Source organism: Anaerolineae bacterium (genome assembly GCA_013178165.1).
GTDB lineage: Bacteria > Chloroflexota > Anaerolineae > Aggregatilineales > Ch27 > Ch27.
Genome location: JABLXG010000032.1, coordinates 1 through 57671, shown reverse-complemented (window position 1 = coordinate 57671; position 57671 = coordinate 1). Strand labels below are relative to the sequence as shown.

Genomic DNA, 57671 nt, shown 5'->3' with positions numbered 1-57671 from the left:
CATCCTGGGGGTCAACCCTTCCGGCGCGGGGCCGCGCCTGTGGCTGGGAGCGTGGGGACTGTATTTCCAGCCCTCCGAATTGCTCAAGCTGGCGTTGGTTATCTTCTTGGCCAGCTATATGGCCGACTACCGCGATGACCTGCGAAACCCCAACGGCTTCGCCAGAAAGCTGCCGTCACTCCGCCCGTTCGGGCCACTGCTCCTGATGTGGGGCATCTGCATCATCGTCACCGTGTGGCAGCAGGATCTGGGCGCGGCGACCATGCTCTTCGTGGTTTTTCTGACGCTGCTCTACATCGCCACCGGCCAGATCACCTATGTGATTTTCGGCCTGCTGTTGCTCCTGCTGGCCGTTGTGGTAGCTTACCGGCTGTTCAGCGTGGTGGAACTGCGCATTGAAGTCTGGCTGAATCCCTGGCCGGAAGCCAGCGATCGGGCCTTCCAGATCGTGCAAAGTCTGCTGGCGGTAGCATCCGGCGGCGTGCTCGGCCAGGGAATCGGCCTTGGCCTGCCCGTTTATGTGCCCGTCGTGCACTCCGATTTCATCTTTGCGGCTATCGCCGAAGAATGGGGGCTGGTAGGCACGCTGGCGGTCATCGCCTTTCTGGCCGTACTGGTGGTTCGCGGCATGCAGCTGGCGGCTCTGTGGCCGGAGTCGCATTTCCGCACCCTGCTGGCCGCCGGTCTCAGCGTCCAGCTGGCCACCCAGAGCCTGCTGATCATAGGCGGCGTGCTCAAGGTGATCCCTCTGACCGGCGTTACCCTGCCCTTCATGAGTTACGGCGGCAGTTCACTGTTGATGAACTTCGGCCTGATCGGGCTGCTGCTGATGCTCTCCGCCCCGCCACGCTGGCAGCAGGAGGACAGGGCGCTATGACCGAGCTGCGCCGGGTTACAGGCGGCGTGTTGCTGGCCTTCCTGGTCATGGCACTGGCAGCCACCTATTGGGGCATCATCCGTAGCGACGATCTGCTCCGTAGAGCAGACAACCCGCGCCTGATCGAGGCCGAACGGGTTCTCCAGCGCGGGCGAATCTACGACGAGCATGGGATGCTCCTGGCCGAGACAAGCACCGACTACAATGGGCGCGGGCTACGCCGCCTGTATCCACATCCGGAAGCCGCCCCGCCGGTTGGCTATTACAGTCTGCGCTATGGCACTGCCGGCATCGAAACCACCTATGATGCGCTGCTACGCGGGGAAATCGGCCCCGGGCCGCTGGATACCGCCCTGCGCGGCCTGCTTCACCAGCCAGCCGTCGGCGGCGATGTCCGATTGACCCTGAACCTGCAGGTGCAACAGGCAGCCATGCAAGCCCTGGCGAACCGCAGCGGGGCAGCGGTCGTGATCACGGTGCCGGATGGCGGTGTCCGGGCGCTGGCCAGCGCCCCCAGCTATGACCCTAACTTTCTGGATGAAGACTGGCCGGTACTGATCCAGTCGCCGGATGCACCGCTACTCAACCGGGTGACTCAGGGTCTATACCAGCCGGGCGGTATACTGCAGACGGCCCTGCTGGCGGCCCTGCTGGCGGAGCGCAGCCCGATCGATCGCATCGTGCCAACCGCCACCGAAACGGTCAGTGTCAATGGCCTGGAACTCTCCTGCGGCGCCACCGCCCCCCGCGAAGGACTCACCCTGCCGGAAGCCTACCAGTATGGCTGCCCCGGCGCTTTCGCCCGGCTAACCACCCTGCTGGAGACTAACCGGATCGATGGCGCCCTGTGGCGTTTTGGCCTGCTCACCCCGCCGGAACTGCTGGGCCTGGGCACGGCCACCGCCGATTCGCCAATGCCGCTTTCGTTACAGGAAACGCGGGACGCTGTCATCGCCAGCTTGGTTGGCCAGGGGCCACTGACAGTAACGCCGCTGCAGGTTCTGGAGCTGGTCGCCGCCATCGCCAACAACGGCAACGCCCCGCTCTTCCGCCTGGTTGACGCCATTCGCCTGCCCGGCGAAGATGCCTGGCAGTCCGTCCCGCCGAGTGGACTCTCCCGCGCCTTGCTCACCCGCGAGAATGCCCACCTGATGCAGGGCTACATGGCTGCAGCTGTGGCCGAAGGCGCCGCAACCGCAGCGCAAGACATGAGCAGCTTTCCCATCCTCGGCCATGCCGCCACAGCTTACGCCGGGCCAGAGGCCAGGCCGCTACAGTGGTTTGCCGGCACGATCGTCTTCCCGAATGGTACGGCGGTAGTTACGGTCGTCGTCCTTGAAGATACGCCTGCCGTCGATGAGGCAGCCCGCGCCGGGGGGCTGATTCTGGACACAGCAGCCCGCTTCTACGGGCCATCCCCGGCCACCAGACGCTAAAACGCCCCGCCAGTCTGAACGACCGGCGAGGCGTCCCAGCGGCCACCGTCAGGCAGCGTCAACCAATCGCAGCGGCGGTATAAGCCCGCAGCGCCTGGACGTATTCAGTCAGGGCTTTATCTCCCTGCCCACGTAATTGCTCCAGCAACGAGTCCATGATCGGCAGCAGCTTCTGGCCGTACTGAGCGGCCTCGGCATCGATTTTGGCCCGTGCCGCTTCCAGCGACTCCTGACGCAGCAGTTCACGGATAAAACGTAGTTCCGCCGGCATACTCTCCTGCGCCAGCCGGGTAATCGTCTCCCCGACCTGCTTGAGCTTCTCCGCCAGCGCCTGGTCACCGCGCTCCTCGGCTGCCCGCTGATTGGCGTCCAGCAGGGCCATGAACACCTCATCTACATAGGCCAGGTTGCGCAGCAGGGCCTCTTCCATATTCTCACTATGCACGATCTGGCTGAGGATAGCCGCCGCGGTCTCGGCACGTGCCTCCTGCTGCTTCCGGATGGTCTCCGTTAATTCCGTCAGGCGGCTGCGCAGTGCCTCCAGCTGCACCTTTTCCGGCTCCACAGCAGCGTCGATGCGTTCGGTCAACTCCTGGAAGAAGCGGTAGTCAAAGGCCGGGTACTGCAAGCCGACCAGCGCCTGCAACCGGTCATCATCGCCTGCGCTGCGGATCACCAGGTCGACAAACGCGTCCAGGGTAGGCCGTTCGCCCAGCGCCTGCAGGTCCCGAACAGCCGCCTCAATCGCCCTGTCCTGAGCTTCTGCCTGCTGCAGCAGCTCTTTGCCCGCACTGGAAAGGGTGACCACCTGATCGCGCACCATCATGGCATGAGCGGCCAGGTCCTGCCGTCCGCTCAGCTGGGCGTTTTCTGCGGCCACTGACAGGATTTCCAGGAACTCCCGGTCGATCTGGCTATCATACTGCTGCACCAGCGCCGGAATCTGCTCTTCATCTGTCTGAAGGAACATCTCCACCAGCCGCAGCCTGGCCCGCTGCGCCTCCAGCATTTCCGGCGTAATGCCATCCGCCGCCAGAACCGCTTCGATCAACCCCTGCAGGCTCAGCATTGTGCGTGGCTGGAACATATACCCGCGTCGCTGTTCCGGCGGGGTGCCATTCATCACCACCTTGACCAGCTGGCCGATCACGCGCTCCTGATCCTGCCTCTGCAAACCAAGCTCCATCGGCACATAGACCAGCAGCAATTCCTTGGCTGGATCGTGGTACAGCAGCGGCGCGAGCAGGCCGACACGGTAGCCGCAATGGGGACATGTCGCTGTGCCACTCTGGCCGGAGAGGAAACGTGCCTTGGCCGAAGGATCGCGGCCAACATCAATGATCTGCTCGACCTGGGCCGGGTAAGGCTGGCGGCAATTGGGACAGGTGACCATGTTGCCCCTGCCCATTTGATTCAGGGTCATGTTGCGCTCCGATCTCTTTCTTGATGCTGGTATACCTGGCGGCGCGGTATGGTGAAATAGAATGTCGAACCCTGCCCCGGCACACTGTGTACGCCGATCTTGCCGCCATGCGCTTCCACGACAGCCCGCGCCAGATACAGCCCCAGGCCGGTTCCCTGCGTCTTACGGGTCAACGCATCATCCACGCGGTAGAACCGGTCGAAGATGCGCTCCCACTCCTCCTGTGGAATGCCCACCCCCTGATCCTGCACGGCGATCCGCACCTCACCGGGGGTATACGTGCCGCTGATGCGCACCTCGCCTCCCCGCGGCGAATACTTGACCGCATTGCTGACCAAGTTGTCAATCACCTGCCGCAGGCGGCTGGCGTCACCCGGCACCGCCGGGAAATCACGGGGAAACTCCACCACAAATCGGTGTTTATCCGTCTGTGTCCTGAAGCGTTCCACCACCGCTTGGGCCAGCTCGTCAAGCATGACCTCCTCGTACTTGAGGACCATGCCTTCCGCCTGCAATTTAGAAGCCGCCAGCAGGTTCTCGATCAGTTCCGTTAACCGGTCAGCTTCTTCCCCGATCACCTGCAGGCCGTTGCGAACTACCTGTTCATCCCATTTGGCGTCTTCGCGCAGCAGCGTTTCCGCGTAGCCCTTGATCAGCGCTACGGGCGTCTTCAGCTCATGCGAGATCACGGAGATGAAAGTGGACTTCATCTTCTGCGCTTCGCGGAAGTGCGAGATATCCCGCACGTTGATGATGATGTTGATCAGGCGTCCTTCGTTATCGATCAACGGCGCGCAGGTCATCCCGACACCGAGCACCGTGCCGTCTGCACGAAGCAGATCGCCTTCCACGTACAGCGTCTCAGAGGCTCTGTTGGCGCTTGGCCATGGCCAACCAGCCTGCATGGCGTCCACCAGGTCCTGGCCCTGTGGACGGCCTGCCCAGCGGATCACCACGTCATAGGGCTTGCCGACCACATGATCCGGCGTCCAGCCAGTCATGCGGGCCATCGCCTTGTTGAAGGTCTGGATCGTCCGCCCGCCATCCAGGATCATCACCCCATCGGCGCTATTTTCCAAGATGCGGGCCAGCCGCTGGCGTTCCTGGTTGACGGCCTGGTATAGCCGGGCATTGTGCACGGCAATGGCGGCCTGGTCAGCAAAACTCTGCAGGACGCGGCGGTCGTTGAGCGTCGTCGCTGCGGTGAACGAGCGAAAAACATAGATCACGCCGACAAATTCCTGGCCGAGCATCATCGGCAGGGCGATCATCTGGCGTAGCGGAAGCTGCAGTCTTTCCGCCACACGGCGCAGCTTGGCCTCAAAATCGGCAATAACGATCCCCTCGCCGCTATCGGTAACACCTGTCAGCAACGGGGTGAAGACCGCCACATCCTCCGGGGCAGCGCCAATCAGCGCCCGCACCCGCAACGCGCCATCCTCCCCCTCGCGCAGGGCCATCAGCCCGACTTCTCCGGCCAGCATAGAAACTGAAGCACGCAGAATCAGGCGCAGGACCTCGCCCAGATCAAGCTGGGAGGTCATGGCCCGCGTGATTTCAAGGAGAAAGTCGCGCTGTCGGACGCGATAGTCAGGTAGCAGAAACATGATGTTATTCTAGCATGGCCGCCTGAGGCAGGTAAGCCGCTCCGCCAGTTTCTTGCGCACTTCTAATACATCCTCCGGCGGCAGACACAACAGGAGGCACAGCGCGGTGCTGTGCCTCCTGCATCATCTGGGCGCAGGCTCAGAGCAGCGCGGCTTCCGCCTTGCTGAGTGCCCGGTCAAATATCTGCAACGCCTCGGTGGCGATCTCCCTGGTCAGGTTAAGCGGCGGCATAAAGCGCAGCGCGCTGACGCCACAGCTCAGCAACAGCAGCCCTTCATCAAAGCTGTGCAGGATGGCCTCGTGCATCAAATCGGGCGCCGGCTCTTTGGTCTTCCGGGACTTCACCAGCTCAATCCCGACCATCAAGCCTTTGCCGCGCACCTGGCCGATGCTGGGATGGCGGGGGATCAGCTCCTCCAGACCGTCCATCAGGAACTCGCCCATTTCTGCCGCATTGGCGATATAGCCTTCTTCCAGCAACTCGATCGTCGCCAGGGCAGCTGCGCAGGCCACCGGGTTGCCGCCAAAGGTGCTGCCCTGCGCCCCGCGCCCCCAGGTCATCACGCTCTCGCGGGCGATCACTGCGCCCAGCGGCATCCCACTGGCAATCCCCTTGGCGCTGCAAACGATGTCTGGTTCCACACCCCAGTGCTCCACGGCCCACCATTTGCCCGTCCGGCCCATCCCGCTCTGTACTTCATCGACAATCAGCAGGATGCCGTGCCGGTCACACAACGCACGCAAACCGGGCAGGAAACTATCCGGAGGCACAATATAGCCACCTTCGCCCTGAATCGGTTCTACCAGGATGCCCGCCACTTCCTCAGCCGGGACAATCGTGCGGAAGATCGTCCCTTCAATATATTCGAGCACGCGCTCGCCGTAATCCTTCTGGCCGTCAAGATTGAGCAGGGGGCGGTAAGGATCAGGATAGGGGACGTGAGTAACCCCCGGCATCATCGGGAAATAATCGGCGCGCTGTTTGAATTTGCTGCTGGTGAAGGCCAGCGCGCCCATCGTGCGGCCATGGAACCCGCCAATGAAACCAATGAACTGCGCGCGCCCGGTATAATAGCGGGCCAGCTTGAGGGCGGCCTCGACAGCCTCCGTGCCAGAATTACAGAAATAGACCCGCGCCTGTTCCTGAAAGGGCGCAATCTCGTCCAGCTTTTCGGCCAGCTTGACGCCCATCGGCTCGTAAAAGTCCGTGCCGGACATATGCAGGTAACGGGTGGCCTGTTCCTGGACAGCTTTGACCACGCGGGGATGGGCGTGACCGGTCGAGAGCACAGCTATACCGCTGGTGAAATCAATATACCGGTTGCCGTCCACATCCCAGACTTCACAGCCTTTTCCGTGGTCAATGACGAAAGGGTAATCCCGCATGTACGATGGCGTGATCACCTTCTGATCACGCTCAATGATCGCCTTGGCCCTAGGCCCTGGCGTAAGCACGATGTTACTCATATGCTTCCTCCATGTTTGTGAACCAGAGACCTCTCTTAGTTTCGTCCGGCAGCCTCCAACTCCTGGATAGCCAACGCCGCAGCGCCAATGATGGCCACATCTTCCCCGAGAGCCGCCGGGACGATGGCGGCTTGCTCATAATAGGCAGGGTCAATCACATGCGCGCGGGCCGCCTGACGCATTGGCTCAAACAACAACTCGCCGAGGTTACTCACCCCGCCGCCTACCACAAAGATGGTCGGGTTAAACAGGTGCATCAGGCTGGCAATGCTGTACCCGATCAGGCGTCCGGAGCGCGTCACCGCCTCCAGTGCCAGCGGGTCGCCAGCCTGCGCCGCCTGGCCGACCGTCTTGCCGGTGATCGCATCCAGGTCGCCGTTGACCATCTCCGTCACCAGCGACTGCGCTCCTTCGCGGATGCGCCGGGCCACATAGCGGGCCAGCCCAGGCCCGGATGCTTCAATCTCCAGCGTGGAAACGCGCTCGCCATCTACCAGAATCACGGTATGGCCTAGCTCGCCCGCCAGCCCGTGAGCGCCAGTGAAGAGCTTCCCATCGATGACGATGCCACCGCCAATGCCGGTACTGACGGTGATGTAGATGGCATGCGTGTGCCCGCGCGCCGCGCCGTTGTACACCTCCGCCAGGGCGGCGACATTGGCATCATTGCCAATGTAGGTGGGGATGCCCGGAAAGCGCTCCTGAGCAATCCGTCCCAGCGGGACATCTACCCAGCCCTGCAGGTTCGGCGGGGAGACAATCCGCCCGGTAACCGGGTCGATCGGCCCCGGCGAGGAGATACCGATTGCCTGCACCGGCTCGTCGCTCGCGTCAATGATCCCGGCGATCAGATTCAGAATGCGCGGGATGGTTACCGCCGGCCCCTCCCAGGAACGGGTCGGTTCCTCAACCCGCTTCAACAGGGTATATGACTCATCGAGGAGAGCAACACGGATGCGTGTCCCCCCCAGATCCACACCCACAATGCGCATAGACTCCAGCACCTATCCTGGTTTAGCCAGTCTCAGGCGATGTAGTGACCTGATCACCAGCCTCCGTACTGGTCGTATCCTACCTGCTGCCTGGACTGGCCCCGCTCACATCCGGCAGTTGTGTGCCGTCAATAGCATGTTAGAATTGCTGTCCGGGATTGTAACCCGTCTCCGGCAGTTGTGGCTAGAGTTAAAAACGCATGGCCAAGTCAACCATCACCCCGGTGCGTCGCCAGTACCTGGACATCAAGAGCCAGTATCCTGACACCATTGTCTTCTTCCGGCTGGGCGACTTCTACGAAACCTTCGATCAGGATGCCGAAGTCGCCGCCCGCGAACTTGACCTGGTGCTGACCAGCCGCCCGGTCTCCAAGCATCAGCGCGTTCCCATGGCGGGCATCCCCTACCATGCCGTGGAAAACTACGTGGCGCGGCTGATCGAAAAGGGGTATCACGTAGCCATCTGCGAACAAATGGGCACCACGCCGATCAACGGCCTCGTCCCACGGGAAGTCACCCGTGTGATCACGCCCGGCACGGTCATCGAACCGGGACTCCTGGCCGAGCGCCGCAACAACTACCTGCTGGCCGTGTATCCGGAACGGGACAAGCACGGCAGCTGGACACGCGCCGGGCTGGCCTACGTGGACATCACGACCGGCGAATTTGCCGCTACCCAGCTTGAAGGCGAGCAAACGCCGGTCAGCGTGATGGAGGAACTGGCTCGCCTGGCCCCGCGGGAGGTGATTTTCCCGCAAAGCTGGGCCGAGCGCGGCATCACCCTGCCGCCCGGCTCCCACCTGACGCCGTTCTCTGACTGGCACTTTGAAACCGGCAATGCCCGGCAGGCGCTGCTGAGTCATTTTGGCATACGCGATCTGCACGGCTTTGACCTGGAAAGCCGCCCGCTGGCCGTCAATGCTGCCGGCGCCATCCTGCAATACCTGGCCGATACCCAGCGCAATGCGCTCAGGCAACTGGCTACCCTGCGCGCCTACTCCACCGAGTCGTTCATGCTGCTTGACCGGGCCACGCGCCGTAACCTGGAACTGACCGAGACCATCCGCACGGGCGAGACCCAGGGCAGCCTGCTGGGTGTGCTGGACCGCACCGTCACCCCGATGGGTGGGCGACTGCTGCGGCGCTGGCTTGGCCAGCCGCTGCTTGATCTCAAGCAACTGGTTGCCCGGCAGGACGCCATCGAAGCCCTCTTTCAGCACGTCAGCATTCGCAATGAAGTCCTGGCGACACTCAAAGGCGTGGCCGATCTGGAGCGCCTGACCAATCGCGTCATCGGCGGCAACGCTGGCCCGCGCGATCTGGTGGCCCTACGGCAGAGCCTGGAAGCGATCCCCGCCCTCCGCGCCCTGATCGTCTCCCTGCCCGCGCTGGCCTCCCTGCATGATGCCCTGGACCCATCCGACGAGGTAGCGGATCTGATCAGGCGTGCCATCGCCGACGATCCCCCGGCCACCCTCAACACCATTGGCGTGATTCGTCCCGGCTATTCGCCAGAACTGGACGGCATCCACGCCTCCAGTCGGGATGCCAAAGCCTGGGTTGCCAGCCTCGAATCGGTCGAACGCGAACGCACCGGCATCAAGACGCTCAAGGTCGGCTTCAACAAAGTCTTTGGCTACTACATCGAGATCAGCAAGGCACAGAGCAAGAACGCCCCGTCAGAATACATCCGCAAGCAGACGCTGGTCAACAGCGAGCGCTATATCACGCCGGAACTCAAAGAATACGAATCGCTGATCCTCAATGCTGAGGAGCGCATCCTGGAGGTCGAATCCCGCCTGTTCCGGGAAGTGCTGCAGGTCGTCGCCAGCCACAGTGACCGCCTGCTGCGTACCGCCAATGCCCTGGCTCACCTGGATGTCTTCGCCGCGCTGGCTGAGGTCGCTGCCCGCGAAGGTTACACGCGCCCCACGCTCACCGAGGATGACGTACTGATCATTCGCCAGGGCCGCCACCCCGTGGTGGAAAAGCTGCTGCGGGAAGAGCGTTACGTCCCCAACGACGTGACCTTTGACGCCGACCAACGCCTGCTGATCATCACCGGGCCGAATATGTCCGGCAAGAGCACCTTCATCCGCCAGGTCGCTCTGATCACACTGATGGCCCAGATCGGCAGCTTTGTCCCGGCGGAAAGCGCCACGATCGGCCTGGTTGACCGCATCTTCACCCGCATCGGCGCCCAGGACGAAATCCACGCCGGGCAGAGCACCTTCATGGTGGAGATGGTGGAAACAGCGCGTATCCTTTCCGGTGGCACACGGCGCAGCCTGGTCATCCTTGACGAAGTCGGGCGCGGTACCAGCACCTACGATGGCATGGCCATTGCCCGCGCCGTGGTCGAGTACCTGCACAACAGTCCTCATCTGGGCTGTAAGACACTCTTCGCCACCCATTACCACGAACTGACCGAACTGGCTAACATCCTGCCCCGCGTCCGCAATTACAATGTGGCGGTGGCTGAAGAAGGGGATAACGTGGTCTTCCTGCACAAGGTATTGCCCGGCGGGGCCAACCGCTCCTATGGCATCCACGTCGCCAAGCTGGCCGGCATCCCCAAAGGCGTGATCAATCGCGCCAACGAAATTCTGGCCGAACTGGAGGAAGCCGGCAGCGACTTCACTATCAAGTCCCGGCAGCCCGGCGCGCCCACCCAGCTTAGCCTGTTTTCCATAGAACCACCGGAAGTCATCCGCATCCTGCGCGAACTGAAGATCGATGAGCTAACGCCACTGGACGCGATCACCAAACTCTACGAACTGAAGCGTCTGGCTACAGAGGAGAGCTAAACGGTATGCCAAAGTACAACTACATTTGCCATACCTGCGCCAACCGCTTCGAGGTCCGCCTTTCCTACGCCGAGGTGGATACCGCCCACCCTGTCTGCCCGGATTGCGGCAGCGCGGATTGCGAACGCGGATTGAGCCGGATCCACTTCATCACCGAGACAGGCGGCAACGGCCACAGCCATAGCGGCGGCTGTAGCGGCTGCGCTGGCGGCAGTTGCAGCACGTGCGCACACTGACGCCCGGCAGCAGGCGCGCCCGCCGTACGGCTTCCCGGCGGCATCCGCAAGCACCAAAGGGATACCAGCGATGGACGACCTGAAGCTTGTCACGTATTGCGGGCTGTACTGCCGGCTGTGCGCTCAGTGTGGACGCATTCCCCGGCAGGCACAGCGCCTGCGCGAGTCTATGGATCGGGAGGGGTATCCGTTCTGGGGCCAAGCGATTCCCGGCTTTGAGGCCTTCTGGCAGTTTCTGGCCGACCTGGCAGACGAAAGCCGGCAGTGCCTGGGTTGTCGCAGCGGCGCCTGTGGCAACCCCGATTGCGCGATTCGCCGCTGCGCCGTCGAACGCGGGATCACCGTCTGCCCGCTATGCGAAGATTACCCCTGCGAGCATATCAACACCCTGGCCGCCCGCTACCCTACCCTGATCGCTGACGGGTTGCGGCTGAAAGACCTCGGTCTGCACGCCTGGATCGCATATCAGGAGGCGCGTGCTGCCACAGGCTTTGCCTACTGCGACATTCGCTACGACTGATGCTGGCTAAGCACGACAACGGGGGGCGAGACGCTGCTCGCTCCCCGTTTCTCCAGCCGGGCACAGTGGATTCACCGCGCAACAGCCGCGACTTCCTCCGCCTCAGACTCGACTGCTGCGCCAGGCTGGTGCGCCTTCTCCGCCGCCAGGACCCGCTGTAGCGCCAGGATGCTGACCTCGAGCATATCCGGCGTCGGTTCGTTGGTCGTCAGTTTCTGCAATGCCAGGCTGGGTGCGACCAGCGCCCGGATCCAGCGCCGGTTCATCCGCGCCGCAGTGAACTTGATGTACTCATAGGCGATGCCCGCGATCACCGGAATCAGCAGCACGCGGGAAAGCAGCAACCAGACTAGCGGAGGGCGACCCAGCAGCGAGAAGACCAGCACGCTGATCACCGCTACCACCAGCAGGAACCCCGTCCCACAACGCGGATGCTCCAGCGGGAAGCGGGCCACGCTCTCCGGGGTGAGCGGTGCACCCGCTTCATAGGCGTTGATCGTCTTGTGTTCCGCGCCGTGATACTGAAAGATGCGGGCGATATCGGGCATCCGGCCAATGGCCCAGATGTAGCCGATGATCAGGAGCAGGCGGATGACTCCCTCCACAATATTGGTCAGCAGTTCGCTGTGTTCAAGGCCCAATACGCTTTCCAAGCCGCCCGCAGCAGCCGCCGGCAACAGGAAGAACAGCCCAATCCCGAACACCAGGGCGAAGAGCACCGTCCCGATGCCAAGCGGACCGCTGAAGCTCACATTGTCTTCCTCGCCCAGGGCAACATCTGCTGACCACATCAGCGCCCGTGTGCCCAGCCCCAGCGCATCCCACAGCAGCGTCATGCCCCGCAGAAACGGAATACGGCTGATCGGCCCACGATACAACGCCGCATTAACTGGCTGCTCATGAACGACGATCTCGCCCTTGGGGTTACGGACGGCCACGGCGACGCTGTGCGCCCCGCGCATCATCACCCCTTCCATCACCGCCTGCCCGCCATAGGAGAACTTGAGCGGTTTCTTCTCCATGGTAGCGCTGGGGGATAGTTCACTTTCCGCCGCCACCCCGCTGAAAAGCGTCGCCGCGCTGGCCACAAGGATTCGCCTGAAAGTCTGCTGCCATGCAAGCTTCTTCATCGTCCTCTACACTCTCTCACGCATTACATCCCGCGCCGAACACATTAATTCGCCGGTCGAATGTCCCGCACATTAAGCTGGGGCTTCAGGCGTCCGTTCCATTCATTCACCTCAAGATGATACGCCACATCCACCCGCCGAGGTAGGCTGTCCATCTGCTCACCACTGCGAAAGGCGATGGCGTCAATCCGGAAGCCCATCTCCCCCAGCGTCAGTTTGAGATGCGCACCATCCTTGCCCACCCGCCGCGCATCCAGCACCTGCACATTGCCCGTCATCAGAAGCGGCTGCGGATTGCGGTGTCCGAACGGCTCCAGCTGACCGAGCGCCTGCGCCAGTTCCAGCGTGATCTGCTCCATTGGCACTTCGGCGTCGATCATCAGGGCCGGGCGCAATTCCTGCCCGCGCAACTGTTGCTCCGCCAGATGGAACAACCGATCCTTGAGGTCAAACAGATTCTCCCGGCGGACGGAAAAGCCCGCCGCCTGGGAATGGCCGCCATGCCGGATCAGCAGGTCTGCACACGCATCCAGTGCCCGCACAATATCAAATTCCGGGATACTGCGGCATGACCCCCGGCACTCATCCTCGCCCACTTCAATGACCACTGCCGGGCGGTAGAATTCCTCGGCCAGCCGCCCAGCCACCAGCCCGACCAGCCCTGATGGAAACGACCGATCCGCGGCAAAGATCAGCGGCAGGTCGCCTTCCAGCTCTGTCAGCGCCAGTTCGCGGACCTTGATCTGGGCCAGGCGCGTTTCATCCTGGCGGCGTATATTCAGGGCGTTCAACTCCGCCGCCAGCGCCACCGCCTCGCTCAGATCGGACGTGGTCAGCAGCTCACAGGCCTGACTGGCGCTCTCCAGCCGGCCTGCAGCATTCAGGCGCGGCCCCAGGGCAAAGCCAATGCTGGTGGAGTTCACCTGGCCGGGACGCAATCCCGCCGCTTCGATCAGCGCATACAGGCCGGGACGCCGGGCGGTGTTGAGTACCTTCAGTCCACGCCGTACCAGCGCCCGGTTCAGCGGGCGATCCAGCGGCACCAGGTCGGCCACCGTACCAATCGCCACCAGATCCAGCAGGTCCTCGGCATCCAGGGCGACCGGCTCGTTCAGCTGGTGGGCGACCCGCAGCAACGCATCCGCCAGAAAGTATGCCACCCCGACCCCGGCCAGCATCTTCTCCGGAAACTGGCAGTCTTCCCGTTTGGGATCGATGACTGCCAGCGCAGCAGGCAGGATCGGCCCGACCGAATGATGATCGGTCACGATCATATCCAGCCCCAAAGAGACGCTGTCGGCCACCGCATCCAGATCGCGGATACCACAGTCGACGGTGATCACCAGCCGGAAGCCATCCTGCGCCAGCATACTCAGGGCCGTGGTGTTCAGGCCGTAGCCTTCTTCCACCCGGTGTGGGATGTACGGCTCGACGATCGCACCCAGAGCGCGCAGGGCTTGCACCAGCAACGCTGTCGCCGTCACACCATCGGTATCAAAATCGCCATATACGGCGATCGGCTCCTGATTGCGGATAGCCTGCCGGATGCGGGCTACCGCTTTGCTCATATCGGCCAGATCGAACGGATTGGCGTCAAGCGTTCCATCTCCCAGGAACTGCTGCGCCTCCGCCGCCGTGTTGATCCCCCGGTTGTAGAGCACCTGCGCCACCACCGGATGGAACTCGCCCAGCTGGCGCTGCACCGACGGCGGGATCACCGGCGAGATTCGCCAGCGTTTGGCCTGGGTCTGGTTCATCACAGAACCGATCATGCCTGCTCCAGTCATGAGAATACGGAGATTAGAGTAACACGTCCGCCACTGTCAGACAAACCTTGCCGCCCCTTCCTCGCTACGCTACGATACAGGAGCACCGACCTCTGCTTGTGGAGGAACGCCGATGACCCGTGTTGTTTTTATGGGTACGCCAGACTTCGCCGTGCCCGCGCTCCGCGCCCTGATCGAGGCCTCTGACTTCGAGGTGGTGGGCGTCGTCACTCAGCCCGATCGCCCTGCCGGTCGCGGCCAGGACCTGCGTCCTTCGCCGGTCAAGCTGGTGGCCCAAGTGGCAGGGGTGCCGGTCTTCCAGCCCCCCACACTACGCACCCCGGAAGCCTTCACCCACCTGGCAGGCTGGAAACCCGATCTGATCGTTGTGGCAGCCTTCGGGCAAATCCTGCGCCAGAACGTACTGGATCTCCCTCCCTATGGCTGCATCAACGTCCATGCCTCGTTGCTGCCCCGCTGGCGCGGCGCAGCGCCGATCCAGGCCGCCATCCGCGCCGGGGATACCGAGACCGGCATCACCATCATGCGCATGGACGCCGGGCTGGACACCGGTCCAATACTCGCCCAGCGAGCCATTCCGATCGGCCCGCGGGAGACTGGCCAGAGCCTGCATGATCGGCTGGCCACACTCGGCGGAGAACTGCTGCTGGAAACCCTGCCCGCTTACCTGGCCGGGACACTCACACCCCATCCGCAGCCAGATGACGAATCGCTGATCACCTATGCCGGACAGATCAAAAAAGAAGATGGCGCCATTGACTGGAACCAGAGTGCAGTAGCCATCGATCGGTTGGTACGCGCTTTTACTCCCTGGCCGGGAACTTTCACCCACTGGAACGGCCAACTGCTCAAGATCGTTGCCGGCCATCCGGCAGCCGGTGACACCGAGCCAGGGCGGGTTATCCCACGGGCAGAAGCATTCGCCATCGGCACGGGCGACGGACTATACGTGCCGGAGACAGTCCAGCTTGCGGGGAGGAAAGCCGTCAGCGCGACGGATTTTCTGCGCGGCAACAGCGCCATCCTCGGCGCGCGTCTGGGTTAGGCTGGAACCGGGATCGTCTGCAAAGCGTGCGGAACGATCAACAGGCGCGGTGCTGCCTGGCGCGCTCCGCACCACACCCGCGCCAGGGCAAAAGCCTCGTCCATCGTTGGCACTGGCGCCAGATGAGCATCCCTGGCCACGCCAGGATGCTCGGCGCCCACCACAATTACGCGGTAACGACGCAACAGCCGGGCGATCAGGTAGGCCCGCTGTTCACCCGGTTGGCAACCCTGCATCTCCATGCGGGCTGCCATACCTGCCAGATCGGCCTGTCCCCGCAGTGCCGTGATGAAATTCTGCTCGCCGGGACCCTGGCCTGCTCCCTCCGGGATAGGTGCAGGCAGGATGATCACCCCACCGGGACGGATAACCGGCCGGGCGCTCAAGCCCAGATAAGTCGCCGCCCGCGAGGCCTGATAGAGATTGACATCCTTGGGAGCGCCTACACCGGCCAGCACTACATCGTATGGCGCCTGAACCGGCAGTTCGTACAGCCGCCGCGCCTGACCGACCAGCGCATCGTGCACAGCGTCAGGCGGCCCGCTCAACTGGTTCACCACCCGGTAGTCCTGATCCAGAACGACGTTGTAGACCCACTGCGGCCCGGTCAGGCGTCCGGCTTGCCGGATGAAAACCTGAAAAGGGTTGCCATCCACCTGCCCCAGGCGAACCCCATCCCGCCCCAGAAAGCGCGGCCCGTGCGTCGCAGCGATGGTTTCGGCCCCACCACAGCCGATCACCACCGTCTTGGCCCCGCCAGAATAACCAGCGAACTGGTGCGGCTCCACCACGCCCAGCGCGATCGTCAGCGTTCCCGGCACAGTCAATCGCCGGTTGACCTGTACCGGGATTCCATCGATATCCCCGACGGTTGCAGCGTCAGCCGGGCGATGATCGACCACCTCATGCCGGTTGAGGATCGCCTCGCCCAGTTTCTCGCGCTTCTCCTCAGGCGTACTGGCCCGATGCATCCCCGTCGCACAGAGAAAGGACACACGCTCCAGTGGAAAACCCGCCACCCGCAGATCAGCCAGTGCACGCTCTGCCAGCACCCGGTCAGGGCCTGGCCGCGTAGCGTCGGTGAAGACAATGATCACCTGCCGCGCCCGGCGAACCAGCGCATCAAACATCTGGGGCGGTGCAACGGGCTGCGGCGGCGCTCCGGGCAGGCGGCCTGCCCCATCCGCCACATCTACCATCCACCCCTCCGGCGGCTGGATGGATAGCGTGCCACGGCCAAAAGGGACTTCGTAACGGGGCGAGGTCATGGAGCAAACGCATTTCCCAGGCCAGCTACCAGCCTGTCCATGGTATCGATCGGACTGGCACAATCCAGACGCAGGTACAGGCCCGCCCCAGGCGGATTAGCGTGGGCGTGACTGGCCAGCCGCAGTTGTTGACCGCACACGATGGCATACCCTCCGGCGACCGGGATGTGGCCGCTGACCAGAAAACGCTGCGGCGCGGGCGCCCCGGCTGACCAGACCCGCAGGTACTGCGTCAGCATATAGCCATATGCCTCGTCGCCATGCTCGCGCTCATTGCGGGTGAAGAAGGTATCCCACAGTAGATCAAAGCTGGAATCAGAGCGGTTGAGCACCAGGCTGCGCAACAGATGGTTGTAGCGGGGATCGTCAGGACCGCTGACTGCCAGGTAGTAGCGAGCCGCTTCGTCGTACGACTTGCCGCTGGTCTGCTCATAGTAGTCCCGCAACACAGCCAGGTCCTGCGCCGCCAGCACCCGATCAACGCGATCCAGCAACGCCCGGTGATCGAATGCGATCAGCCGGTTGTAGTTGCCGGGCATGGCTGCCAGTGGGGACGCCCCGCAGTGATTGATCAGGACTCCCGCCGCTGTACGCACCACAAACGGCAGCTGATCAAGAAACGCCATCACCTGCTCGCGGACGGCAGCCCCCGCCGCACTCAGCGCTGCTTCAAAGCCCGGCGTGTAGTCAACCTCCCCCCGACTGAGCGTCAGGCTGTACAGGTGGGGCAACTCATGGTTGCCCAGCAGTAAGATCACCGCCTCAGCGCCATAAGCCTCCTGCAGGCGGATCACGTCCAGGAGCATCTCCAGGCTACGGTCAGGGCGGGCTGAGCCGTTGTTATGGATCAGATCGCCGCACAAAATCAGTCGGTCCACCTGTCCGGCAGCGCGGAGGGCCAGGAAACGATCGCGATAGGCTTCATACGCTTCACCGTTACCGTGCAGGTCAGTCACGACCATGGCCACGCCGTCAGTCAGATCAACCACACGCCGGGTCAACAGGCGCACTCCTTCTCAGGTCAGCCTTGGCAAGAACAGGGAGCGTCGCGCAACCGCGAACGCTCCCTATGATAGCACAATCTGCCTGCCAACCAGGGGTGAATATCCCCGCTGCGCAGCCTCCGCTAGCCAATCAGGTCGGCCACCGCCGCCTTTTCCTCAAGCAATTCCTGCCAGGAAAGCTGTAGCTTCTGGCGGGCATACGCGCTCAGTTCCAGCCCCTGCACGATCTCGTATTCGCCGCCGCCCCGGGAACGCAACGGGTACGAGAACACCAGCCCCTCCGGAACGCCATAGCTGCCATCGGAGACAACTGCCGCGCTGAACCAGTCCCCCGCCGGTGTGGGGTGCAACAGGCTATGGACGGTGTCAATCGCAGCGTTAGCGGCGCTGGCAGCGCTGCTCTTGCCCCGCGCGTCGATAATCGCCTTACCGCGCTGCTGGTTTGTCTTCAGGAAATCGTTTTCCAGCCACTGCCGGTCGGGGATGACTTCCAGCAATGGGCGTCCGTTAACGCGCGCCATTTCAAAGTTGGGGAACTGTGTATCGCTGTGGTTGCCCCACACCGCCATATTGGTCACCGCACCGACAGAAACACCCGCTTTGGCGGCAATCTGAGCCTTGGCGCGGTTTTCATCCAGGCGAGTCATGGCAAACCAGCGATCAGCGGGAATATCCGGCGCGTTGCGGTGAGCCACCAGCGCGTTGGTGTTGCACGGGTTGGCCACCACCAGCACACGGATGTTGCGCGCCGCGTAGTCATTGATAGCGCGGCCCTGTTCCACAAAGATTCGGCCGTTTGCTGAGATCAGGTCGGCGCGGTTCATCCCGGCGGTGCGTGGCTTGCCGCCAGTCAACAGCGCCCAGTTCGCATCCCTGAAGCCGACTCTCGGATCGTCGGTCAGGATGACATCCTGCAACAGCGGGAAAGCGCAGTCATCCAGTTCCATCCGGACACCCTTGAGCGCACCCATCGCTTCCGGGATTTCGATGATCTGCAGGATGACCGGCTGGTCGGGGCCAAAGGTCTCCCCGGAAGCGATCCGGAACAACAGGCTGTAAGCGATCTGGCCAGCGCCGCCGGTGACGGCTACACGAATCGGGTTCTTCACAACCGAAATCTCCTTCTGCTGAACAGGTAAGCGCCCTGTAAAGACATCACAGTCTGACCATTTAGATGCACAATCATGCCCCGGGGTCACCTGTGATTGAGTTTACAGATAAAGTATATCATCTCACTCCAATTCTGCGTTAACCGTCATGGCGACTCTGACCGCCATCACGCGATGAACGTCGTCCCTGACCGGTCCGGTTGCAGCGCCGCTGGCAGGTGGGCCACATCGCCCATCAGCAGCACCTCTGCCCTGCCAGCAGGCGACACTGCGATCACCGTCCGCGAGGCATTACCAGGCGGATGCCCGCCCTGCCAGAGATCATAATGCTCCAGGATGGCCCGCAGCGGACCGCCATGAGTGACCAGCAAGACATGCTCCCCGCCGTGCCGGGCCAGCACATCCGCCAACGCCGCCAGCACGCGGTTTGCTAGCATCTGGTGACTCTCCCCGCCGGGGATCGCCACGCCGTCCGGATCGGCTCGATAGGCTGCGTAAGCCTCCGGATCCCAGCGAGCAGCCTCTTCCCGCGTGAGACCCTGCCAGTGCCCGTAATCCGCCTCGCGCAGGCGAGGATCGAACTGGACGGGTAGACCCAGCGCTGCCGCAATCGGCGCCGCGGTTTGCCGGCAGCGCAGCAGATCGCTGCTGTAGATGGCCTGAATCGGCCTGCTCACCGGGTCGCCCATCGGGTCACCTGGCGCTAACGCCTGCGCTAAGTGTTCCGCCTGAAGGCGTCCCCGCTCGCTTAACGGCACCGGCGCCAGACCCTGGTAGCGCCCCAGCCCATTCCATTCGGTATGCCCATGACGCACCAGCGTTAAGATGGTGTCCGCGCCACTGCTCACCAGTTACACTCCTTGAACCGGTGGATATGCTCATTTACAGCAAAACGCGCCCATTATAGCCCGGAATATGCTATCCTTGGCGGCAAACAGCGCGGTGATTTCCAGTCTTCTTCCCGCCAGCATCCCGCTGTTCGAGCCGCAGCATGAAGGGTTGTCCTGGCAAAAGTTATGTCACGGATTCCTGAACCGGAACTGATCGGCGATACGCTCTCCGCCAGCCTGTACTGTATTGCCGAGGCCACGCTTCTGGTCGTGGGGGTAGCGCCCGCCTGGCCGGAACTGGTCTTGCTGCGCCCTGCCGGACCGCTGACCGTCCGTTATGCCCTGCCCTACCTGCACCGTGAAGCCTCGATTGTGCCCGGTCTGTTCGCCTCGGAATATGGGGCGATGCTGGTGGGTCGGGAAGCCTGGGACTATGCCCTGGCGCACAGCAATCTGCATCCCCGCGCCGATCTGGTGGGCATTGGAATCGACGGCCAACCCGCCCAGGTGATGCTCCGCGAGCTGGACTTCGGGCGCGGTGTAGAAGTGTGGGCCTATGCGTCGGTGGCAGATCGCCTGCCCCTGGCCCCGCTGACCGCGTGCTGGGTTAGTCCGGAGGCCCCACCGTTGCCTGAGCTGCTGGCTGCCTACCTGCCACGCTGGTCAGTTCCACCCGGCCAGGAGCAGTGAACTCTGCCTGCCCGGTGGATCACCGCCATTCCGCCCGTCCGGTGCAGTCGACATGAGGACTGCCCTGCGCTACAATCGCGTTCTACCGTCCGAAACGGGAGAACCAGCAACGATGGCCGCATCAGACTCTGCCACTGCCACCCTGCACTTCCGCCACCAGACCTTTGAAGTGCCCGCCGGCATGAGCGCCCGTGACGCTATTCTCAGGTGCCGCCTGAACCCGGAGATGGTTCTGATCGTCCGGGAGGGCGAGCTACTTACCGATGATGTTCAGCTTCAGCCCGGCGACCGGATCAGGCTCGTCGCGGTGATTTCCGGCGGCTGACCACGCCGTAGACATGCCGGACAATCAACACAGGAGACAACCACTGCCATGAAATGCCGCAAGTGCAGCGCCCGCGCCGTCATCAACATGCGGCAGCACAAACTGGCCCTGTGCAAGACCCACTTCGTCACCTGGATGCAGGAACAGACGGAGCGGTCCATTCACCACTACCGGATGTTCACCCGTGACGAACGGGTACTGGTCGCTGTTTCCGGCGGCAAAGACAGCCTGGCGTTGTGGGACATCCTCCTGGCGCTGGGCTACCGCGCCGATGGGCTGTACATCAGCCTCGGCATCGATGAGGGAACTGCCTATTCTGAGGCATCGTATGCGTATGTCCGCGCCTTTGCCGCGCGCCACCCCGAAGCCGTCCTGCACACCGTGGATGTCGCCGCTGTATACGGCGCATCAATCCCTGAGGCCGCGCAGGTCTTTCATCGTGGCAAGCCATGCTCAAGCTGTGGCCTCGCCAAGCGGCACATCATGAATCGCGTCGCCGGTGATGAAGGCTATCCCGTGCTAGCCACCGGCCATAATCTGGACGACGAAGCCGCCACCCTGCTGGGCAATACGCTCTCCTGGTCGGTGGAATACCTGCGTCGACAGGGACCGGTGCTCCCTCCCGGCGAAGCCGGCCTGGTGCGTAAGGTCAAGCCGCTCTGCCGTTTTTACGAACGGGAGACGGCTGCGTACGCTCTGCTGCGCGGCATTGACTACATCTATGAGGAATGCCCATTCGCAGCAGATGCAACCAGCTTGCGCTACAAAGAACTGCTTAACGCCCTGGAACAGGATAGCCCCGGTTCCAAGCTCCGCTTTTATCTGAACTTCCTGCGGGCGCGGGAGCAGCACCCGGATTTCCTGCCGGAAGAAGAAGGACTGACGCTGCGCGCCTGCCCGACCTGCGGCCAGGCCACCACCAACAATGGCGACTGTACATTCTGCCGGATGTGGGATCGCGTCCGCATGCTCAAAGCTCAGGAGGCTGCAACGACCCCGGCATGACCGACTCTGAATCCTATCCGCCACTGCCCGCTGACGACGACATAGAAGCTGCCCATCGCGCCGAAAGCGCCCTGGACGTTGTTCCGCCCGGCCACCGGTCCGGTTTCGTCGCGGTCATCGGTCGCCCGAATGTGGGCAAATCCACCCTGATCAACCAGATTCTGGGGCAGAAGATCGCCATCGTCTCCCCGCGCCCACAAACGACTCGCGTCCGCCAACTGGGCATCCTGACCACCGATGAGGCCCAGATCGTGTTTGTGGACACCCCTGGCCTGCATAAGCCACGCCACGAACTGGGGCGCTTCATGGTGGAAACCGCCCAGCAGGCGCTGGTGGACGCCGATGTGATCCTGCTGATCGTGGAGGCGAATCTGCCCCCCGGCCCCGGTGATATCATGATCGCCCGGCAGCTCCGCGACGCTGCCTCAAAAGCGCCGATCGTCCTGGCCATCAACAAGATCGACCTGACCCCGCCGGACAAGTTGCAGGCTCACGTGGACGCTTACCTGGCGCTGGTCTCGCCCGTCGATTGGGTCGCCATCAGTGCCCTGCACGGCGCTGGCGTCGACGATCTGCGGAAACGCCTGATCGCCCTCCTGCCGGAAGGACCGCGCTACTACCCGCCAGATCAGGTCACTGAGACCTATACCCGCCACATCGCCGCGGAGATGATCCGCGAGCAGGTACTCTTGAATACCCATGACGAGGTTCCGCACGCTGTTGCCGTGGAGATCAACGAGTTCAAAGAGCGCGAGAACAATGTGATCTACATTGCGGCCACCATCTATATCGAGCGTGAATCGCAAAAGTCCATCATCATTGGCAAGGGCGGCCAGATGCTTAAGCGCATTGGCGCCGCCGCCCGCCGCGAAATCGAAGGGCTGACGGAGAGCCGCGTATTCCTGGAACTGTGGGTGAAGGTCCTGCCCAACTGGCGACAGGATGAAGCGCTGCTCAAACGGCTGGGCTACCGCATCCGCTGAAGGCGCCCGGCTTCCTCAGGCAAACACGGGAGGTTCATCGGCGCAACACCTCGAACATCTGTACGTATGCATGTGTAGCACTGCCGTCTCCATCCCCGCGCTTAATGTCCGATACCATCATTCTGGCGAGGTAGCGTACAACACCGCCATGACCACCATTTCCCCTTCCTCACGCACACGGGCCGCCATACTTGACCGTCTGTACCGGCAACTGCAACACCTCGATGATCAGTCCCTGGCCGAGCTAGATGCTCTGGTTGCTTCCGGTGGCGGCTTCGAGTTTGTTGATGAAGCGACAGTCGCGCCCGAAAAACTGAGCAGACGTGCATTCCTGCTATGGTTTCTGGCAGGTGGCGTGATCACCGCTACCGGCGGCGCAGCCTTGCTACTGGCCGGGAATCCATCGGGAGCAGCCAAACCGGCGATTCCGACCGCTGTGTTGCACGGCGACGCCATCACGGGAACACTTACTGCACCGCAAGCGGACACCGACCCTGGCAGCCTCCAGGCGGAGTTGGCCGCCCTGCGCTCAGAACGGATCGGGTTGCGCGCCCAGCTTGAGACGCTCCGCACCGATCTGGAGTCCAGCCGCGCAGAACTGGAAACAGCCCTCGTTGATCTGGAGACCACACGCGCCGACAATGCCGCCCTTGCCGCCGATCTGCAGGCGCGCACCAATGATATCGCCTACTTGCAGCAGGTCATCACCCTGTACCAGCAGATGGAAGCGGCAGAGCTGGACGACCGGGTGATGGCCGGCCTCACGCCCCTCAACCTGGCTCTGCTCGCCCTCGGGACTGCGCGCGGCTTACTGCAGGCGGGTGTGAATCAGGCGGCGGGCCTGCTGGCTGGAATCGAGCTGCAGGCGCCAGTTATCGCTGAGGGCCTGCTATGGCTGGAAACGCAGATCAACCAGCTGGCTGCCACCCTGCAGGCATTTGAAGATACGTTGAGCGGGCTGGTGGAACCGGTCAAGCCTGTTGCCCAGCAGATCGGGGATTTCATCGGCCAGGTGCTGGATATCCTGCCTTTTGGCGTGGGGCAGAATATCCGCGCCGGGCTGGAAGCTATCGGCCTGATCCTGACACACATCCCGGAGCTGGTGGGGAGCATCAACACGATGCTGATCACCCCACTGCGGCAATGGATCAGCGTCGACAGCGACAAGGGCCTGGTTGCTGAAGTCGTCAATCCGATCAGCGCTAACCTGATCGCCCCGGCTCAGACCATGGTTGACCATACCACAGCGTTGGAGACGGCATTCCATGACCGTCTCAAGACCCCGGTCGAGGAAGCGCTAGCCGTCCGCGCTGAATTGCGGCAAACACTCTACCGCCTGACCGGTGTTTCCTGAACTGAAGATCGCCTTTTCCGGCATCCGTACTGGGCTGGGCCAAGATCGGCGCTGCCTCGTGAACGCCAGCGGTGACCCGGACGCCATCTGCTGCAGCCTAGCGCTGTTCCTGCGCCATGAGCGGTTCCAGGATCGCCCGCCCGCTGACGACGTCGTGTTGAATCTGTTCAACCAGGTCGGCCACGCTGTTGAAGCGCTGCTCAGCACGGAGCCGCCGGACAAACGCGAGTTCCAGCGTCTCCCCGTAAATGTCCCGGTCAAAGTCCAGCAGGTGAGCTTCGACCTTCATCTGCGCCCCATCAAAGGTTGGCTGGATGCCGAGGTTAGCCACCGCCATCAGCCGTTCGCCGCGCCAGTAAGCCCAGCCAGCATAGACGCCATTGGCGGGCAGCAGTTGCTCCTCCCACACGCGCAGATTAGCGGTAGGAAAACCGATGGTACGACCGCGACGATCGCCGACGACCACCTCACCGGCGATGCGATAGGGGCGACCCAGCCAGGCTGCCGCCTGCTCAACATGCCCGGCGGCCAGCGCCTCGCGGATGCTGGAACTGCTGATCACACTTCCGCCGGTGGTCAGGCGCAGTTCCACGGTCTCGACAGTAAAGCCGCGCACCGCCCCCTGCGCCCGCAGGAACGGCACATTGCCCTCGCGCCTGTACCCCAGGGCAAAGTCAGGCCCCACCCATAGCACCGCCATCTTGAGGTGCGCACACAATTGCTCCACAAAATCGGCGGCGCGAATCTGGCTGATCTCCCGGTTGAAAGCATGGGTGATAACCAGGTCAACCCCCATATCCAGCAACAGCCTGGCCCTGACTTCCGGGCTGGTCAGGTAGTAGCGGCCGGTTACCCCCCTAAGGACTACATCCGGATGTGGGAAGAAGGTCAGCACAACGCTGGTTCGATTGCTTTCCCGCGCCTCCTGTACCAACTGCCGGACCAGCCGCTGATGGCCCAGATGTACACCATCAAACACGCCAATAGTGACAATCGACGGCGTCGTCAGGTTAATATCCTTCAGCGAGTAGATATGCCCGCTCACGCGCCCGCTCCTCCGCCCATCGAAAGCAAAGCCCTCGATCCACTCATCGTTCGGGGCACGATACTACAACCCGATCAGCCCCCAGGCGGGAAGACCTTTACAGGCTGCCAGCGGCCTTCCATCGCCCTCAAGATCGCCAGCAGTTCCCCCGCCGGTCCGCGAGCGCCGGCTTCACCCGCTGCCTCCGGCGGGGCCGGAATAGCGCCGCCGTGCTGAATCCGCCGGGCTTCGTCTGCCGTCAGTTGCACGATCGGCAGACCGGCCAGCGCTCGTTCCGGTGGCAACAGGTACTGCTGCCAGATTCCGGCGTCAACAGCTTCCTCAAATGCTGCCAACGGGATTGCTTCCGCAAGGTGAAAGCTGCCACTGGCCAGCCGGACAAGCCCGGCCAGATGCCCCCCTACCCCCAGCGCAACACCCAGATCGTGGGCTAGGCTGCGGATATACGTCCCCGGGGAGCAGGTAACCTCCAGCGTCACTTCCGGTGGCATCCACGCAACCAGCCGGATGGCGCTGATGGTCACCCGGCGCGGCTGGCGCGGGACTTCCCGGCCCTGCCGGGCCAGATCGTACAGCCGCTGGCCTTCCTGCTGGATGGCGCTATACATCGGCGGTATCTGTAGAATCTCGCCCTGGAACTGCTCCAGCGCCTCAGCGATGCAATGAGCACTCAGATCGCCCAGGGGGCGCTCCTCAACAATCCGCCCTTCGCGGTCGTAGGTGTCGGTGCTGACCCCCAGCCGCACGCGGGCAAGGTACTGCTTGGGCGAGCGCATGGCGTACTCACTCAGGCGCGTAGCCTGCCCCAGGCAGATGATCAGCACGCCTTCAGCCAGCGGATCGAGGGTGCCGGCATGCCCCACCTGCCTGATGCGCGTCAGGCGGCGGATGCGCGCCACCACATCATGGCTGGTCGGGCCAACCGGCTTATGGATGTTGAGCAAACCCGAAACACGCTCAGGGGACAACCGGCGCTCCTTCACGAGCGGCCTCCCGCAACAGCGCCAGCGTCCGCGCCACCGCTTCCTCCAGCGGTCCGTCAATCGTGCAACCGGCAGCCAGGGCATGCCCGCCGCCGCCCAGCCGGGCAGCGACCGTAGCGACATCATAGCCAGGCACAGCCCGGAACCCGATCTCAACTTTTCCGTCATCCTTCTCACGGAAGACAGCGGCGATCCTGGCCCGATCTGCCGAGATCAGCAGGCTGACCAGCCCACCATCCCGTGCATCATTGTAGTTGAGCGCCTGGCGGGTCGGCCGGTCAATGGCCACCCACAGGATGCCCTCCTCCTCAAGGCGCATACGGGGTAACACTGCCGCCCACAGGCCAAGCGCCTCAAACGACATGCGCATCACTGTGCGCTGGGTGATTTCGCTGTAGGGGGCGCCTGCTTCGATCAGGCGCTGGGCCTTACCAAACACCGCCGCGCTGACGTTATCCGTGCGGAAGCACAGGGTGTCAGTCACAATACCGGTCAGCAGACAGGTGGCGATCTGCCGGTCCGGCGCAACTCCCAGCCGATCCAGCCAGTCCAGCACACCTTCGGCGGAAGCCACCGTTGCCGGATCGACCAGGTTCGCGTCTCCAAAGCGGGTATTGGTAATGTGGTGATCGAGATTGATCAGCGGCGCGCCCGCTGCCCGCGCCGCCTCGCCAGCCTTACCCATCCGGCCAGGATCGCCACAATCCACGGCAATGACCAGATCGGGCTGTACATCACCAAGGGCAGCACGCACCTCCTCCGCCCCCGGCAGGAAAGTGAATTCCGGCGGGACCCCCTCGTCAACCGCCGGGACAACCCGCTTGCCCAGCCGGCGCAATGCCCACATCAGCCCCAGCAGCGACCCGATCGCGTCGCCATCCGGCCCAACATGGGTGACGATCACGATATACTGCGCCTGGCTCAGCAGCGCCGCCGCTTTATCCCATTCCATCATCATCTAGGAGATCCTCAAGGTCGAGATCGTCATCGGCGACGGGGACATCTCCCGGCGGAATTTCCAGGCCATCCAGCAAGCGGTTGATCCGCTCCCCGTGCTCCAGGTTCAGGTCCCAGTGAAACTGCAGATCGGGCGCGGTCCGCAGACGTACGCGGGCAGCCAGCTCCCGCCGCAGGAAGCCCTTGGCCCGGTCAAGACCGGCCATGACTTCCTGGCGGCGGGATTCCTCACCCATGGCGTTGACATAGACATCGGCCATCTGCAGTTCGCGATCCAGCATCACCCGCGTGACCGTGACGTTCTTCAACCGGGCATCGCGGACTTCAAGCTGCAGCAATCCGCTCAGGATGTCGCGGATGCGATCCTCCATGCGCTTCTGCTTGACTGACATAGCTGCTTGCCTCAGTTCACTCGCTGGCGAACGGTGAACTCGATCACATCCCCTTCCTGAAAGGCATCAAAGCCGGAAAGGCCAACACCGCATTCAAAGCCAGCCCGAACTTCCCGAACATCTTCGTCGAAGCGCCGCAGCGAGCTAACCGTGCCATTTTCGTAAATGATTTGGCCCTTACGCTTGACGCGAGCCTGAGCATTGCGCCGGGCCTCGCCCTCACGGATATAGCAGCCGGCGACCTTCCCGCTGCGCGGCACTTTGAACACAGCGCGCACCTCCGCCGTGCCGATGACTACATCCTCATACACCGGCTCCAGCATGCCTTTCAGCGCCAGTTCCACATCCTCGATCATCTTGTAGATCACATCGTAGGTGCGAATGTCGATGCCGTTGCTTTCCGCCAGCGCCTGCGCCGCCGGGTCAACGCGCACGTTAAAGCCCAGGACAATTGCGCCGGAGGCAATCGCCAGCATGATGTCGCTTTCGGTGATGTTGCCCACTTCAGCATGCAGAATATGCACACCGATATCGCTGACATTCAGGTCCTCAAGCGAGTTGACGATCGGCTCCAGCGAACCGGCTACGTCAACCTTGACAATCAGGTTCAGTTCCTTGACATCCCCGGCCTGGAACTGGGCAAAAATCTCATCCAGGGAGAGGGTCTGCGGGCCGCGCCGCGAAGCAGCTTCGGCCTTCTGCTTGCGCTCCGCCACAATAGCGCGTGCTTCTTTCTCCTTGGCGACCACGGTGAAGGTATCGCCCGGTTCGGGCGCTTCGCTCAGACCGGTAACCGTGACCGGCTGGGAAGGTTCGGCCTGCTTGACCGGCGCGCCATACTCATCAAACATGGCGCGGATACGCCCATAGCTCATCCCGGCGACAACGATATCGCCCTGCTTGAGCGTACCGTTCTGCACCAGCAGGGTCGCCACCGGCCCGCGGCTGCGATCCAGCCTGCCTTCCAGCACGGTTCCCGCCGCCGGTGCGGTCGGATCAGCGACAATTTCCGTTTCGTCCGCTACGAGCAGGATGGCTTCCAGCAGATCCTCCAGGCCGATCTTTTCCTTGGCGGAAACCGGCACCACCAGCACGTTCCCACCCCATTCATCAGGGACCAGGCCAATATCTGCCAGCTGACGCTTGACTCGCTCCGGGTTGGCGTTAGGGCGGTCGATCTTGTTGAGAGCCACCACGACCGGGACATGGGCCGCCTGCACATGGGCCAGCGCTTCCTTCGTCGTGGGCATAACGCCATCATCGGCGGCGACTACCAGGACGGCAATGTCAGCTCCCTGAGCGCCACGAGCACGCATCGCCGTGAAAGCCTCATGGCCGGGGGTATCCAGGAAGGTGATCTTCCGCCCGTTATGTTCGACCTGATACGCGCCAATATGCTGGGTAATGCCGCCCGCTTCGTTTTCCTGAACATGAGACTGCCGGATCACATCCAGCAACGATGTCTTGCCATGGTCCACATGGCCCAGGATGGTCACGACTGGCGGGCGAGGCCTCAGACTTTCCGGAGATTGATTATCGTAGAAGTGCCGCCACTTGGGCAGTTCGGCCTGCTCAACTTCTTTGGCGACGGGGGTAACGGGACGAGCCTCATGCCCCATTTCCTCGACCACAATCGCCGCCGTATCGTAGTCAATCTGCTGGTTAATCGAGGCCATGATCCCGTTGCTGATGAGCAGTTTCATCACATCGATCGGGCTGGCTCCGATCAGTTCAGCCAGATCGCGCACGCTCAGATACTCGGGGATTTCGAAGATTTGTTTCTCTTTAGCCATAAGCACCTCCATGCCTACTGCTCAGGCAATAGATGGCTGGCTTACAGCGACCCGTTCACATAGGCATTCTCTTGTGCCTCGCTGTAGACACGCCAACATCCATTCCCAGGATTCATGTATTTCCGTTGCTGGCCGGGCACGGGCGCTGTTCACGCAACCGCGCCCGATCAGTGTCTGTCAATTCGGCACGCAGGGCGCGATCCAGCACATGCGTCTTGAATGCCTGTTCCCAGCACTGATCCTCATGGCACAGGTAAGCACCACGCCCGGCCCGCTTGCCCGTCGGGTCCACGATCACTCCTTCGTCAGGCGTACGGACAATCCGCACCAGAGCGCGTTTGTCCAGCGTACGCCGGCACACCACACAGGTGCGCTGGGGGATGTGGCGGGGGCGGCCAGGCCCCCGCTGCTTACGGTTTGGCTCCTGCCGCGCCATGATGATACCCTGCCGCTAGATTTCGTCCTCAAAGTCATCAAAGAAGGACGAGCGCCGGCGGCTGCCCTTGCGCTTGCGCCGCGCCACCATCTTGCCGGTCTCTTCATCGAAGATCAGCTCGCGCTTGGCGCCCTTACCCTTCTTGCTCTTCTTACCGGCTGGCTGGAAGCGCGGGAGTTCCTCTTCCTCTTCCGGCTCAAAGACAGGTCGCCGCGGCACATACGGGGCAACCGGCTCGAACTCCGGCTCCAGGTCGACCACAGGCTTCGGCGCTACTACCGGGCGCGCCTCCACCGGAGTCTCTTCTTCCAGTTCCGGTTCGAGAATGGCCGGCAATACTTCCTCTTCCCCCGCAGCTTCAGCCATCGCTGGCTCAGCAGCTGGCGCCTCAACTTCAACTGGCTCAACCAGCGTAGTTTCCGCCTCCGTCGCTGCTTCCGCAACTTCAGCCGTCACCTCAGGCTCAGCAACCGGCGCAGGGATAACCAGCCTGTCCAGCGCGCGCTTGACCACTGCCAGCGCGTCCTCATCGTCTTCCTGAGCGCGCTTCAGTGCCTTACGAACGCGATCCTCGTCGACAATCAGATACAGCATCACTTCACCGGCCGTCTCAAACCGCGTAGCCAGCGCCCGCACCAGCGGGGCCGGAATATCCAGGTCTGTAACTGGCACCTGGAACGCGCCTTCCGGCAGCGTGGCCCGCACGGCCTGCAGATGGTCTTGATGACGCTTGTTCACTGCACGGCGCTCGTTGAGCAGCACGCTCTCAACCTGGCGAGCGTACTGGGCCAGAGTCTGGAATTCCTCCGGCATCACCGGGCGGTTAGCCTCTCGCTTTTCCATGATCCGTCGCACTTCGGCCAGCAGATCGGCATGTTCGCGGTTGAACGCTGCCAGCGCCGGCGACTCCGTGTTCTGAAGCGCCGAGGTCACAGACTCGGTCACACTCTTGATGTCAATGCGCCAGCCGGTTAGCTTGGCGGCCAGGCGAGCATTCTGGCCCTCGCGTCCGATCGCTAGCGAAAGCTGATCATCCGGCACAATCACCGTGGCCGTGCCCATCCCGCCGCGGCTGCCACTGTCCGCATATTCGTCCAGGAAAACGCCTGCTACCCGCGCCGGGCTGAGCGCTTTGGTGATGAAGGTCGCCGGGTCCGGACTCCATTCAATCACGTCGATCTTTTCTTCGCTCAGCTCCCGCACGATGTTCTGGATGCGGATGCCGCGCATCCCCACGCAAGCGCCTACCGGATCGACGCCTTCCTGCAGCGCCGCAACAGCGACTTTGGAACGATAACCGGCCTCACGGGCGATATTCTTGATCTCCACCTGGCCGTTGAAGATTTCCGGCACTTCGTACTCCAGCAGGCGGCGCAGCATGTTGCGATGGCTGCGGCTGAGGATGATCTGCGGCCCGCGATTGCCCGGCTTGACTTCCAACAGAATGGCCCGCACCTTGTCATGAGGCTTGTAAGTCTCTTTGGGGATCATGTGCGCGCGTGGCAGCAATGCCTCGGCGCGCCCCAGGCTGACAGTCAGGCCCTGTGGCGTCACACTCTGCACCGTGCCGGAGATCAGATCGCCCTGCCGTTCAATATATTCCTCATAGAGCGTCTTGCGTTCCGCTTCACGAATCTTCTGCAGGATGATCTGTTTGGCGGTCTGCGCCGCGATACGACCAAACTTGCGGGTGGTATCCTCGAACGGCACCATGATCGTATCGCCAATGGTGACGTTCGGGTTGATCTCTCTGGCCGCTTCCAGGGTGATCTCAGTGCGCGGGTCCTGTACCGACTGCACCACCTCTTTTTCCACCAGGATGACGACCCTGCCGTTCGTCATATCAATCTCGGCGTCCACATTCTGGCCGCCTACACTGACATCGCGCCGGTATGCTGTGACCAGCGCGGAACGCAGCGCTTCCAAGATGATCTCGCGCGGCAGCGCCCGCTCATCAACGATCTCGTTAATTGCCAGGACAAACTCGTTTTTCATCCTGCTCTCTACTCCGGCTTGCCCCACATGGGGAGGCCAAGCGCTCTACTGGTTAGACGGTCGTGATCTGTAACCGCATATAACACAAAAAGTGGGGGCTTCCCACTTTTTGCAAAGAGGATCTACTACCAATAGTATACCACGCGCGCCCTGAGCTTGGCAAGGTCAAATGCGCACAACGCAGGGCGATTGCATCAAATTTGTTCCAGTAACCGTTCAAGGAAGGTGATATCAAGGCCGGCCTTGAAGCGTTTGGTGCGGATACTCCCCTTGGAAGAGTCCTTTTTGATAATGTTGAGCGCCAGTTTCGCAAGATCGCCATGTTGTGGGCGGCGTGCCCGAGGCGGACCCGGGCATTGTCCTCTCTGAAGATGACGTCCAGGACCCAGTGAAGACTATTTTCAACCGCCCAGTGGAAGCGCGTGGCATCCAGGAGGGGTTCAGCCTCAGCGGGCAAGCTGCTGATGTAGTAGGCCGTGTTGAGCTCGGTCTTGTCTGGAAGTCGTCGCTCACGTTGCACCCGTATAATGGTCTGCAAATCAGTCCAACCCTCATAATTGCGGAGGTATTCGAAGGCCAGGGGGTCACTGATGGCCCAGCACCGCCGAATTTCGATGCGTCCATGGCCTTTATTGATGGTTTCGGCATAGCTGTGTGGCATCTGAGCGAATTGCACGTTGTCCGCATGCGCGAACCAGTCTTGAATGTCCTGGTGCAAGTGCCCCTGATTGTCTTTGACCCGCAGCACGTAGTCGGCCTTTTCATCGCGAATCGCCTGGGCGATCTTGGTTTGAGCACCCATCGCATCGACCGTGACAATACAGCCCGCCACTTTCAACTGGCGTAGCAGCGGCGGAATCGCCGTGATTTCATTCGATTTCGCGTCTGTCTTCCACTGCCCCAAGGCAATGCCGTTGTGCGTGGCCCACGCATTGACCATATGGATGGCGTCTTTGCCGAGGCTTCGGTTATGGCTGCGCCGTGCTGTCTTGCCGTCAATCGCAATGACTTGACCTCTACTCACCCGAAAGACCCCTTCCACCCAGCGCATGAACGCCGTCTGAAATGCCTCAGCATCCAACGCCGCGAAAAAGCGCCCGAACGTGTCGTGCGACGGTATCCCATGCGGCAGGTCGAGAAAAGTGTGCAACCATTCTTGCTTCGCTTTACCGAAGCTCTCCACATCCACCCAGCTCTCCGCTCCCGCAATAACGGCGCACACCGTTATCACGATGATATCGATGAGCTTGTGATCGCAACGCCCCCCACTCGGGGATCGGGCAGGTCCCGAAAACTGATGAGTAAGCTGATCGGGTTTTCGTCTGACATAGTGCCTCCTGGTTAGAGGCATCCTATTATTCCCTATCAGCACTTTTGATGCGATTGCCCTGCGCACAACGTTCATTCTCCCCCGACCAGACGCACAATAGCCGCTGCTGCCCCCACTACCGGAATATCGAATCGTTCTTCGCTATGTCGCCATTTGCCTTCCAGCACATCGCGCTCCAGAGCGCGCTGGCTGACCGTCACCCGCAGCGGAGCGCCAACCAAATCGGCGTCAGCGAATTTGACGCCGGGGCGCTCATCCCGGTCATCCAGCAGGACATTCAGCCCGGCCCGCTTCAGTTCCGCATACAGCGCCCGCCCCTGCTCATGATAAAGTGGTTCCTTGCCCAGCGTAACAATCTCCACGGCAAAAGGTGCTACGCTGCGCGGCCAGACAATACCCGCCGCGTCATGATGGGCCTCGATGATGGCTGCGATCAACCGCTCCAGCATCAGACCGTAATATCCCATCAACACCGGCTGCGCCTGTCCCCCTTCAGTCAGGAATCGCACCCCTAGTCTCTCGCTCAGCCGCCCGGCCGGCTTGCGGCAATACCCAACGACAATGGCCTGTTCAACGTGTAAAGCACCCGCGCCACATTGTCCACAGGTTGCGCCATCCGCCACAGCAGCAATGTCGGCCAGCAGGGTCACGACAAAGTCCCGCGGGTAGTTGACGCCGGTCAGATGAAAGCCCGCCTCATTGGCTCCAGCCACAAAGTTGACGCCCGCCTGCACAGAGATATCGGCCACCACGGTCACACCGTCCGGCTGATCCGTCGTCCGTACCGCCAGCCCGACCGGAGAGGCATAGCCCGGCTCCGCGCCCACAGCGCGGATTTCCGCTTCGGTTGCCGCCCGCAACGTCCCCCCGCCCAGCGCCTGGATCAGCTTGGCCTCACTGACTTCCAGATCGCCCCGCAGAAGAACGAACACCAGTTCGGTTTCGTCCCGGATGAAAAAGACGGCCTTCAGCGTCTGATGGGTCTCCACACCGAGGAAGTGGGCTACATCCTCAATTGTCTTGCAATCCGGCGTGGAGACTTTCGCCAGCACCTCAGGCGTCCCGGAGGGGCCAGCCGGCAAGCGAGCCTGGGCGATCTCCACCCGCGCCGTATAGCCGCACCGATCACAACGGGCGACCGCCTCTTCCCCCTGCGGATGAAGTATGGCGAACTCGTGGCCGCCGGGCGCCTCCACCAACAGCGGATGCAGCCCCACGCGGGCAAACACCCGTTGCCAGGCGGCAAGAACACGGTCATACGCCGTGTCAAGCTCGGCGGGAGTCCGCCCCAGGCTGTACGCTTCCGCCACCGTGAACTCACGCAGGCCAATCAAGCCGCCACGCGGACGGGCAATATCCTGGTATTGGCTGCGGATCTGGTAGACCAGCCGGGGCAGATCGCGGTAGCTCTCGATCTCATGCGCCATCATTGCGGCCAGCGCCTCCTGAAAGTCCGCCGCCAGCACGTAGTGGCGACCGTCACGGTTCTGGCACTTCAGCAGCACTTCGTTCAAGCCCGGCTGCCAGCGCCCGCTTTCCTGCAGCAATTCCACTGGCAACAACCCCGGCAGCAGCATCTCCTGCCCGTTCAGAGCAGCCAGTTCAGCTCGCACGATTGCTTCCACCCGGCGCAATACCCACAGGCCCAGCGGCAGCCAGGCGTAGATGCCACCCCCCAGCGGCCTGATCAACCCGGCGCGAAGGGCCAACCGATGGCTGGTCAGTTCTGCATCTGCCGGCGCCTCGCGCAGGGTACGACCGAATAGCTCCTGAAAGCGCATCTTGCCCCTCCCCCCTCCCCCAGCGGTCACCAAAGGGATGGTAACAGGATTCTACGACCCCAACAATGGGCAAAGCTGCCCCACCCGCGGCATAATCAGGCTATGCCAATCACGTTCACCCACCCCCGCAACGGTGAGCGCGTCACTGCCAACCTGCAGCCGCAGGTTATCGTGATCTCACCGCGTTACGGCGAAAGCTATAGCTTCGATCGCGCCGGGCGGCTGCTCAGCCTGTTTGTCGACGGGCGCAGCATCCAGCGCACGCTCGATCACCGCTTTCTTATCCGCAACAAAGCCGGCGCAGTCCGCCGCCTGGAGCTATCGCCCGACGAACGGGACGCCCTCCTGAAGCGGCTGTTTGCCACCCTGCACGATTTGCGTGCAGTCCTGCCGGAATTGACGCTATCCCCCGCCGATCAGACCTGCCTGGCCGATGCACTGGACACCGTGCTGGCCATGCCGCCGGAAGCCCTGGAAGCCGACGCAGAAGCCTACCGCCGCCTGTTCCTGCCCGTGAGCATTCTGCCGCCGGATCAGTATCTGGCACTGGTGGTGCAGGCGACCATTGGCTGTTCGTGGAATCGCTGCACATTCTGCGGCCTGTACCGCGATCGGGGCTTCCGCGTCCGGGGTGCTGATGAGTTCCGCGCCCACTGCCGGGCAGTGCGAGACTTCTTTGGGGCCGGGTTGAGCCTGCGGCGGGGTGTCTTCCTGGCTGATGCCAACGCGCTGACCGTGCCCCAGCCGCGCCTGTTGACTCTGCTGGAAATTGTGCAGGAGGTCTTTGGGCAGCCCGGCCAGCCGCCACTCCCCGTGTTCTCTTTCATCAGCGCCTTTGACGCCCAGCACAAAACCGTCCAGGACTGGATGGCGCTGCGGGACCGCGGCCTGGCGCGGGTGTATATCGGCCTGGAAACCGGTTCCGACGAGCTATTACGGTTTGTCCGCAAGCCAGGCCGCGCTGCCGATGCCCTGGCCGCCGTGCATGACCTCAAAGCCGCCGGTCTGGCTGTCGGTGTGATTGCCATGGTTGGCCTGGGCGGGGATCGCTTCGCTGCTCAGCATGTGCAAGAGACGCTGGCTGTGATCGGGGCGATGCCGCTGGATGGGCGGGATGTCATCTACCTGTCAGTCTACTGCTCGGCCCCCGGCACCGAATACCCGACTCTGGCTGAACAGGCCGGCATCCGCCCGCTGACTCCGGAAGAGGAAGCAGCGCAGCAGCAGACTCTGCAGACCGCGCTGCGCCAGCGCTTTCCCCGGACCCGTGTCGCACCATACTACGTCGAAGGTTTTGCGCTGTAGGGTGGGCCTACTGAACATTGTGGCGGATAATCCGCACTTCTTTGAGAATCTCCTTGATAAGCGCCAGCACTTCGCGGTTATCGATCGTCACCCGGATGTCCTGCGGCGTCAGCAGAGGTGGGATCGCGTTGGCAGGAGCAACGGGCAGCGGCGCTGCGGCAACTAGCTCCACGCTGGCCTGATCCGGGCCTGTGTCTCCATGGAAACAGCGCAGCGCCCCCGCCACGCGATCATAGACTTCATCCACGTTGGGCAACCCGATCAGGCTTTCCTCTGCGCCCCGCTGGCCGCTCATGCCAGCCGTCTGCACCTTCAGTGTGCCCAGCCCAAATAGCCGGTCGAAAGGCCCGCGGGTAACCTCAAGATTGGTCACCGCCCGGTACGGCACATGCTTTACCGAACGGTTAATCACACCTACGTGCACAATGACTTCGTCTTCACGCGCCTCATAGACCAGGCTGCGGCAGTACAGCGGAATCAGCACACTCACGGGAATCACCCACGCGACATTCACCAGAATCGCGACGACCAGAGCCAGTCCCGCCGGGTCAGGCGCACCCTCATCCCTGGCAACCAGCCAGACGAACAGCGCCAGCCCGACCACGGCCAGAATACCCGCCAGAGCCGTGACAACGAACAGCTTGGTTTGCAGCCGGGGTGATGGCCTGAAAACCGCCGGTGTCATATCCTGCCCCCCTGTGGTGAACCCTCCATGATGTCTATTCCATCATCGCACACTATCGCGCCGTGCATACCCCCACTTTGCGGGCATTCCCTGCAAGTGAGGCCCGGCGGATACCGGGCCTCACGAAACTGCCACTACCGGAATCCCGGCCTGCCGGGCATTAGCCTGCCGGTGTGGGCGTCGCTTCCAGCGCCGGGATATCCTGTCCGGCTTCCTGCCCGGAATCACCGGCAGGCGCTTCTTCCTGAGTGATCAGCGGCGCAACGGCGATCTCGTCCCAGGGTGGGAAGCGCAGGATGCGCCCGGCCCCGGCGTCAGCCACAAACACCCGGCCCTGGGCGTCAATAGCGACGCCGCCGACCACATTGATCTGGGCTGCGTTCATCGGCGCTTCCTTGGACCCCGGCTGGCCGAAGCTCCCCAGCAGCGTGCCATTGAAATCATAGACGATCAGGCGCGCGGCATCCGGGTCGGTCACATACAGATGACCGCGCTGCACGTCCAGCGCCAGGTATGGTCGGTTGCCCTGGTCGCCATACCAGGCCGGAATCACCCAGCTTGTCAGATACTGACCCATCGTGTTGAAAACCTGGATACGTCGATTCCAGGTATCGGCGATGAAGATACGTCCGTCAGGGTGGATGGCCAGGCCGACCGGTTCATTGAGCTGCCCGGCAGCCGTGCCGCCGCTGCCGATATCGCGCAGCCACTGCCCCTCAGCGGTGTACACGCGGATACGCTTGTTGCCGGTATCTGCCACGTAAACCAGCCCCTCTTTGTCGACAGCGATCGCGCGCGGCCCCCAGAAGTCATCCGGATCGCGGGCGGCATCAAGCTGGCCGAGTTGCCCCCATGCCCGCAGGAACTGCCCATCTGGCGTAAAGACCTGAACGCGGTGATTCCACGTATCGGCTACGTAGACATTGCCATCCGGGCCGACCGCGACGCCCCATGGCTGGTTGAAGTTGCCGCCAGCCGCCGTGCCATATTCGCCCACTTCGTAGGTGCCCCAGCCGAACAGGTAATTGCCATCGGCGTCGAACGCCTGGATGCGGTGGTTCAGGCTGTCGGCGACATAGAGCGTACCATCCACCCCGATCGCCAGACCGCGCGGGTGGTTCAGCTGGCCTTCGGCGGATCCTTCTTGCCCCCAGACAATTGAGGCTGCGCGGGTAGTCCACAAATCAGCCAGCGACGTATCAAACTCGCTGACCACTTCCGCCCCCACGCCCAAGTCCCAGATCTGGGCGGCCACATCCTTGCGCACGTAGAAGTGCATGCGATCGGAGACCGGCCACTGCCCCAGCGAGAAGTTGCCGCCGGTCGCCTGGCCATAGGCGGTATAGTCGCGGTTCCACCAGATATCCCACAGCCCCCGGCGTAGCAACGCCGCATTGCTGTTAGCAGGGTTAAAGTCGAAAACATTGTCGATCCGGGCCGCCGTCAGGTTGAAGTAGTCCTGCATCGGCCACCACATCCGCACAAATTCCTGATGATAGTAGCGGTCGCCCAGCAGTGGCTCCACCTGCGCCCGCGACTCCGAGCCGATCACCACCGCCACCGCCTCGTCCAGTACCTGGACGCTGGGATTGCGGTCAAAGTAGACTGCGTTCGGGAATTCGCGGAAGTACCAGCTTCCCGGCCATGACATCTTATAGTCGTAGGCCACCCGCAGGTCCATACCGCCGGTGACCCGCTGGCTGATTTCTTTCAGGGTGTTGAAGATCGTGGTATGGGCCGGCCCGGAATGGGCGTAAACCAGATACTCAGTCGCCAGATCGTAGTTGATGAACGAGGCCATGAAGGCCGATCGCGCGGTGAGCAGCGCCAGCAGAAGCCCCCCGGCCAGGACACTCAGCCGCCACACCTGCCCCCAGCCAATGCGCCGCCAGATGCGGGCGATGACATAGGCTGCCCCGGCGGCTACCAGCACTGCCGCCAGCCAGGCCAGCGTACGGTCCAGCTCAAGCTTGCTCACCCCCTGGAAGGGGTAGCGGCCAAACAGAAACGCCCCGAACACCCGCGCCAGCGCCGCTACCAACAGCGGGATAAGCAGCAGCAACCGCCAGCCCAGAGCGCGGAACGATTCCCCGGAGATGCGGGCGATCACCCGCCCGCCAAACCAGCCGGCAAGCATGGCCAGCGGCACGGTCAGATGGGTGGTCAGCCAGGGCATCTTTTCCCCGGAGAGGGTGTAGGCGTAGATGTTGAATACCGCCCAGTAGCCAACAAACGCCAGGAAGGGTACCGTGGTGAGCCGCTCCATGGCCGGAATCTGGTCAACCAGCAAGGATGCGTCCCGCTTCCCGGCGACCACCGGAGCGCCGGGGTTATCCCGGCTTGCCACCGGGACGCCCTGCTCCGCCCCTTCCAACAACCCTTCGCGGGCGGCAGCCTCCTCTGCCGCCGCCATCAGCGCCTGCTCCAGATCGTCGGTTGCAGCGGCCTGTTCGATCATCCGGGCATGGCGAAAACGCCACCATTCGGTCAGGCCGAGTAAACCGGCTGCCACCGCGCCGATCAACGGCAAAAATTCATAGAAGGGTATCATCAGCAGGGTGTAGTAGTACTGCGGCTGGTTGCCGCGCCGCACACCCTGTTGTTCCAGCCAGTACCCCAGGCTCCCCACCATCCCGCTGGCCAGGCCCTGGCCGTTGGTGAACATGGTGGTGAAGAAGAACACAAAGATAGCCATAAACACGCCGGTCGCCGCCAGCCACACGCGCCAGTTCCAGGTCAATCCGACGGCTACCGCCACCGCCGCAAATGGCACCAGCGCCAGCGCCGCCCGCACGATCCCCTGGGGAGAGTAATCGGTAGGATGCGCGCCGGTCAGATAGATCACGAATGCCGTCAGCCAGGGCAGGATCAGCGTCCCCATGATGATCAGCACATCAAACACCGGAAAGCGGCGCATCTCCTCCCAGAACCCGAAGCGACGTCCGGCGATGGACAGCGCCACCACTGCCACGCCCACCACCCAGGCCAGCACAATCGGCGTCAGATTGATGTTGCCGGTGGCCGTGCTTTCCTGGGCGTTGGGATCAAGCGGTGTGGCCGTCACCGGTTCCTTGCGCGTAGCTTCTTCCACCACCAGGAAGAAGCCACAGGCGACTACCGCGATCAACATGATCAGGACGACTTCCCGCCAGGGGAAGGGATGGCTGTTGCGGCGCATCACCCACTGCGCCGTGCCGATCAGCGCCACGCCCAGCCCGCCGAAGATCAATAGTGTCCAGGCTGCCAGGCGCGCTGCCAGCACCGGGCCGGGGTTAAACTGGCAATCATTTCCTAGCCCGTCGCCGTTATCATCCAGTTGCAGCGGATTGGCGACATTGGTGCAGTTATCGCTGGCATTGGCCACGCCGTCGGCGTCCAGATCGCCCGGCGGGATGATCGACACCAGAGCAATCATCGCCAGCGCCGCGATAACGCCGATGATCATGCCTGTTGCGATCAGACCGAACAGGGTACGGCCATTGCGCGCCTGCTTCAGGTATTGCTGCGCCAGGCTTACGACCCAGTACAGCGTCAAGAAACTCCCAAATATCGCGATGTAAATGAAGGCAACTTCCTTGGAGGCCAGCATCAGGATCATGGCCGCGGCCAGCAGGATCAGCCAGCGGGGTTTGCGCCGGGTCTCCTCTGGCCCATCCAGATATTGGAAGGTGGCGTAGACCATGATCAGTGTGTAAAGAATGGCCGGCATATCTTCACGAATATAGCGGCTGTAGTACATCAGCAGCGGCGAGATCAGGAACAGCAGTGAAGTCAGCAAGGCCCCCACGCGCCCCAGCCAGCGCCGGAAGAGCACCGGCATCATTACCACCGCCACGCCGACTACAGCCGAATAGATACGCGCCGTGAAGTCATTGTCACCAAACAGCAGGTAGAAGAAGGCCGTCATGTGGAAGAGCAGCGGCCCATGCATCAGCGGCGTGTGCTGGAAGTAGCCGTTGCGGTACAGGTCCCAGGAGAACTTGGTGTGCAGGCTCTCGTCATGGCTCATCACCCGCACGCCAAGGTTGACGAAGCGGGTAGCGACCGCCAGCACAAATAGCACTGCATAGGCAATGACTTCCCAGTTCACGACATACGCGTACTTCAAAACACGATCCAGAGCGTGGGTGTTGCGATCAGCAGGTACGTTTTCCAAGGGTGCCATTCCTCACAACATCTCCAAGCAGGGAGCAAAAGCCACTCAATAGGGCAAGGCGTCGCCCACGACCGGGACCGGAGACGGATTGAAAGCTGGCGGCTCGGTCGGCAGGGGCTGGCGGGCGGCGATCGCCGTCGGCAACGCAATGACGAGGCCTGTCGGCGCATCAGTGCTGCTCTGGGTTGCCGTTGCCGCGATCATGTACGGGGCAGGTTGATCCGGCGCGGAAACCGCCGCGCGCGGCATCACCAGCGCCGGCAACAACACCAGCAACAGGCTGAGCAACAGGGCCACCCCCGCCCGTGGCACCCGGAAAGCTGCCATGCCCTGATGGTTACCAGCTTCGGCCAGGATGCCAGAAAGTACGCGGGCCAGTTGCTCGTTCCTGGGCGCGCCAAAGACGGGCATGCTGTCGCCCAGTTCGCGGGCCAGCTCCTGCTCACGGCGCAGCGCCGCATAGCATTCGTCACATTCGCGAACGTGGCGGCTCACCCGTTCCCGCAGGTGCGGCGCCAGCTCACCATGCAGGTAAGCAGTCAGCCATCGCGTGACGTGTCCGTTCATAGTACCCGCTTCCTTGCTTCACCGGCCCGCGCCCCTTGCTTACCACCAAGGCACGGGACGCGCCTTTTCTTCAGAAGCTCCACAACTCCTCAAGCAGCACTGCGCCGGATGGCCCCAGCGCCCGGCTGAGCGCCTCATGAGCCAGGCGTATCCGGCTCTCAGCCGTCTTGGGCGGGCAATCGAGCACCTCCGCCATCTCTCGAAAGGTCAGCCCCTGACCGTAGCGCAGAGCCACCGCTTCCCGCAGGCGCGGCGAGAGCGCCGCCAGCGCCCTGCCCAGCGCATCCCGCACCTGTGAGCGCGCCAGCGCCGCTTCCGGCGTCTCGCGGTGTGGGCCGGGCGGTTCCTGGCCCAGCGCCAGCAGGTTGCTCAGGTCAATAGTAGGCAGGAGCTTGCGGCGGCGCATATTGCGGCAGCGGCTGACCGTGATCGTATAGAGCCAGGTGCGGAACTCCCCTCGCGTCGGATCAAAGTGATCCAGGTTCCGGAAGGCGTAGATGAACGCCTCCTGCAGCACATCCTCGGCATCCTGGGCATCAAGCAGGATGCTGTAAGCCAGGCGGTACAACCCGGCGGCATAACGCTCATAAAGCGCCGCGTAGGCCGCCTGATCGCCTGCCTTACAGGCTGCTAACAACTCCTCCAGCGGAGCATCCGCCTGCATCGTCCCGTTCATAGTCCTAATACACGGCTCAACCGGCCGCTTCCTCACTACTGCCAATGGGGGCCGGAGGCAGCCCGTAGACATCCTCCCGCACCCAGACGATCACCCGCTCATCAACCCGTGCGGGAAGCTGAGCTTCTCCATACATCAGCCAGACCAGGATGTCTTCCGGGCGGAACTGGCTCATATCCCATACCCGCGTCACCACGAAATCCTGGCCCACATACCGCGCTCCCAGCGTCTCCGGACGGAAAGCCGCCGGAGCGACAATCACCGGGCGGGCCTCCCAGCGATCGATAGCGGGGGTGTAGGTTACAAAACGAAAATCGCGCAGTTGCCAGGCGACCGCGTCATCGTACGGCACCGAAGCGACGACAGGCACTTCATCCGGGCGGCCCGTCTGCCTCTCTGAGACCTCGATCAGCGTCTGGCGCAGCAGAGTCAACTCCGGGTCAACCGGCTGCACATGCCACAACTCGCGCGGATCGCCGGCATGGGTGACCGCCACCCGCCAGGCGCAGGACAGACCATACACAGCCAGGAACGCCGTCAACGCCAGCACCAACCCCCGCCGGGCGATCCGTGGCCCCCACAGACTCCCGCCCAGGAAGTACAGAATCATCAACAGCAGGGCGGACATGCCGGCCAGCATCAGCCGCAGTGGCGGAACCGATGCACTGGCCCCCGGCACGACCCCGCTCAGCGACCGCGCCACAAAAACCAGATTCGTCGAAGTCACAAACAGCAGCGCCAGCAGGCCGCCGGTCAACACGGCCAGCGCCCAGCGGGGAGCCTGCCAGTAAGACTCACGCGCCGGGGCCAGCGTCCGGGCTAACGAGCGCCCGCCCAGCGCCGCCAGCGGCACCACGATCCAAAGCCCGTAATCCGGGCCAGCCCCGGCATACAGCAGCGCAGCAGCCAATCCTGCGGCCAGCCAGCCGACCAGAAAGCGGTCTGTGAAATCGCCCTCCGCCAGCGTCCGGGCCACGCCCAGCGCACCCAGGAACCATAGCGCCGGTTCGTACAGCAACGTCACCAGTAGCGGAAAGGCAAACGGCTGGCTGGCTGGCCGGGTGAATAAGCCGCTGATTCCGCGCGCCAGCAATTCGCCCACCTGAGCCAGTCCGGCAGGATACAGGAAGCAAGCTGTCCCAACCAGGGCGACCGTTCCTCCGATCGCCAGCAGGGAATCGCGCCACGGCCACCTGGCCAGTGCTTCCCGCAGCCGCGGCCCGGGCTGATCAGCGGGCGCCTCGTCCATGCTGAGCCGCAACGCTATCCCCCACGCCGCCGCCAGGATCGCCAGCAGCACGAATCCCGCCGGATCGGCCAGCAGGGCGATAGCGGCAGCCAGCGTCGCCGCCAGGACGGCTTCCGCCGGGCGGCTACCTTCTACAAAGCGCCAGGTCAGCCACAGCGCAATCCCGGCCAGTAATAGCGACCATACCGCAGGGCTCATCGTCCGCGCGCCAACCAGCGCCGTCACCGAGATCAGCAGCAGCGCTGATGTCGCCAGGGCGGCGATGCGCCCCAGCGCTGGCCGGAAGAGCGCCGGCAGCAGCACCAGTGCCACGCCACCGAGCGCCGTCGCCAGCCGCGCTGTCAACTCTGACCCACCCAGCAGGCCCATCACAGCGCTGTTGGCCAGGAACGCCAGCGGACTGCTGGCCAGCGGAGCCGTACCAGATACCTGCGGAAACATGGCATGCCAGGCCGCCAGTGCTTCCCGGGCCTCGGCATGGCTCAGCGCAATCGTGCCCAGGCCGGCCAGGCGGGTCGCCAGCGCCAGAGCGCCGATCGCCAGGTACACGATCGCCTCCATGGTGACGGTCAGCCGTAGCGGCGCGTATTCCAGCAACGCAATAGCGGAATCAGTGCGTTCAGCGACATGGGTCATCGTGAGTCAACCTGCCCTTCATGCTCACCGCAAACCCGCAGGCTTCAACGCCCGGTCTGGAAAACCAGGCTATCCCCACTCTGGCAGACCAGGGTTAGGTTCGCAACAAACTTGTCCAGCCCGAACGAATCGAAGGCACGGCGTTCCGCCGAGCCAACGAAAACGTAATCAATCCCGTAACGATAGATCACTTCCTCGGCGGGCATCCAGGTAGGATCGTTGTATAGCCGCTGGACATCCTGGGCACGCGTACCAGCGACCTGGTCATACGTCGCCCCACGCCACTGCCGCTCATGGCCTTCCCAGGCCAGCACCGTCGGGATACCCGTCAGCGCGGAGACCCGCCCACCCTGCTCCGGGTGGTAAGCCGAGCCAACCGCTTCCACCAGAGTCACCGGCTCATCGCCAACCAGAGCCTCCAGGCAGCGCAGCGCAGCGTAATCGTCCGGGGTGGCCAGCATCGGCCCGCCATCTAGCGTCAGCGGCACTGCGCTGTTCAGCCGCCCGGTCTCAACAACTGTCCGCGTGTAGATTGCCAGCGCCGGGTAGAGCAACCCAGCAACGAGAATAACCGCCAGCAACCCGCCGAAAGCCGCCCGCGTCACCGTACCGGGCCGGATGTGCCACTCCACATCAATCAGGATCGTGTAGGCGGCATAGGCGCTGGCGATCGCCCACAGCAGCCAGACCTGATAGTAGAACTTGAACACGGTGTTGATCCGCACGCCGAAATTGTCGCGCAAATACAGGAAGTCCGGCAGCAGTGCCAGCACCGCCCCCGCGCCTACCAGCAGCAGGGCGAAGCCGGTCGGCACGGCGTAGGGCATTTCGTCTTCTGCAACCGATGGCCGCCCAAATAGCCGTGCCACCACCACCGCAATTACCGCCAGCAACAGCGCCGCCAGCGGCAACCCACCCAGCCGCCGGGTCAGAACATCGCCCAGCAGCGCTCCCAGACCGCCCGCTGCTTCCACCACCGAATAGACTACGCCGCGAATCTCCGGACGCAGCCAGGCCACCACGCCCAGCGCCACCAGGATCAGCACCAGCCCCAGCAACGCCGCAGCGATTACCGACCCGGCCAGCTGCCAGGCCATCTCCTCCTGCCCGCGCCAGGTCTCTACAGCCAGGAAGAACAACAGGATCAGCAGGAATGGCCCGAACATCAGGAAGAACTGGTGCAGGCGCGTGGGATGAACGACGTTTGGCAACACACCGCCAAGTTGGGAGCGAAAACCGATCAGGAACGGCAGGTAGAGCAGGATAGCCAGCCCGGCCACAATCGCGCCCAGCTTGAGCATAGCCAGCCAATCGGTGCGGGTCAGCCGCCCGTTGCGATTGTGAGCCAGGCGCCGCAGACCCTCCGCACCAACCAGCACGGCCATGGCAATTGGCCCGTCCCACGTATTCAGGAAAATCAGCGCCCCCAGGCATAGCCCGTACAGCGCCCACTCAAAGCGCGTTGGTGCGTCATGGCTCAGGGCGCGTCCCAGCGCGATCGCCAGCGCCAGCACGGCAAACGGCAGCGCCAGTACATGCGGATGCATATCCGCCAGGATGAAGCTGAAGGCCGGAAATTCGTCAATCGGCTGTACCGCGCTGGGCAGACCGTTGAGATCGTAGTCACGGATCACGCGGCTGGCCCGGAACCACCACCAGAACTCCCAGCCCTCCACCCCTGCCGCCGCGCTGACGCGGGGCACGTCGCGCTGCTCCTGATCCCAGAAGGCCAGGTATTCCGGCGAAGCCCAGCCCTGCTCATATGGCACTTCGACAAAGAGTGTATGCAAGTTGCCAAGCAGGACAACGAATACCAACCCCAGCAGGGCAAAAAGCATTGCCGTGGAGCGCGGCGTCGGCTGTACCGCGCCTTTGCGCCGGTGGCCCAGAAAGCGCGCCCGCAGCAGGTTGTAGACCAGCCCGAACGCCCCAATCCCGGTCAGAGCAAAGAGCAACGGCACCATCAGGTTGAAGGCTACCGCGCCAGAAACGCCGCTCAACTTACCCAGCGCAGCAGCCAACACATAACCAAAGTAGTAGTAGCTGATAGGATAACCACTCATCCAGGGATCGTTTGGCGGGAAGGTTGCGCTACGCTGGATGGCGCTGGTGAAGGCCACCTCCATCGGCTTCTCGGTGCCGGTCAGTGCAGGGTTCAGCGCCCGGAACGCCACCCAGCCGAAGAACAGCGCGGCAAAAAGGGCTTCCACCGCCAGCGCGTACTTCCAGTTGCGCCGGAACCACTCCACCATCGCCGCTCGCTCAAGGATCATCAGGCCCGCCGCCAGCACAATCAGCGCGGCCAGGGCGATGCTCCCGGCACTATTGCGCAAAAATCCCAGCGACGCCAGCAGCCAGAAGGCATAGCCGACAATCACCAGCCCGACTGAGCGGGCCAGCGTATATCCCCGATCGGGCAGGCCGCGTAACAGCCGGAAGGTCAGCGGCCATGCCGCGGCCCCGGCCACTGTCATCAGCAGCCACCAGGTAAAGACCAGCCCTCCTTCATGGCTTAGCCAGTCGATGATTGCCTGTATCATGCCGCTTCATGCCCCTGGTGCAAGTCCATCCCGCTCACAGCGCAGCATTCCGCCGCACGGCATACAACCGCGTGTCGCCCGCTTGATAAACCAGTTCCAGCAGCCCGGCTTGCGCCATCTGCTCGAATTTGTCCAGGCCTGCTGGCAGATAGTACGCCCGCTCCAGCTGGCCAACCACGATGTAAGAGACGTCAAACACCTGCAGCAATCGCCAGGCCAGAGCGATATCGGTCGTATCGTAGATCGTGTTAACCTGCTGGATGCGCTGGCCGACCAGCCGCGACAGCGGCTCCAGTGTACGCTGCTGGCGCTGGTGGAAATTGTACCCGATGATCGTCGGCAGGCCGGTATAGACCGAGATCCGCCCACCCCACAGATATTCGCGCTCGCTCTGCCCCTCCAGCACCACCGGCGTACCCTTGATATTAGCCTGCATCCAGCGAATCAGGTCGTAATCCTCCGCCAGGGAGAACCATGCGCCGTGCTCGCCCTGCGTGGCATAGGGCATGAAGGCCATGCCGTCCAGCGTGTGCGGCGCTTCTGGAGCCATGCGGTCGATGAACTTGGCCTGCGTCGCTAGCAGCGGGTACATGCCGGCGATGGTCAGCAGTACCAGCGCCACCCCGCGCCAGAGGCCTTGCCGTCCCGTCGGCCAGTCCGCACTGGCACGCAGCAACCAGGCCAGCGCCGCCCCGCCCACCACGCTCAGCAACAGCCACACCTGCATGTAGAACTTGAAGACGGTGTTCTGCCGCCCGATATCGCCAGCCCAGACCACCACGTCGACCACGAAAGTCAGCCCGACTGCCAGCACCACCAGCGCCCAGACCACACGCATCGGCCTGGCCTGCCCCGGTCGGAAGAACAGGATCGCCGCCCAGAGTGCCACCGGCAATGCGATCAGCGCGATCGTATAGCCCAGCAGCGCCGCAACGACGATGATCAAACCGGCCCAAGCCAGTGCGGCAAACACGATCAGGATCAGCCCTGGCCGCCCGGCCAGGTCCCGCACATGAATCGTCCGCAGCCAGCGCGCCGTATCCCAGATCAACAGCGAAACCACCAGGAACAGGAACAGGCCGTTCAGGTCAAGATAAGCCCACAGCGGCGTCCGGGGACCCTGCCACAGTTCCGGCACGGCGTCGGCGGTAGCGTACCAGTACGTGTAGGGGGCCAGGAACAGCGCACCCAGCGCCACAAACGCCCCCAGCCGCGCGGCCCAGCGGCCTACATCCGCCCAGGTTAGCGGCCAGTTGCGGACAGCCTGCCAGGCCAGGTACAGCGGCGCGCCGCCCACCATCCCCAGCGCCCGCCAGCCTCCCCCCGGCTCCGGGATAGCGACCGTCCCACGGGGATTGCTGTGCGCGGCACGCAGCGCCAGGTAGTGTGCAACGCTCAACATGAACAGCGACAACACCAGGTACGTTACCCAATCGGCGAAGTTGGTCGCCTGCAGGATGCCTACCGCCAGCGCGCCGAAAGCCAGTGCCAGCCCGCTTTCCAGCCGGGAACGCGCGCCTGCCTGCCCGGCCACCAGGACTTCATGGATCAGCCAGCCCATGACTAGCAGCGTCAGCGGCATGGCGATAGCATGTGCGTGGGGGTCGCCATAGAGAAACGTGAAGTACGGGATCTCCGTGATCGCGTTACCGGTATGAGCCATCACGCGCGTTGGATTCCAGTACCACCAGTGCGTGCTGAAATTGAGCGGCTGGCCGCTGAGCAGGTTGCCGACCCCACCCAGGATCGCGCCGAGTGGCGGCAGGAACTCCTCGCCGGTGACCGGGCGCCATCCACCCGTGCGCGCCAGTGCAGTGATGATTAGACGGATGTCGTCCAGGTTGCCCAGCATCACTGCCAGCAGCATGGCCGCGCCACCCGCCACCCACGGATTGCCCCACAGCGCGCCGGGCCGACCATCCTCAGTACACTTCCGCCAGCTCCCGACCAGGTTGAAAGCAACGGAGAACGCGGCCATCCCGGTCAGGGAAAATAGCGTCGCCAGAATCAGGTTAAAAGCCACTGAAGGGAAAAGGCCCAGCAGTTTGATCGGTACGCCCACCAGCACGAAACCGTAATAGTAGTAGTTGATGTATCCCCCGGAGAACCAGGGATTGATCGGCGGGAAGATCGTGCTACGCAGTACACCGTTGAGGTAGGCAAAATCCATCGGACGTTCGCCGCCGAAGTTGGGGTGCCACAGGTCCGGGTTGCCCAGCCGCACGCCCAGAAAAACCAGGAAGAGCAGCGCAGCCAGTCCCTCAAGGATCAACATTTGCCGCCAGTATGCCCGTACGTAGACAGCCAGCGCCCCCCGCCGCCGCCAGCCCAGCGCCGCGCTGGCGATCAGCACCAGCAGTAGCGCCAGCAGCAGCCCGCCCCGCGACCATGTAGGCAGGCGCAGGCTGGCGCCCAGCCAGGCCAGCCACGATACCAGTAGCAACCCGGCCACCTTCGCCAGGGGGAAAGCCCGATCCGGCAGCGCCGGAAGCAGCGCAAACAGCAGCGGCCAGGTCGCCCAGCCGATAATGACCAGCAGTCCCCACCACGCCACTACCGCCGCCAGCTGGCTGCGGTTAATCAGCGCGTTCGCATCGTACAGCTCCGACCATGTCCCGCTGGAATACTGAATCTCCCGCATGGTGTCGGTGAACATCAGCGCCGTGGGCGCGGCACTGGCCTGTTTGGCGTTCCACTGGATCACCCCGACCGGGCGGGTCGGGTCCAGCCAGGCGCTCTGGTCAGCAGACGAGGCCAGGGAGACTTCGTTGAGCACCCGCGCCACCAGCGCTGGATCGTAGTCATCCCTCTTGTGGAAAACGAACACGACCGGGTGATCGTAGACGTGAAAGGCCTCCTCCGCCTCAAATTCGTTCAGCCAGGCCGGTACATCATACGTGGGCAGCACCTGATCGGAGATGACCAGGTTGCCGAACGTGAACGTTGACTCGAACGTTCGGACCAGTTCAAAGCCCAGTTCTCCGCTGAAAAGTGCCCGGTAATAGCGCAGGCTCATCGGGAAGCGCATCGGCAAGCGCGAAAGCGAGTCGTAGAAGCGATTGCTGCTGATCGTCAGGTAGTCGGCGCCGTCCAGCACCTCCTGCATGGTCGCCCGCTTCTGCTCGTTATCTTCGGCGGCCATGTACAGTTCCAGACCCTGGTAGTAGCCCATGCCAAAGCCATCGATCCCGTTGCACTCCTGCAGGTTGACCAGCCCTGGCGGCAGGTCTTCCGACCAGGCCATCTGATCTGGCAGGGCGCACACCTTCCACGGGATCGGGTCATCCCAGGGGCCTTCCGTGGCGATGGCCGCCCCGGCCACAATGATCGGCGCCCCGCCCTCAGCCCGGCTGCGGAATTCGTAATGACGGCCAGCGACCAGCGTCACCGGGTTATCCAGGGGGATGTCATAGGCCTGCCCCAGCGGGGAATCGCCCTGGCTGAAGTCAGCGGTGATCCGGCCTTCCGCCACCACCTCATCGGCCAATGCATCGACAATGCCCACCCACAGCGTCTCTTCCCCGGAATCCCGATTGGGGTCGCCCAGGTGCTCGGCGTGAATGTGCGTCACCGTCCCGCTGAAACCGTCCGGGAGGATGAACCGCCCTGTCCGTGCATCGCCGTCCATGAAGTAGCGCGTCGCGTTAGCTACCAGCGCACTGGTGTGCGTCACACTGTCGTTGGGCAGGCCAACGTTGATCATCCGCGTCCGCCCATCTTCAGCCGTGATCGTGAAGGAGAAATCCGCCGGGATGTTCTGCAGGATCCAGTGTGAAGCCTGCACGCGGGTGAGCTGGCGGGTATAAATCCGGGTGAAACCAAAAGCCCACACCAGCGTGAAAACGGTCACCAGGCTCAATAGCGCCAGCGCCCCGCCCCGCGCCAGCAGGGTCGATCCATGCCGCACCCACGCCCATCGCACCAGCGTGATCAACGCCCACGCCGCGAACAGCGCCAACAGCGGATACAGCGGCATGTAGTAGCGCATGGTCATCACCCAGCCGCCACCCTGCCAGCCGTAATACACCACCACCCAGCAAAACGGTAGCAAGTGCCGCATCCACTGGCGACGTCCGCGCAGAATCTGCCAGCCGGCGGCGGCCCAGCCAACCCACGCGGTCAGACCCAGCGGCAACCCCATGCCCCACAGCACCATATTCTGCCAGGAGAACAGGTATGGAATCCGCGACGCCCACTGGTGATTCGGCGGGAAGTCGGCCTGACCGGAAACCTGGCGGTTGACCTCCTGCATCTGCCGCCACCAGTCCATGTTGGGCAGGATGCCGAAGATCGATGGCCCGGCAAAGGCATAGGGTTGCGCCAGCCGGAATACAACCACGCTGACCAGCGCGGCCAGCACCAGCCCCCCGCCCTCACGAACCAGCAGGTCCCGGCGCTCCGGCAGGGGATAGTCTGCCTCAAGAGCTGGCAGCACCCGCACCAGCGCGGCCAGCGCCGCAACAATTGCCAGCGGTGCAACATTGATCCGGCTGGCGACTGCCGCACCCAGCGCCAGACCGAACCCGGCGTAATTGCCCCAGCCGCCCTCGTCAAGGATACGAACACCCAGCCAGACCGCTACCGTCACCGCCAGGCCGGTGAAAGCGTCCATCGTCCAGAAGTGCGCCAGCTGAATCGGAAGCACAGCCCAGGCATACAGCGCTGCCGCCAGCAACCCGATCCAGCGGTCATACAGCCGCCGCCCGATCAGGAACACAAACAGGATAGTCAGCAGGTCCGCGACCGCCGAGACAGTCCGGCCCACCAGATGGGCGCCGTTATAACCAACCCACGAGTAATCGCCGGTAGCCTGGGCTACTATCCCTGTCGCCGCCTTGACAATAAACAGAGGCAACGTGCCGTAGACATAAAAGCCCGCCCCGCGATTGTTGGGATTCAGGCTGCTTTCCGCAGTATTGAAATACTCGCCGATGCCTGACACCGGCGCGATGCTGGTGACCACCTGGGTCAGGAAACGCTCGTCCGGGTGCAGATGGGTGAAGTCATCCCAGTTCTGCCCGATAAAGCGAAAATAAGCGCCCGACCCCATCACCAGCAGGAGCAGCAGGGCGATCAGAACGCCCTGCCGGTCAACGCGCCGGGTGGCTTTGCGCGGTTCAGCGGGTGGTTCAGGGGACAGAGACGATACCGTCGGGTATTCAGTCATAAGTCGCTCGTCAGCATCCAGTGATCATGCTCACTTACACAATGAGCAGCCTGATTCCTCAGCACGCCGGGGGAGTCACATGCTACTCAGCGGGATGGGCGGCCAGGAAATCGGCCAGCCATGCCTCACCCGGCGGTGGCGCAGTGAACGTGTAGAAATCCTTGGCTGGGTAATCCGTCATCTGCAGGATGCTGATCCCCTCCGGGAACCACTCCTGCAGGGTGGCCAGCGTCTCCGCGTCAGCAGCGTTGTAGAAGAACAGCACCGCCCGCTCAGGGTCGAAGGCATACGGTCCGCCGGCATTCTCCCGGATCTTCTGCGCCAGGTCGCCGATCGCCAGCAGCCCATTCGGCCAGTCGATCCGCCCGGCTTCGATGCCCATCGCCCGGTGGTCGAACCAGTACGGATACGCCACCATGAAGGCATTGCCGTAGCTACCGCTGCTCTCGGCGAAACCGCGCAGGATACGCCCCGTCAGTTTGTAAGGCTGGGCCGCAATGTCATACCGTTCGCGGTATTCGCCGAAATACAGGCTGCTGTTGGCGCTGAAGCTCACCGCCAGCAAGACGATCGCCAGGCCCAGGCTGAGTGTGCGCACCCAGGGCCTTTGCACCGCGCGCGGCAACAGCGCCAGGAGCGCCGCCATGCCATAGGCAACCAGCAAATAGGCCAACGGCAACGCCCCACTGGTGCGTGTCGCGCTCGGATTCTCCACCGGGAAGGCGATCGAAAGCGCCGACGGCAGCAGCATGATGAACAGCGCGGGCACGATCAGCCAGTCGACCACATCCCGCCGCCGGACCAGGCGCACGGTCCAGGCCGCTAGCCCAAGGATCAGGAATGTCCCGGCGACCGGGTCCATCGCCGGTTCGTTCGGCGCGCCGTTGATCCAGGCCACGTCGCCCTTCCAGTTGAACATCAGCAGAACATTACGGATGTTCTGACCAAGCACTGGCAGGTTGGCGTTGAACGCATTCAACCGGTCTTCCAGCGTAGCGTTGCGCTCCGTGATCACGCCGGTTTCCGGGTTCGTCTCCATGATCACGTCATCGCCAAACAGCCGCCCTGCCGTCCGCATCCAGAACAGATTCGGGTATTCGACCATGAAGCGGCCTAGCGGCACGAAGATCGCCATCGAGATGATTGCCAGCGCTGCCAGATTGCCGAGCATCCGGCGGCGATCCGCCCACCGCCGCAGCCGGAAAAACAGGGCCAACGCCACGCCGAGAACCACCACCACTGGCACCATCCGCACGGCCTGATAGCAGTACACCCCCACACCTAGCGCCACGCCCGCCTTCAGGAAATCCGCCCGGCGGTTGTAGCGCATTGCCCGCGCCAGAAAGATCAACACCAGCGCCATCACCAGCGGCGTTAGCACGATGCGCAGCGCCAGCCGGGAAAGCGCCACATGCCAGTAGCTGACCGCTACGAGGGACGCCAGCAACAGGCCGACCGTATTGCCCAGTTGCGGCTGTTCCTCCCCGATGATCTCCCGTCCCATCCACCACAGGATCGGCAGCGTGATCAACCCTTCCAGCGCCGAAACCCACTTGAGCGTCAGGAACTGCATCCCCAGGCCGCTGACCACGGAGAAAATCGCCACCAGGTACATCTGCAGCGGCTCGCGCCCGCCGTTGTTGGGGAAGAACACCTGATGCGTGCCATCCAGCACACGCTGGGCATCCAGCAGTTTTTCCACGTGGTCGCTGGTCATCTCCGGCGGGACGCTATCCAGCGCCGCCAGCCGGAAGTAGGCGCCCACCGCCAGGATGCCCAGCAGGGCCAGCGCCGTCCAGGAAAGCCGGATGCGCCATTCCAGCCGCAGCAATCCGCGCAGCCGATCCCCGGCGCGAGCCAGCCACCGCCGCGCCGAGAAGCCGTCCGGCGCCAGCGCCCCCAGCCAGACGGCGATGCTGGCCGCCCAGGCGATCACCCCTGGCAGAGTGAACGTATTGCCGCCGTTGAACAGGTAGGCCGCCAGGCTGAGCATCAGACCAGCCGCCGCCAGCGCCAGCCGCCCCGCCTGAGCGTCTGCCCAGGCTGCCAGCGACAAGCTCGCCCGTGCCGCTCCCGCTCCCGCAACTGAGATCGTCGCTGCAGCGCGCCTTTCACGACGACGCACCCACCAGCGAGCCAGTTCATACCGGTAAAGCGCGACTCCTGCCACCAGCCACAGGACAAACCCGGCCAGCAACCACGGCGCGCCCCGGTGCAGTTCGCGCGTCTCAGCGCGGCTGGTCCCCGAAGCCATGATCGCCGATCCCATCAGCCCCAGGATGACTCCCACCGCCATCAGCGCCAGCGGCAGCGCCCGTGTTGCCTCGAACAACGGGACGGAGGGCGTCGACCTGGGCGCAACAGCTTCTGCTGTCCTGGGCACGCCCGCTGCAGAGAGCGGGACCGGCACTTGCACCGGGACTTGCGGTGTGTTCAGCGCCTCCCAGAAGCGCCGCCAGGTCAGGCGCGGTGCGCGCCGGGCCGCCGCCAGCACATCCAGCAGCGTCAGATCGGCGAAATCGGAGGTGGCGCCGGGGACTTCAGGCGGCGTAGATGCCGCTTGCCCGGTGGTGATCTCTTCGGGCGGAATCGCACTCATGCCGGTTTGCGCCCCTTGATGCACAGATTGACCGTCGACCGGCCCTCCGGTTCGTTGGTGCGGTTCAGCCGATCGATGGCATTGAAGATCGCCAGACCCAGGTTGATCGGGTTGAGCAGGCTGCCGTTATTCCGCGCGAACGTGGTGCGGTCGGCAGCCAAAGCCAGTTGCTCCGGCAACAAACCGCTTTCCAGCAGTGGCTTGCCCAGCCCGTAGACGATATTGTGAATGAATGGAAAGCTGTAATGAGTGAAGGCGCGTTCAGCCTCCACCAGGAAGCCCGCTTTTTCCACTACCGCCCGTAGCCGGTCGCGCTCGTACAGGCGGACGTGGTTGGCCCAGATACCTGCCAGCAGCCCGTGTTGAATGTGCACGCCGAACAGTGTTTCCAGCGTCTTGTTGATCGGGTCCCACAGGAACGGGTAATTGGCATTGGGCACGGTGATCGCCACCACCCCGCCCGGTTTCAAGACGCGGTACACCTCGCGCAGACCGGCCAGGTCGTCAGTGACGTGTTCCAGAATCTCCGAGAGGATCACCGAATCGAACGTGTTATTGGCAAAGGGCAGGCGGTAGATGTCTCCCTGCGTGAGCAGGATGTCGTCCAGATGACCGACATTGCTGTGCGCCCGGCGGATAATCGCTCCTTCCAGTTCCAGCCCCACCAGCCGGGCCTTGCCAGCATAGCGGAGCATGTTCAGGTAGAAGCCACGTCCACAGGCGCAATCCAGGATGACATGAGCGTTCTGCGGATCAATCCACTCAAAGATCGTGCGCACCCGCCGCTTGAAGGCCATATCGGCCTCATTACGGGTCATCAGCGCCAGCGTCGCCTCGTCGACCATGTCCTAGCTCCTGACGGCATTGGCGCGGAAGTGCCGCTCGTAGCGATCCACGGTTTCGGTGAAACTGAACTTGCGCTCGATCTCCTGGCGCGGTTTGATGTATGCCGCCGGGTCGGCCAGTATCTCCAGCACAGCCCGCCCGATAGCGGCGGCATCTCCGGGCGGCACAATGCGCCCCATGCCTGTCTCCCGCACGACCACCCGCGCGCCGGGGATGTCGGTCATCACCACCGGTGTGCCGCACAGCATAGCTTCCACCTGCACCAGCCCAAAGCATTCTGTGCCGCTGGGCAGCACCAGAACATCGCAGGCGGCGTAGAAGTTAGCCATATCCTGCATGTTGTCGATCAGGCCCAGGAAGATGAGCTGGTCACGGTACTGCTGAACGAGCGCCTGCTGGCGCTGCCAGGTAGATTCATACGGGATATCGTATTCCCCGGCGAAGATCACCCGCGTGTCAGGATGCTTCTGGTTGATCGTGTCCAGCGCCCGGATGAGCAAATCTGGCCGTTTTTCCTCCACGAACCGTCCGGCATAGCCGATGATCGGCCCGCCGTTGGGATTCCACATGGCGCGCAAAGCAGCCACTTTTTCCGGCTGCGGTTCAGGAATTTGCACCGGCGGGTAGATGATCGACACCTTGTCGCGGAAGGGCATCAGATAGTAAGAAACATCGGCGTAGTCGTGACTGTAGCCGATCAGCCGCCCTGCCCGCCGGGCCATATAGCGATAGAGCCTGTACATCGTCCAGGTGATCACGGCGTTGAGCGGGCTGCGTGGCAAGATCAGGTCACCGTGATGGGTGGCCACGATCTTCTTGCCCAGCCGCTCGGCCAGGAAAGCGATCAACGCCGTCTCCAACAGGGGCACATTGACCCACACCACATCATGCTGTCGGATCAGGCCCCAGGCTGCCCAGGGGTAAGCCGGCATGATCATGCCCCGGCTCATCCGGATCGGCGCCCACAGGCGTACCACCCGCACCCCATTGACCACCGTCTCGTCGCGGGGCAAATCCATCCGGTAACGGGCGGTCAGCACGGTCACCTCATGCCCGCGCCGGACCAGCTCTTCGGCCACACGTTGCACGTGCAACGTCAGCCCGGTGCGATGCGGGACATAGTACAGCAGCGCAATCAGAATCTTCAACCGATCAGGATGTTTGCCCTCGTTCACCACGAATGCCACAATCCTTCGTTGTCCTGTCGACTACTCCACGATCCCCGGCGCAGACTTTGCTTCCGCGCCGTTCACCTGCCGCGCGCCATGCATCACCTGCCCCAGGCTGATCCCCTCCTGCAACAGCCCCAGTGTACCCATCACGACAAACACACCTGTGGTCATCACATGCAACACAATGGCAAAGGCCACCGCCGCGCCTTCTGGCTGATCATAGCCGGTCAGGCCCAGCGCCAGCACGACACCGGCTTCATACGGCCCTACCGCCCCAGGCGCGTAGGGTACCGAGACCGCCAGCGACGCCAGAGCAATAAACAACAGCGTGGCGATCCAGCTCGCCGCCGGGAAGAACGCGTACATCAGCACATAGCCCGCCGCCACCGAAAGCACCCACGAAACCAGTGACCAGACCACTGCCAGCACCAGTCCCCGCCAATCCGCCAGCGGTGCCAGCCCGTCCACAAAACGGTTCAGTACATCCTGCAAACGCCAGCGAGCCAGCCCTGGAATAGCCTGCTGAAATGATGACACCAGGCAAAAAGCCCATCCTGGCCGGTGGGCCAGCACAGCCAGCCCGATCAGTCCAGCCAGCGCCCCCAGACCCAGGATCAGCCCGGCGGAGGCCACGGCATCCGGAACATCCATCAGGGCCAGCACCAGCCCCAGCATCCCCGTCACCACCAGCAGATCGAGCAGACGCTCGACCAGAATCGTACTCAGGGTGGTAAAAGCGGGCACTGCCTGCGGAACGCGCGTCGCCAGAAAGATGCGCGCTAGCTCACCCAGCCGGAATGGCAGCGCCCCGTTGAACAGGTAGCTGATGTTGAGGATGTGAAAAGCATGTTCCAGCGGCAGCCGTCCGTGGAGCAACACCCGCCAGCGCATGGCGCGCGTCAGCAGCCCCACCCCCAGCAGGGCCACCGCCGGAAAGACATACCCGTAGCGGGCGCCGGAAAGCGCGCTCTGCACACGCCCCAGATCAACGCCAGAAAGCACCGCCCCGATCAGGGCGGCGCTGATGAACAAGCCAATTATGATGGTCGTGCGCTGGCGCATTGGACACCCAATCCCGACAAAACGACGCACCATTATAACACGCCGGCGCCATAGGTCGAAGGGAAAGCAAGCCAGTCGGCAGGGCGATTGCATCAAATATGTTCCAGTAACCGTTCAAGGAAGGTGATATCAAGGCCAGCCTTGAAGCGTTTGGTGCGGATACTTCCCTTGGAAGAGTCCTTTTTGATAATGTTGAGCGCCAGTTGTCGCAAGATCGCCATGTTGTGGGCGGCGTGCCCGAGGCGGACCCGGGCATCGTCCTCTCTGAAGATGACATCCAGGACCCAGTGAAGACTATTTTCAACCGCCCAGTGGAAGCGCGTGGCATCCAGGAGGGGTTCAGCCTCAGCGGGCAAGCTGCTGATGTAGTAGGCCGTGTTGAGCTCGGTCTTGTCTGGAAGTC

The 57671-nt window shown here is 63.0% G+C and carries 42 protein-coding genes and 1 pseudogene (1 of these 43 running past the window's edge); 12 read left to right on the top strand and 31 right to left on the bottom strand.

Translation table 11 applies throughout. The features are described from left to right. Together HPY64_15360 and HPY64_15355 are read left to right on the top strand one after the other, a co-directional pair. Positions 1 to 877, top strand: partial view of an FtsW/RodA/SpoVE family cell cycle protein gene (locus HPY64_15360; GenBank protein NPV68520.1) — the 3' portion only. Its footprint begins 416 nt before the window's first position; 877 of the gene's 1293 nt are visible here — the last part of the coding sequence; its start codon lies beyond the left edge, outside the window; it ends in the stop codon at positions 875 to 877. Beyond that, positions 874 to 2313, top strand: coding sequence for a hypothetical protein (locus HPY64_15355; GenBank protein ID NPV68519.1), 1440 nt, complete (start codon positions 874 to 876; stop codon positions 2311 to 2313). Before HPY64_15360 ends, HPY64_15355 begins: the two co-directional genes overlap by 4 nt. A gap of 58 nt (positions 2314 to 2371) precedes the next feature. Here the strand turns inward: HPY64_15355 and HPY64_15350 are convergent, their stop codons facing one another. From HPY64_15350 to HPY64_15335, 4 genes are all read right to left on the bottom strand, one after another. Further along, the gene (locus HPY64_15350; GenBank protein ID NPV68518.1) at positions 2372 to 3736 is read right to left on the bottom strand and encodes a hypothetical protein; all 1365 of its coding nucleotides are present in this window, start codon (positions 3734 to 3736) and stop codon (positions 2372 to 2374) included. Then, on the bottom strand, positions 3733 to 5343 hold the full coding sequence (locus HPY64_15345; protein NPV68517.1) for a PAS domain S-box protein: 1611 nt from the start codon (positions 5341 to 5343) through the stop codon (positions 3733 to 3735). Before HPY64_15345 ends, HPY64_15350 begins: the two co-directional genes overlap by 4 nt. Positions 5344 to 5482: 139 nt before the next feature. After that, entirely contained in the window at positions 5483 to 6811 is a 1329-nt protein-coding gene (locus HPY64_15340) for an acetyl ornithine aminotransferase family protein (protein NPV68516.1), read from the bottom strand. Between the two features lie 35 nt (positions 6812 to 6846). Continuing rightward, positions 6847 to 7803, bottom strand: a complete 957-nt coding sequence (locus HPY64_15335; GenBank protein ID NPV68515.1) for an ROK family protein — start codon at positions 7801 to 7803, stop codon at positions 6847 to 6849. A 200-nt stretch (positions 7804 to 8003) separates the two neighbouring features. Between HPY64_15335 and mutS the strand changes: the two genes are divergently transcribed. From mutS to HPY64_15320, 3 genes are all read left to right on the top strand, one after another. Beyond that, positions 8004 to 10610 (top strand): DNA mismatch repair protein MutS, encoded by a 2607-nt coding sequence (gene mutS / locus HPY64_15330; protein ID NPV68514.1) that lies wholly within the window; start codon positions 8004 to 8006, stop codon positions 10608 to 10610. 5 nt (positions 10611 to 10615) lie between these two features. Next, positions 10616 to 10846: a zinc ribbon domain-containing protein gene (locus HPY64_15325; protein ID NPV68513.1), complete on the top strand. Its 231-nt coding sequence runs from the start codon at positions 10616 to 10618 to the stop codon at positions 10844 to 10846. A 70-nt stretch (positions 10847 to 10916) separates the two neighbouring features. Continuing rightward, positions 10917 to 11366, top strand: coding sequence for a DUF3795 domain-containing protein (locus HPY64_15320; protein NPV68512.1), 450 nt, complete (start codon positions 10917 to 10919; stop codon positions 11364 to 11366). A 71-nt stretch (positions 11367 to 11437) separates the two neighbouring features. Here the strand turns inward: HPY64_15320 and HPY64_15315 are convergent, their stop codons facing one another. Both HPY64_15315 and recJ read right to left on the bottom strand, forming a co-directional pair. Then, positions 11438 to 12388, bottom strand: a complete 951-nt coding sequence (locus HPY64_15315; protein NPV68511.1) for a DUF1385 domain-containing protein — start codon at positions 12386 to 12388, stop codon at positions 11438 to 11440. A gap of 152 nt (positions 12389 to 12540) precedes the next feature. Then, positions 12541 to 14268 carry a single-stranded-DNA-specific exonuclease RecJ gene (gene recJ, locus HPY64_15310; protein ID NPV68510.1) on the bottom strand — a complete coding sequence of 576 codons (1728 nt, stop codon included), beginning with the start codon at positions 14266 to 14268 and terminating at the stop codon, positions 12541 to 12543. A 127-nt stretch (positions 14269 to 14395) separates the two neighbouring features. On the opposite strand from recJ, the gene HPY64_15305 reads away from it, so the two are divergent. After that, complete coding sequence (locus HPY64_15305; GenBank protein ID NPV68509.1) at positions 14396 to 15328, top strand: methionyl-tRNA formyltransferase; 933 nt, start codon at positions 14396 to 14398, stop codon at positions 15326 to 15328. On the opposite strand, the gene HPY64_15300 is transcribed toward HPY64_15305, so the two are convergent. The 4 genes from HPY64_15300 to HPY64_15285 all read right to left on the bottom strand — a co-directional run bounded on the left by HPY64_15300 (position 15325) and on the right by HPY64_15285 (position 19557). Further along, complete coding sequence (locus tag HPY64_15300; GenBank protein ID NPV68508.1) at positions 15325 to 16596, bottom strand: DUF2088 domain-containing protein; 1272 nt, start codon at positions 16594 to 16596, stop codon at positions 15325 to 15327. The two genes, HPY64_15305 and HPY64_15300, sit on opposite strands and share 4 nt — an antisense overlap. Next, complete coding sequence (locus HPY64_15295; protein ID NPV68507.1) at positions 16593 to 17597, bottom strand: metallophosphoesterase; 1005 nt, start codon at positions 17595 to 17597, stop codon at positions 16593 to 16595. The genes HPY64_15300 and HPY64_15295 overlap by 4 nt, the downstream gene beginning before the upstream one ends. Positions 17598 to 17722: 125 nt before the next feature. Then, the gene (locus tag HPY64_15290; GenBank protein NPV68506.1) at positions 17723 to 18709 is read right to left on the bottom strand and encodes a malate dehydrogenase; all 987 of its coding nucleotides are present in this window, start codon (positions 18707 to 18709) and stop codon (positions 17723 to 17725) included. A gap of 167 nt (positions 18710 to 18876) precedes the next feature. Continuing rightward, positions 18877 to 19557, bottom strand: a complete 681-nt coding sequence (locus tag HPY64_15285; protein NPV68505.1) for a histidine phosphatase family protein — start codon at positions 19555 to 19557, stop codon at positions 18877 to 18879. A gap of 168 nt (positions 19558 to 19725) precedes the next feature. Between HPY64_15285 and HPY64_15280 the strand changes: the two genes are divergently transcribed. The 5 genes from HPY64_15280 (at position 19726) to HPY64_15260 (ending at position 23896) form a co-directional block, all read left to right on the top strand. Further along, positions 19726 to 20229: a hypothetical protein gene (locus HPY64_15280; protein NPV68504.1), complete on the top strand. Its 504-nt coding sequence runs from the start codon at positions 19726 to 19728 to the stop codon at positions 20227 to 20229. A 112-nt stretch (positions 20230 to 20341) separates the two neighbouring features. After that, complete coding sequence (locus HPY64_15275) at positions 20342 to 20554, top strand: MoaD/ThiS family protein (protein NPV68503.1); 213 nt, start codon at positions 20342 to 20344, stop codon at positions 20552 to 20554. A gap of 48 nt (positions 20555 to 20602) precedes the next feature. Next, entirely contained in the window at positions 20603 to 21559 is a 957-nt protein-coding gene (locus HPY64_15270) for an adenine nucleotide alpha hydrolase family protein (protein NPV68502.1), read from the top strand. Beyond that, a complete protein-coding gene (era, locus tag HPY64_15265) occupies positions 21556 to 22542 on the top strand; it encodes a GTPase Era (GenBank protein NPV68501.1) in 987 nt (328 codons plus the stop codon). The genes HPY64_15270 and era overlap by 4 nt, the downstream gene beginning before the upstream one ends. A gap of 148 nt (positions 22543 to 22690) precedes the next feature. Then, positions 22691 to 23896 carry a hypothetical protein gene (locus HPY64_15260; protein ID NPV68500.1) on the top strand — a complete coding sequence of 402 codons (1206 nt, stop codon included), beginning with the start codon at positions 22691 to 22693 and terminating at the stop codon, positions 23894 to 23896. 97 nt (positions 23897 to 23993) lie between these two features. On the opposite strand, the gene HPY64_15255 is transcribed toward HPY64_15260, so the two are convergent. The 9 genes and pseudogenes from HPY64_15255 to proS form a co-directional block, all read right to left on the bottom strand. After that, on the bottom strand, positions 23994 to 24941 hold the full coding sequence (locus HPY64_15255; GenBank protein ID NPV68499.1) for a bifunctional riboflavin kinase/FAD synthetase: 948 nt from the start codon (positions 24939 to 24941) through the stop codon (positions 23994 to 23996). A gap of 74 nt (positions 24942 to 25015) precedes the next feature. Continuing rightward, positions 25016 to 26008, bottom strand: a complete 993-nt coding sequence (truB, locus tag HPY64_15250) for a tRNA pseudouridine(55) synthase TruB (GenBank protein ID NPV68498.1) — start codon at positions 26006 to 26008, stop codon at positions 25016 to 25018. After that, entirely contained in the window at positions 25899 to 26882 is a 984-nt protein-coding gene (locus HPY64_15245) for a bifunctional oligoribonuclease/PAP phosphatase NrnA (GenBank protein NPV68497.1), read from the bottom strand. Before HPY64_15245 ends, truB begins: the two co-directional genes overlap by 110 nt. Next, a complete protein-coding gene (gene rbfA, locus HPY64_15240; protein NPV68496.1) occupies positions 26863 to 27273 on the bottom strand; it encodes a 30S ribosome-binding factor RbfA in 411 nt (136 codons plus the stop codon). Before rbfA ends, HPY64_15245 begins: the two co-directional genes overlap by 20 nt. A gap of 11 nt (positions 27274 to 27284) precedes the next feature. Beyond that, complete coding sequence (infB, locus tag HPY64_15235) at positions 27285 to 29066, bottom strand: translation initiation factor IF-2 (protein ID NPV68495.1); 1782 nt, start codon at positions 29064 to 29066, stop codon at positions 27285 to 27287. 112 nt (positions 29067 to 29178) lie between these two features. Then, positions 29179 to 29502 carry a YlxR family protein gene (locus HPY64_15230; GenBank protein ID NPV68494.1) on the bottom strand — a complete coding sequence of 108 codons (324 nt, stop codon included), beginning with the start codon at positions 29500 to 29502 and terminating at the stop codon, positions 29179 to 29181. 15 nt (positions 29503 to 29517) lie between these two features. Continuing rightward, on the bottom strand, positions 29518 to 31497 hold the full coding sequence (nusA, locus tag HPY64_15225; GenBank protein ID NPV68493.1) for a transcription termination/antitermination protein NusA: 1980 nt from the start codon (positions 31495 to 31497) through the stop codon (positions 29518 to 29520). 194 nt (positions 31498 to 31691) lie between these two features. Next, positions 31692 to 32826 (bottom strand): annotated as a pseudogene (locus HPY64_15220) (ISAs1 family transposase). Between the two features lie 72 nt (positions 32827 to 32898). Next, positions 32899 to 34608 (bottom strand): proline--tRNA ligase, encoded by a 1710-nt coding sequence (gene proS, locus HPY64_15215; protein ID NPV68492.1) that lies wholly within the window; start codon positions 34606 to 34608, stop codon positions 32899 to 32901. 102 nt (positions 34609 to 34710) lie between these two features. On the opposite strand from proS, the gene HPY64_15210 reads away from it, so the two are divergent. Further along, positions 34711 to 35913, top strand: a complete 1203-nt coding sequence (locus tag HPY64_15210) for a radical SAM protein (protein ID NPV68491.1) — start codon at positions 34711 to 34713, stop codon at positions 35911 to 35913. 7 nt (positions 35914 to 35920) lie between these two features. On the opposite strand, the gene HPY64_15205 is transcribed toward HPY64_15210, so the two are convergent. The 12 genes from HPY64_15205 to HPY64_15150 form a co-directional block, all read right to left on the bottom strand. Then, complete coding sequence (locus HPY64_15205; GenBank protein ID NPV68490.1) at positions 35921 to 36598, bottom strand: PH domain-containing protein; 678 nt, start codon at positions 36596 to 36598, stop codon at positions 35921 to 35923. A gap of 160 nt (positions 36599 to 36758) precedes the next feature. Continuing rightward, positions 36759 to 40754, bottom strand: a complete 3996-nt coding sequence (locus HPY64_15200; protein NPV68489.1) for a TIGR03663 family protein — start codon at positions 40752 to 40754, stop codon at positions 36759 to 36761. Positions 40755 to 40799: 45 nt separating this feature from the next. Then, positions 40800 to 41321: a hypothetical protein gene (locus HPY64_15195; GenBank protein ID NPV68488.1), complete on the bottom strand. Its 522-nt coding sequence runs from the start codon at positions 41319 to 41321 to the stop codon at positions 40800 to 40802. 70 nt (positions 41322 to 41391) lie between these two features. Next, a complete protein-coding gene (locus tag HPY64_15190) occupies positions 41392 to 41997 on the bottom strand; it encodes a sigma-70 family RNA polymerase sigma factor (protein NPV68487.1) in 606 nt (201 codons plus the stop codon). 16 nt (positions 41998 to 42013) lie between these two features. Beyond that, on the bottom strand, positions 42014 to 43882 hold the full coding sequence (locus HPY64_15185) for a hypothetical protein (GenBank protein NPV68486.1): 1869 nt from the start codon (positions 43880 to 43882) through the stop codon (positions 42014 to 42016). Between the two features lie 44 nt (positions 43883 to 43926). Next, positions 43927 to 46422, bottom strand: a complete 2496-nt coding sequence (locus HPY64_15180) for a hypothetical protein (protein NPV68485.1) — start codon at positions 46420 to 46422, stop codon at positions 43927 to 43929. Positions 46423 to 46456: 34 nt separating this feature from the next. Beyond that, the gene (locus tag HPY64_15175) at positions 46457 to 51589 is read right to left on the bottom strand and encodes a hypothetical protein (GenBank protein ID NPV68484.1); all 5133 of its coding nucleotides are present in this window, start codon (positions 51587 to 51589) and stop codon (positions 46457 to 46459) included. Between the two features lie 82 nt (positions 51590 to 51671). Then, positions 51672 to 54188, bottom strand: coding sequence for a hypothetical protein (locus HPY64_15170; protein NPV68483.1), 2517 nt, complete (start codon positions 54186 to 54188; stop codon positions 51672 to 51674). Then, the gene (locus HPY64_15165) at positions 54185 to 55033 is read right to left on the bottom strand and encodes a class I SAM-dependent methyltransferase (GenBank protein NPV68482.1); all 849 of its coding nucleotides are present in this window, start codon (positions 55031 to 55033) and stop codon (positions 54185 to 54187) included. The genes HPY64_15170 and HPY64_15165 overlap by 4 nt, the downstream gene beginning before the upstream one ends. Before the next feature lie 3 nt (positions 55034 to 55036). Then, the gene (locus tag HPY64_15160) at positions 55037 to 56221 is read right to left on the bottom strand and encodes a glycosyltransferase family 4 protein (GenBank protein ID NPV68481.1); all 1185 of its coding nucleotides are present in this window, start codon (positions 56219 to 56221) and stop codon (positions 55037 to 55039) included. A gap of 21 nt (positions 56222 to 56242) precedes the next feature. Beyond that, positions 56243 to 57268, bottom strand: a complete 1026-nt coding sequence (locus HPY64_15155) for a flippase-like domain-containing protein (GenBank protein NPV68480.1) — start codon at positions 57266 to 57268, stop codon at positions 56243 to 56245. Between the two features lie 92 nt (positions 57269 to 57360). Beyond that, a partial coding sequence (locus HPY64_15150; protein NPV68479.1) for an ISAs1 family transposase occupies positions 57361 to 57671 on the bottom strand: 311 nt, incomplete at its 5' end.

Excerpts from the sequence above, each read along its gene's own strand:
- HPY64_15355 (NPV68519.1), top strand. The coding sequence starts at position 874 with ATGACCGAGCTGCGCCGGGTTACAGGCGGCGTGTTGCTGGCCTTCCTG.
- HPY64_15350 (NPV68518.1), bottom strand. The coding sequence starts at position 3,736 with ATGACCCTGAATCAAATGGGCAGGGGCAACATGGTCACCTGTCCCAAT.
- HPY64_15345 (NPV68517.1), bottom strand. The coding sequence starts at position 5,343 with ATGTTTCTGCTACCTGACTATCGCGTCCGACAGCGCGACTTTCTCCTT.
- HPY64_15340 (NPV68516.1), bottom strand. The coding sequence starts at position 6,811 with ATGAGTAACATCGTGCTTACGCCAGGGCCTAGGGCCAAGGCGATCATT.
- HPY64_15335 (NPV68515.1), bottom strand. The coding sequence starts at position 7,803 with ATGCGCATTGTGGGTGTGGATCTGGGGGGGACACGCATCCGTGTTGCT.
- mutS (NPV68514.1), top strand. The coding sequence starts at position 8,004 with ATGGCCAAGTCAACCATCACCCCGGTGCGTCGCCAGTACCTGGACATC.
- HPY64_15325 (NPV68513.1), top strand. The coding sequence starts at position 10,616 with ATGCCAAAGTACAACTACATTTGCCATACCTGCGCCAACCGCTTCGAG.
- HPY64_15320 (NPV68512.1), top strand. The coding sequence starts at position 10,917 with ATGGACGACCTGAAGCTTGTCACGTATTGCGGGCTGTACTGCCGGCTG.
- HPY64_15315 (NPV68511.1), bottom strand. The coding sequence starts at position 12,388 with ATGGAGAAGAAACCGCTCAAGTTCTCCTATGGCGGGCAGGCGGTGATG.
- recJ (NPV68510.1), bottom strand. The coding sequence starts at position 14,268 with ATGATCGGTTCTGTGATGAACCAGACCCAGGCCAAACGCTGGCGAATC.
- HPY64_15305 (NPV68509.1), top strand. The coding sequence starts at position 14,396 with ATGACCCGTGTTGTTTTTATGGGTACGCCAGACTTCGCCGTGCCCGCG.
- HPY64_15300 (NPV68508.1), bottom strand. The coding sequence starts at position 16,596 with ATGACCTCGCCCCGTTACGAAGTCCCTTTTGGCCGTGGCACGCTATCC.
- HPY64_15280 (NPV68504.1), top strand. The coding sequence starts at position 19,726 with ATGTCACGGATTCCTGAACCGGAACTGATCGGCGATACGCTCTCCGCC.
- HPY64_15275 (NPV68503.1), top strand. The coding sequence starts at position 20,342 with ATGGCCGCATCAGACTCTGCCACTGCCACCCTGCACTTCCGCCACCAG.
- HPY64_15270 (NPV68502.1), top strand. The coding sequence starts at position 20,603 with ATGAAATGCCGCAAGTGCAGCGCCCGCGCCGTCATCAACATGCGGCAG.
- era (NPV68501.1), top strand. The coding sequence starts at position 21,556 with ATGACCGACTCTGAATCCTATCCGCCACTGCCCGCTGACGACGACATA.
- HPY64_15260 (NPV68500.1), top strand. The coding sequence starts at position 22,691 with ATGACCACCATTTCCCCTTCCTCACGCACACGGGCCGCCATACTTGAC.
- truB (NPV68498.1), bottom strand. The coding sequence starts at position 26,008 with ATGCCCTGGCTGCCGGTTGCACGATTGACGGACCGCTGGAGGAAGCGG.
- HPY64_15245 (NPV68497.1), bottom strand. The coding sequence starts at position 26,882 with ATGATGATGGAATGGGATAAAGCGGCGGCGCTGCTGAGCCAGGCGCAG.
- rbfA (NPV68496.1), bottom strand. The coding sequence starts at position 27,273 with ATGTCAGTCAAGCAGAAGCGCATGGAGGATCGCATCCGCGACATCCTG.
- infB (NPV68495.1), bottom strand. The coding sequence starts at position 29,066 with ATGGCTAAAGAGAAACAAATCTTCGAAATCCCCGAGTATCTGAGCGTG.
- HPY64_15230 (NPV68494.1), bottom strand. The coding sequence starts at position 29,502 with ATGGCGCGGCAGGAGCCAAACCGTAAGCAGCGGGGGCCTGGCCGCCCC.
- nusA (NPV68493.1), bottom strand. The coding sequence starts at position 31,497 with ATGAAAAACGAGTTTGTCCTGGCAATTAACGAGATCGTTGATGAGCGG.
- proS (NPV68492.1), bottom strand. The coding sequence starts at position 34,608 with ATGCGCTTTCAGGAGCTATTCGGTCGTACCCTGCGCGAGGCGCCGGCA.
- HPY64_15210 (NPV68491.1), top strand. The coding sequence starts at position 34,711 with ATGCCAATCACGTTCACCCACCCCCGCAACGGTGAGCGCGTCACTGCC.
- HPY64_15205 (NPV68490.1), bottom strand. The coding sequence starts at position 36,598 with ATGACACCGGCGGTTTTCAGGCCATCACCCCGGCTGCAAACCAAGCTG.
- HPY64_15195 (NPV68488.1), bottom strand. The coding sequence starts at position 41,321 with ATGAACGGACACGTCACGCGATGGCTGACTGCTTACCTGCATGGTGAG.
- HPY64_15190 (NPV68487.1), bottom strand. The coding sequence starts at position 41,997 with ATGAACGGGACGATGCAGGCGGATGCTCCGCTGGAGGAGTTGTTAGCA.
- HPY64_15185 (NPV68486.1), bottom strand. The coding sequence starts at position 43,882 with ATGACCCATGTCGCTGAACGCACTGATTCCGCTATTGCGTTGCTGGAA.
- HPY64_15180 (NPV68485.1), bottom strand. The coding sequence starts at position 46,422 with ATGATACAGGCAATCATCGACTGGCTAAGCCATGAAGGAGGGCTGGTC.
- HPY64_15175 (NPV68484.1), bottom strand. The coding sequence starts at position 51,589 with ATGACTGAATACCCGACGGTATCGTCTCTGTCCCCTGAACCACCCGCT.
- HPY64_15170 (NPV68483.1), bottom strand. The coding sequence starts at position 54,188 with ATGAGTGCGATTCCGCCCGAAGAGATCACCACCGGGCAAGCGGCATCT.
- HPY64_15165 (NPV68482.1), bottom strand. The coding sequence starts at position 55,033 with ATGGTCGACGAGGCGACGCTGGCGCTGATGACCCGTAATGAGGCCGAT.
- HPY64_15155 (NPV68480.1), bottom strand. The coding sequence starts at position 57,268 with ATGCGCCAGCGCACGACCATCATAATTGGCTTGTTCATCAGCGCCGCC.